Origin of the sequence: Pseudomonas sp. MWU12-2319 (assembly GCF_023242525.1) — a bacterium.
GTDB lineage: Bacteria > Pseudomonadota > Gammaproteobacteria > Pseudomonadales > Pseudomonadaceae > Aquipseudomonas > Aquipseudomonas gingeri_D.
Genome location: NZ_JALJES010000002.1, coordinates 510175 through 564349 on the forward strand (window position 1 = coordinate 510175; position 54175 = coordinate 564349).

A 54175-nucleotide genomic window follows, 5' to 3' on the forward strand; every position below is an offset into this window, starting at 1 on the left:
TGTTGACGAAAAAGTTGCCGCGAAAGCGTCGCATCAGGGCCAGGCCTGGACGGGCGAAAGGTACGTAGAGCTTGACCTTGAAGGCCGGGGAGGCGAGCACCAGGGCGCGGATCTTTGGCGCGTAGTCGTGAACCCAGGTGGCGACGATCACCGCGCCGACGCTCTGGGCGATGACCGCGATATTTTCTTCGGCGATAGCGAAGGTGGCGCCGAGGTGATCGCAGAAGGTCTGCACATCCCGCACGCTGGTGGCGAAGCTCGGGCTGTCACCCCGCGCGCCCGGCGACTGGCCGTGGCCACGGGCGTCCCAGGCGAAGAAGTCGAAGTCCGGCAGGTCGAGTTCATCCACCAGGTGGGCAATGCGCCCGGAATGCTCATGCCCCCGGTGGAACAGCAGGATGGCCTTGCGCGGCTCGCCGGCGGCAGGGGTTGTGGCCGGCCAGTGGCGATAAAACAGTTCGACGCCATCATGGGTGCTGAAGGTCTGGGTTTGTTCGTCGCGCATTGCAATGTCCTTTGGCCGGATCTTGGAGAGGGGGACTTGAGGCAAGGTTTTGAGATAGAAGTTATGCAGTTGGTTGTTCGGCTGTTGTTGCGGCTTCTTTCAAGCCTTGTCGTACCCGATTGACCAGCGTGACCAGCAAGAGTGCGGCCATCAGTACAAACAACCCATTTATCCATTGGGCATTGATCAGGCCGAAGGCCACGCCGGTGGCGATCACGCCGAGGATGAATGCACGATCACTCTTGCCCATGGGGCCGTCGTAGCGTCGTGAGGCACCGATCATCGGCCCCAATACACCGGCGTATTCGCTGAACAGGGCCAGCAGGGTCACCAGCAGCACCGCCAACAGGCTGACTTCGGGCAACAAGGCAAACGGCAGGATCAGTGCGCTGTCGGCGACGATGTCGCAGAGTTCGTTCAAGTAGGCGCCGAGCTTCGATTGCTGGCCGAACTCCCTTGCGAGCATGCCGTCGATGGCGTTCAGGGCCATGCGCAGGATCATCCAAATGGGGATGATCACGAACACCCAGGCGTGCCCGGCGAAGGTGGCGACTACGGCGCCTACCAGCAGGGAAATTACAGCGGCGCTCAAGGTGACTTGGTTGGCGCTGGTGCCATTGTCGAAGAGGCGTTGGACCACTGGACGCAACAGGTTCTGGAAGCGGGGCTTGAGTTGGTAGATCGAAGGCATGGTGGCGACGGTCCTTGTCCGAAGGCAGTGAGCGGGGCTAGGGGAATCCTGGGAGCAGGAGAGACCACTTATTGGCAAAACAGGTGAATTATTGTCAGAAATGATCGGCTCTGACATTAGGCTCCAGATAAAAATGTGCAACCAAGCATTTAAGAAATAGAACGGCTTTTACACAATGCGCTCGCGCAAGCGCTGCCGCTCTTTATTTTGACCGCCTGACGGCCCAGTTACTTTGAGCATCTTTGCAACGTGATACGGTTTTTAGGAACGGTTGGTTCCCACGACCTTCAGCCAAGGCCAGCGAGCCTGATAACTTTTCGCTTTCTGCTCGAACAAATCGGGTTCGGGATGTGCCGGATTGATCCGAAGCAGGCCTTGTTCGATATCGGTCAGGCCGTAGGGTGCATAGACTTCACCCGTGGCAACATCCAGTCCGATGCAGGTGCCGGCAATAAGGTAACGATCAATACCTTCTTTGGCCGACTCCAGCCGAGCATAGGTTCTGCCGAACCGTTGGGCATACCAAAGATGGACGCGTGCCTGGTTCTTGATATCGATGTTGACGCCAAGGTCCTGGAAGAGCTGTTGAGTGGCCTGGATAACCTCGTTTTCGGCTTCCCAGGAGAGGTCATTGTCGACGTAGAAAACGTCGTAATCCTTGACGCCCCATTCGGCGGGCTGGTCCGAACGCTGATTCCAGACGGCCTGGAACAGGCAGCCCGCCGTAAGCATGCATTGACTCAAGCTGAGGGAGGGCAGGCGTGTGGCGATTTCAGCGTTTACCGGGTTGGCCATGGCCAGGCTGAGCAAACGTTCGGCAGTCAATGTCATCTTCATTCCTTTGGCGTAGATCGAGTCCTGGGCGCCGAGGATAGCTCAAAGGTTATGAAATTTTGTGATGGCCATCGACCTTGTCGATGTGCCGCTGGTGGTTCGCAGCCCTTGTTTACAAGCCGTTTTTGGAAAGGCATGCCTCAAGTGCTTCGGTTATCAGGGAAATCAGAATCGGGCCTGAGCTGGACTGCATGTCTTTTCCGATTGCCGATTGTCGCTCTATCACTTTACCGGCGTATTTTGAGTCTCGACCTTTAGACGCCAGCGACGATAGCTCTTCTGAGGAGAAAGACTTCTCATAGGCGGCGGCAAGGTTCTGGTCCCATTTCGGCTGGTACTGCGGGAGTAGCGCAGTGATTTCGCTCGACACGGCTGTGTCTGCCCCGACAGCCCCCAGCTTCGCAACGAGCGTCCCGTAGGTTTGTGTGTGCTTGGCGGCCGATAGTGCGATGGCGGCGAGATCGTCGCCGGCATGGGATTGGGCAACGAAACTGCGTGCTGATTCATGAGCTGTTTCAGCCGCGGCTGTATTCGATAGCGCGAGGAGCAATGTGAAGGCGAGGGTGATGCCAAAGGGTTTCGTCATTGTCGGGCTCCTGAAGGGTTGCGAATAAGCGCTTCGTCTTTTGGACGCTCTCTACAACCAAGCCATCACACCGCCGTGCCGTGAGCAGGTTCCACGCCGATGCTGGCTGAAACTGTAAGTCTTGTCGCGGCACTTGGCCGTGGCGCCCTCGGGGGCTCGGTCTGATTTGGTGTGAGCGGGACTGTGTACGGTGTTTCCGTCTTTATTGATATACGAGCCGTGCTCGAGCAATTGCGACTCGTCTGGGGTGAAGGCTTGACGATCCGTATCGGACCTGGCGAAAGCGGGTTGGAAAATCAAACAGGCGGCAAGCGCCAGGTAGGCGAGTTTCATGGGCTGACCGATCCTTGGTGTGCTGGAGGAGATTCGTACGGTGGCGATTACCGTACATTTCTTTTCATTAGGATGGTAGCGATTTGGAATCGGTCCGGAGGCAATGTTGGGCGCTTGGCGCCGGGGGCTGTGTAAGCGGTGCTCTTCAGGCAGGTTGCAGATAGATCTTCGTGTATGAGGATGGCGGTGAAGGCCGACCTGGTGAAAAAAGGCCTGCCTAACGGCAGGCCATTACCAGCCTGCACACAAAAAATCTGACACTCTCCGGGCTGAGATCTTTTAGGAAACATCTTTCAAATTAAAAAGATCTTTCATCGGTGTGTCTCTGGCAAGTTCATTCACTCAAGTTTTCAGAATGAGCGTGGCAGAAAAAATGGTCAATTTTCCAGAGACCAACAGAAACACTTAAGCGCTCGCGAAAGTTCTTCCCGTGTCTATGATTTCAATCACATCGCAGACCTGCCACCTCGGCTGACGCCGAGCTCCGCGGCAAAGGTCAGTCAGTGTCCTGGCGGTATTTTCACACACACGTTGACAAACAAAGGTTGCACTCTACCATTGCGCAGCCTATAAATATTATAGGTTCGTATGAGCGATAATCTACCGTTGTGGTCACCGAGAGAGCTCGAAAGTCTTGTTCACAGGCTTGCGCAGGACTCTTACCGCGTCATCCTGACTCATCATTTCCTGCAGCGGCTGAAGGAGCGCGGGGTCACGATGGTGGAGGCGCTGAGGTGCTTGCAACGTGGGGTCATCATTAAAGGCCCCACGTACAGTGCTGAACACAAAAGCTTCGAATTCAAGATGTGCGAGCTGCCTCCGCGAGACATCGTGTGTGTGGTCGCAGCGGTGAAGCCGGTTCTTGATCCCGGCGAGATCATCGCCGTCACCGTATGGGAGGTGAGTGATGTTTGAATACACAGGCAGCGGCCTGGAAGGTATCTATCTGAAAAACGGCTACACGATTGTCGAGTCGTCCTATGGCCAAGGTGTGAAAATCGAGGATGTCGAAGGCCTGCATCGTGCAATTGCACTTGATATCCTTCGGCAGAAAAAGCCCATGACAGGGCATCAGTTTCGATTTCTCAGGAAGGAGCAGGATCTGGTCCAGGAGGAAGCCGCGGCGCTTTTTCGTGTCGACGTGCAGACCATCGCCAATTGGGAGAAAAAAGGCAGCGACCCCGTGCCAGGCGCTTCCGATATCGCGATGCGCGCATGGTTTTCGGCATACATACACGTCAATTACGGTCCGGTGAGGGTCGAGCCCGGCACCCCCGCCGATGAGGGGGCCACTTTCCAGCATTGTCAGGATAAGTGGGTTGAGGCTCATGCGGCCTGATCAGCCGGACTCCTGAGCCTGTCGAAGCTCGTCGATCACCCCCATGAACGCCTCGACCAGCAGGCTGCGTCCTTGCGCGCGAGTGAGTACCAGCAGAGGCGCACAGGCGTCGGGATCGGTCAGGGGCCGATAGGTCACGCCTTTTTTCGCCAGGGTTTGGGTGCAGTGGGGCACCAGTGCGACGCCCAGGCCGGCAGCCACCAGGGCGATGATCGAGGTGATCTGCCGCCCGGCCAGCCCGGGCCGCAAGGGCAGGCCATGGCGTCGGTAGAGCTGCTCGATAATTGTGTTGAGCCCCGAGCCGTAATCGGTCGGATAGCGTATCAACGGATGCGCACTGAGTTGCGCCAGGGTCACTTGGGATTGATCGGCCAGCGGGTCGTCACTGGAGAGGGCGGCCACCAGTTGCTCCTCGCCCAGGGACAGTGACTGGACCTCGGTTTGCCCGTCGGACGGTGGCAGACGGCTCATGCCGATATCGATGCGCCCGTCGACGATCTGCGCCACCAGGGCGCCTGAAGCGCTTTCCACCAACGTCAGTTGAACCTCCGGAAAACGCTGGGCGAAGGACCGAATGGCCCGGCTGAAAATATCCGACAGGGCAATCGAGCTGGCATAACCCAGGACAAGCTGACCGGCAGTACCGGCCGCCAATTTGTCGGCGATGACTTTGGCCAGGTCGACTTGCTCCAGCACGGAGCGGGCGTAAGGCAGGAAGGCGCGGCCTTGAGGCGTGAGCGATACGCTGCGGCTGGTGCGGTCGAAAAGGCGAAACCCCAGTTCGACTTCCAGGGCCGAAATCTGCCGGGTCAGGGGCGGTTGGGCAAGGTGCAGGCGCAGTGCTGCGCGGCCAAAATGCAGTTCCTCGGCAACGGTCAAGAAGTAACGCAACCTGCGTAGATCGAGCATCCTGGTCCTTGGGTATTGATCGGTTCGAATTTGGTATTGGTCTTTGCCAGTCTGCGTATTCTATAAAGTCTTTTCGTCATAAAACGAGAGGCTCTGTGAGTTAATACAATGACCGATTTGAAAAGCCCACTCACATTGAGCGAGACGCCACCCGCCGAGAGCTCTTTACGCCGCCGGTCCCTGCTGGCGGCCTGTAGCGCCCATGCCGTGCATGACGGCCTGACCGATGTGATCTATGTGTTGCTGCCAATCTGGCAGGCACAGTTCGGCATGAGTTACGCGCAGGTGGGGCTGCTGCGCGGAGCCTATTCCGGGATGATGGCCGGTTTCCAGTTGTTGGCGAGCCGGGCCGCCAGACGCTGGGGACGAGAGCGTTTGTTGGTGGGCGGCACCGCACTGGCCGGCTTGGCGTACCTGCTCGTCGGCCAGGCCGGCGGGTTGACGGTGCTGCTGTTGGCGCTGCTGCTGGGTGGGTTGGGCGCCAGCACCCAGCACCCGCTGGCGTCCTCGCTGATCACCGATACCCATGAGGCGGGTGGCGGGGTCAAGGAGGCGCTGTCGCAATACAATTTTTCCGGCGATATCGGCAAGACGTTGCTCCCGGGACTGGTAGGCCTGTTGTTGACGGTCGTCAGTTGGCGCGCCAGTGTCACGCTGATGGGCGTACTTGGCCTGGCTGCCGCCGTGCTGCTGTGGTGGCTGGTTCCGACACAGGCGGCAACGTCGCCCGGGCCTCGGAAAGCCTCCGTGACACCGACAGGGAAAGGCTCCGCCAACGGGCTGCGTGCGCTGCTGCTGACGGGCACGCTGGACAGCGCGGTGCGCATGGGCTTTCTCACCTTCCTGCCTTTCCTGTTGAGCCGCAAGGGCGCCGGTACGGCGGGTATCGGCCTGGCGTTGATGCTGTTGTTCGTGGGCGGCGCGTTCGGCAAGTTGTTCTGCGGTTACCTGGGCGCGCGTATCGGCATGATGAAGACCGTGTGGCTCACGGAGTCCGCTACTTCGGTATTGATCGTGCTGGCGGTGTATCTGCCGTTGTCCGGCATGATGGTGATGCTGCCGTTGCTGGGGCTGGTTCTGAACGGGACATCGTCGGTGCTCTATGGTGTAGTGCCGGAGTTGTCGGAGGCGGGCAGGCGCGAGCAGGCGTTTGCGCTGTTCTATACCGGAACCATCGGCGGTGGGGCGCTGGCGCCGGTGTTGTTCGGGGGGCTGGGTGACCTGACCGGAATCCCGATCGCGGTGATGGCCCTGGCGGCAATGGTGCTGCTGACGCTGCCATTGTCCTGGTGTGTACAGAGAGCGCTGGACCGCTGAAACCACGGTATTCCCGCAGGGAATGCGCGCATGAAAATCATGCATTTCATTTATGACGGCCAATCCCGTAGCGTGTCCTCTCCCACCTATGGATATGGAGATGTGTCGTGCGTGATCCCCGCCTGCAACTGTACGTCGATGCTCAATTCACCAGCCCTTATGCCATGTCGGATTTCGTCGTGCTGCGGGAAAAGGGCATCGACTTCGAACTGATCCCCCTGGACCTCGACACCCTGGAAAACCAGGCTGAAGGCTACGCCAGCCTGTCGCTGACCCAGCGGGTGCCGACCCTGGTGCATGGCGACTTTGCCTTGTCCGAGTCGTCGGCGATTGCCGAGTATCTGGAAGAGACATTCCCGCAGGTGCCGGTTTATCCGCAAGACCGTCAACAGCGCGCGCAGGCCCGGCAGGTCCAGGCCTGGCTGCGCAGTGACCTGATACCGATCCGGCAGGAGCGCTCCACCGTGGTGGTGTTTTATGGCATCAAGTCGGGGCCCTTGTCGCCAGCGGCCGAGGCGGCGACGCGCAAGCTGTTCGCGGCCGCCCGGGCACTGCTGGCGGATGGCCGTGAGCACCTGTTCGGTCAATGGTCGATTGCCGATACGGACCTGGCGCTGATGCTCAACCGGCTGGTCCTCAACGGTGACGACGTGCCACCTGTCCTGGTGGAATATGCGCAACGCCAATGGCAGCGGCCTGCCGTGCAGGAGTGGGTCGGGTTCCAGCGTCCTGCGTTGTAGTGCGCAGCGTTATCTTTTCTTGACGACCAGCGCCACGGCCAGTGCGACGACAACCAGCGCCAGTGCCGTGGCAAAGGTCGTTCGCATGCCGCTGGCGACGGCTTCGGGGGACGCGCTGGTGATGTCGGCTGCCTTTGAAGCGAACACAAACACCGCACCCAGTGCCGATGCTCCAGTGATCAGCCCGAGATTACGCGACAGATTGAGCAGGCCGGAAACGACGCCCCGTTGCTGCGTGCCGACCTCGCCCATGACGGCGCTGTTGTTGGACGCCTGGAACAGGGCATAGCCGATAGTGACAACGACCAGCGGGCTGATGTAGCCGCCCAGCCCGAGGGTCTGCGGCACTAGCGACAGCGCAAGGCAGCCGACGGTCATGGCCATCAGACCGACAACCGTTATGCGCTGTGCGCCAAAGCGGTCTGCCAGTCGGCCCGCCGGCACCCCGGTCAGCGCCGAGACACAAGGCCCGGCTGAGAGCGCCAATCCGACCCCAGCCGCGTCCAATCCCAGCCCTCGCGCCAGATAGAACGGACCGACCACCAGCGTCGCCATCATCACCGCCGAGACGAGCCCGCTCATCAGCAGGCTCCCGCTCAGCCTGAGGTCACGGAACATCACCAGGCGAATCAGCGGCGAAGCGACCTTGGCCTCGGTCAACACGAACAGGCCAAGGCCGAGGGCTGCCATCGCTAGCAGGCTGATATTGAGCAGGCCGAAGTGGCCGCGTCCCAGGGTCATGGCCAGCGCATAGGCCGCCAGTGTCAGCGCCAGTAGCAGTGTACCCAGTGGGTCGAAACCGCTTCGCTCGTGCTGAGTCCTTTGACGATCTGCGGGCAGGTGGCGGTGGCTGAGGATAAACGCCAGCACACCCAGCGGCACACTGATGAGGAAGAGCGCGCGCCAGCCCGGCCCGGCGATCAGGAACCCGCCCAGTGAGGGGCCCAGGGCCGTGCCGATGGCGGACATGGTGCCCAGCAAGCCCATGGCACTGCCGGTGCGGGCCTTGATCACCGTTTCGCCGACAAACGCCAGGGTCAGGGCCATCATGATCGCCGCGCCGACGCCTTGTAGCGCCCGCGCGCCGATCAGCAGACCCAGCGTGGGGGCGAAACCACAGAGCGTCGAGGCCAGGGTGAACAGGGCGATGCCGGTCAGGAGCAGGCGCCGCCGACCGGTGAGATCACCCAGCCGGCCTACGCTGACGATCAGGGTGGTGATCGTCAGCAGGTAGGCGAGGACGATCCATTGCACGTTCTGGAAGGACGCGTTGAACGCCTGGGCCAAGGTGGGCAGGCCGACGTTGGCGATGCTGGTGCCAAGGGATGACAGCAGCATCGACAGCGACAAGCCGGCCAGTGCCCAGCGTGCCGACGGTGTGTGTGGCTCGGTGTTCGTCGCGAGCTTTTCGGGTCCTGCAGTGATCGGTTTCATCCGGCTTCTCTTTTCGGCCACTCCCAACGCGGAGCTGTCAGAAATCTACGCCGGCGCCTAACATGGCGGAAGGTGCACCGTTTGCACTGTACTCGTGCGTTTGACGCGCTATCCGAACAGGCCATGCCAAGGGGCGGTCCATGTCCACACCCGATCTCAATCTACTGGTCACCCTGGATGTGCTGCTGGCCGAAGGCAGCGTGGCGCGCGCTGCCCGGCGCCTGCATCTCAGCCCCTCGGCAATGAGCCGGGCACTGGCGCGTTTGCGGGAAACCACCGGTGATCCGTTGTTGGTCAGGGCAGGGCGTGGCCTGGTGCCCACGCCCCGGGCACTGGAGTTGCGCGAGCGGGTCGCGCAGTTGGTGCAGGACGCAGAAGCCGTGCTGCGACCTGTCGGGCAGTTGGACCTCAAGCAACTGGTCCGCACCTTCACACTGCGCACCCGTGACGGTTTTGTGGAGAGTTTCGGTCCTGCGCTGCTGGCCCGGATCGCTGAAGAGGCGCCCGGGGTGCGCCTACGCTTCCTGCAGAAACCGGACAAGGACAGCGCGCCACTGCGCGATGGCAGTGTCGATCTGGAAACCGGTGTGGTGGGTAGCAGCCAAGGTCCGGAGTTGCTGACCCAGGCGCTGTTTCGCGATCGCTTTATTGGCGTGGTGCGCCGGGAGCATCCGCTGGGTCAGGGGGAAATGACTCCTGCACGGTATGCGGCCGGCCAGCATATCGGTGTTGCGCGGCGAGTGCTCGACAAGGGCGCTGTCGATGAGGCGCTGGAGCGGCTTGGGTTTTCACGGGAGGTGGCTACGTTTGTTGCCGGATTTTCGACTGCGCTGTCGCTGGCCCGATCCACCGATTTGATCGCCACCGTGCCCGAGCGCCACACCGGCAACCTGCGTACCCGTATGCACAGCTTTGAACTTCCGTTCTCGCTGCCGACGTTCACGGTTGCCATGCTCTGGCATCCGCGGCTGGATGCCGATCCCGCGCACCGCTGGCTGCGCGGGTGCCTTCGGCAAGTCTGCGCGCAGCTGAAGTGACTCAGTTCAAGGTGAACTTGATCAGCATATCGTAAGCCAGCTTGAGCAGGGGAATGGTGATGCAGACGAGCAGGATGCTGAGCTGCCAGCGCAGGATCTTGTTCTGTGAGTCCATTTCAGCAACGGATACCTGGAATTTTGCACCTTGTTCTGTAATGGCCTCTCGCAGTTCTGCGCCTTGCTTCGTCATGGCTTCTCGCAGCTCCGCGCCCTGCTTTGTCATGGCTTCTCGCAGTTCTGTGCCTTGCTTTGTCATGGACTCTCGCAGTTCCGCGCCTTGCTCCTTGATGGAAGCTCGCAGTTCTGCACCCTGTTCATTGATCAGTGCGCGCAGTTCGGTGCCCAGTGAACGAACTTCTGAGCCCAATTCCGTAATCGACGTTTGCAACTGGGTCTCGGTGCGGAGCAGATCAGACTTTGTCGCGAATTTTTCCATATCCGACTCCCAGGCATTTACAACCGCCTTGGCCTTGTTCGGAGGGACATCGATGCTCGTCAGCGCGTCATATAAGTTCATCGATAGCTTCATCGTATCTCCTGCAAGGGACAAGTGACCAGAAGGCACCGCCTGACGGCAGGCTCCCGTCAAAAGCGAGGGCTGGGCAGGCGCTGTCGGGGGCAGCGGTCCAGATTCAGATAATCGACGTAAAGCTAGGGAGTGGAAAGTCGGACATTTCCTATGAGATAGCAGGACCAGGCCTGGCTTTTTGTGTGCAAATCAACGTGGCTGCCGGGGGATGCAGCCAGCCGTTGATCAGCGATTGAGCTTAGTCGCGCAGCATGCTGGTGCCGTACTCACGGAAGCTGCTGCCCAGGTTCGAGGCGCCAAAACTCTGGGTGACCGGTTTGCTGTCGTAGTGCTGGTTACAGCTTTCGGTATAGCAGGCACTGTTGCTGGTCATCGTGCTCGTGCCGGAGCAGGCGCTCAACAGCAGGGCGCTCATTACCAGCGCGACTTTGACGAGGTTCGGCTTCATGGTTCGGTTTCCCCAGGCTGGATACGATGCACGATTAACACCTTGTTCATCTTACGCCGCTTGAACGCTTTGCTGGATGAAACATTTCGTCTGTGGGGCAAAAGGCTGTACAGGGGAGTTTTCTTCAATACCGCCGCCCGTGCGCATGGGTACCTTCAGCCCCGACATCCACTCATGCAGAAGGTAGACGATGAGCATTCTTGTTTCCATGGCGGCCTTTGCGCTGGCCTCTTCCATCACCCCCGGCCCGGTCAATATCGTGGCCCTGAGCGCCGGTGCACAGTTCGGCTGGCGTGCCAGCTTGCGGCACGTGACGGGCGCGACCCTGGGCTTCACCCTGTTGCTGGTCCTGATCGGCCTCGGGTTGAATGAGCTGCTGTTGTTCGTGCCGAGTTTGACCCGGGTGATCCAGCTGGCCGGTGTGGCGTTCCTGTTGTACATGGCCTTGAAGCTGGCGCTCGACGATGGCGGTCTCAATACCAGTCAGTCCGGCAAACAGCCGACGATGACGGTCGGCGCGGTGATGCAGTGGCTCAATCCCAAGGCCTGGCTGGCCTGCGTGGCGGGGATGGGGGCGTTTGCGGCCAATGGCGAAGCGCGGTTGGTGTGGCAATTCGCGGCGGTGTACTTCGTGATCTGCTACGGCTCGATTGCCTGTTGGGGATTTGCCGGAACCTTTCTGCGGCACTATCTGGACAATCCCAAGGGCATGCGCCTGTTCAATCGGCTGATGGCCTTGTTGCTGGCCCTCAGCGCGATCTACCTGTTGCTGCCTTGAGGCGAATCAACCGCGATACTGCCCCGGTGTCGCGGCCAGGTGTTGTTTGAATGCCCGTTGGAAGTGCGCCTGGTCGGCGAAGCCGGCCTCCAGCGCGACGTCGGCGATCAGGCCGCCACGGCGCAGCCGATTGCGTGCGTACTGGATGCGCCGGTTGACCAGGAAGGCGTGGGGCGTCATGCCGTAATGCTGTTTGAAGGCGCGGGTCAGGTACGACGCCGACAACTGCGCGGCCTGGCAGATGTCTTCCAGCTTCAGGGCTTCAGTGCAGTGTTTATGAATGTAGGCCGCAGCCCGTTCCAGTTTCTGGTTGATCTCCCGAGCCGGCCGTGGCGCCGGGTTCAAACGGTGCTGCAGCAGGGTGAAGAACTCGACCAGGGCGCACTGTTTTTCCAGGAGCGCGAGCTCGTCGTCCACCAGGGTTTCGTACAGGCTGTTCAAGCCTTCATAGAGTGCCGGATCGCGGGTATGGGGCGTGGAAAATGCCCGGAAGTCCAGATCCGGGCTGAACCCCAGTTCATGTTGCAGTGATGTCAGCCAGGCTATTTCGACATAGAACATGCGATAGGCCCAGGGCTGGTCTTCGATGGGGTTGCAGGCATGCACCTCACCCGGATTCATCAGCACCACGGTGCCGGCCGTGACCCGCCATTGGTTCTGCTCGTTGATGTAGGTGCTCTGGCCGTGGGTGATCGCACCGATCGAGAAGTGTTCGTGGGAATGCCGGGAATAGCAGACCTTGCGGCCGTCCTGGATCGAGCGGGCCTCGATGAAGGGCAGGCGTTCGTCCCGCCAGAAGTAGGGGGCCTTGTCATCAGGGACGGTTGAGGACGATTTACTCATGAGCGGGTCCGGTGCGAGATGATTCGGGGCGGCGACTGGTCTGTAGCGTAGCCTGTTCTTGCAGAAGTCGAAGCGGTTCCGGTCTTTCCAGGGTTTGCCAAGCCTGGGCATGAGCCGCCTCGGCGGCTGTCAGCCAGAGGCCTGCTTGCAGTTGCAAGGGTTCGCACGGCCACTCCAGTATCTCTTTCAAGGCGATCTTCACACGAGTACCCGGGTCGGAGCCATCCCGCTGATCCCAGTCCGCTTCGAACTGGCGCAAGTGCAGGGCGTCGGCAGCAAAGTCGATGAGCTGTGGTCGGTTGCCCAGCCAGCCGGGTGCGGTGCGCAAGGTGTGTGCCTCGACATCCAGCAGCAGGAGTTTCCAGGCGCTGCGATTGTAGCTGTCAGCGAAGTCGCGATGGTCGAGATAGAGTCGGGTCAGCGCAAGGTAGCGTCCCTTCGGCGACCAGGCCATGGAGGGGGCCAGGTCCGACAGGGCACAGCCGGAAGCGGTCAGCAGGTGTCCGCCCAGGCGAGCAATATGCCCGCGCCCCAGATCGTCGCCGTATTCGGTACTGGTGCCGAACAGCCAGGCGGCGTCCAGGCCGGTCGGGGAGGGTTGGATAAACTCGCCTTCGGCGCTGGCGATCTGTGGCTGCTTGGCCCAACGCCAGGCGGGCAAATCTTGCAGGTTGTCGCCATTCAATTGCAGTCTGCGCAGCTCGTAGTAGAGGCGCGAGTCTTCGCGGTATCGGCAGAACTCGGCGGCTTGGGACGCATCAGGGACGGCTTCGGTAAAACGTTGCAGCGGCGTACTGGCGACGTCCCGCGGCAGGCGCCCGACAATCACTGCGACGCTCAGCGTCGCCGCCTTGAAATCCACCAGCCCGGCGACCCGCATCGGTGGACTCTCGATCAGCCGATGTTGCCGGGGATCGGCCACCATCACGCGGTCGGGCACCGCCGGATGCAGGGCAAACGGCACCAGCGCCAGATAATGGGAGCAGTCGCTCACTCGATGATCCAGGCGCCAAAGGCCGGGCAGGGTCCAGTCGCCGATCCGGCACTGGTAGCCGGCTGAGTCGTCCTGATCGTCCTGGAGCAAGGTGAAGTGGGCGTGGGTGCCATTCGCCAGCGGCTCTGACTCGATGGTTACGCTGGCCGTGCTCCCGTCGCTGTCCAGTGGCAGGACCAGGCGGATACGGGGCCTGTTCCATTCGGCAGTCTGCTCGCGGCCCAGAGGGTCGTGGCCGACCAGAATCTGCGAGTCACTGTGGATACTGTGCAACTGGTAGCCGTAATGTCCGTTGTCGGGTTGCGACAGCGGCAGCTCGCTCTCCAGCCAGACCTGCTGCTCGTCCAGCGCCACCGGTTGGCTCCAGTATCCGCTAGGGCTGCGGTTGTCGCGGCTCCAGGGGCTGCGCAGGGGGCGCCAGCCCCGATCCTGCTGCCAGAGCCATAGCGCTTGGTGCGGCTCTGACGAGTCCAGTGTGCGGGCCCGACAGATCAGGCTGCGGCTGTCGGCGCTCCAGATAATCGGCGTCTGGGCCGAGATCAACAAGAATGAAGGGGCGTTATCGACGCTGAGCCGGTAATCGGGATGGTTGATCGGGCGGGTCGGTTGGTCCAGTTCCCTCAGGCTATCGGGCAGGGTCAGTTGGCCATTTAGCCGATGCCGACCATCGGGGGAGCGATATTCGATCTGTTGCCGGGCCAGGGCTTGTTGCCAGTTGCCCGGTTCCAGCCAGAGATCGCTGACTGGGAGCAGGTCGATGGCTTGGGCGTCTTGCAATAACTCTTCAAGGGAGTGCTGGTGGGAACCGTTGTCCACCAACGGACTGTAACGCCCACCGAGGCCTTGCTCATTGAAAGTGTCCAGTTCCCAGAACTGATCCGCCTGGCAGCGATAGAGGCGGTGCAAGGTGCGGTCGAGGATTACCAGGCCCCAACTGCTGCGCGACGGAATGGGGGCGGCGAAGTAGCGGGCGTCACTGGAAAAGCGCGCCGAGGCACCCAGTCCTTCGAGCAGGGTGCCGTCGGGAAACAGGTAGTCGCACATCACCGGGCCGCCCATGGCGATTTCGCCGTGGTTGAACACCCGGATCGGCTCGCCTTCGGGCGTCAGTGTTGGCTCCTGGCCACCCCAGGCACTGGCACCGCTGCCAGCGGGTGGGGTCTGCGTGGTGGGCTTTACCAGGCCCAGGTGCTTCTCCCAAATGCTCACGCAAGCCAGCCCGGGGAAAATCGCCAGGCAGGCGGCCGCGATGTCCCAGTAATCGGGCAGTGCTCGGCCGAGGCTGAAGCCCAGGCCAAAGACCGCCGAGATCATCAGCCGGGCAAAGGCTCGTCCGCCTTTGGGCCAACCGACTTTCACACAGACCCACATCGCCCCGGCGCAGACGATGACCACGGCCAGGGCGAGCAAGGGCGGGAGGATCGTGACGAAGAACATCGGCACCAGCAGTACCAGGAGCAGCCACAGCAGTTCGAGCAATAGGCGGCCGATGTTTTTGTTCTCGCGGGTTGGGGGGCGTGCGGCGCTCACGGGTGACGTCCTGTTCGACGGAGGCGGAGCGCGATTATGCCGGTTTGGGTGCGCGGCGGCACCTTTGGGCTTATGGTGACGGATTGGACTCCGCTTGTGGCTGATCGAGCAGGGCCGTCGAAGTCACATCACTGCCGGCGAGGCAGACTGACGGGCCCAGTTCAGCCAGGTGATAGGCGCGCAGGAACAGGCACCCGAGCACGACAGCACGTGGCCCGAAGAATCGGGCCACGGTATCAGGGCTTACTTTGACGCTTGGTCGCGGCTCTTGAGGTTCTTCTCGGACTTGTAGCGCAGGGCCACATCCGGTACGCCACCGCTCTTGCCGGTTTCGATCCAGTTGCGGATCCGGCTGGCATCGGCGAAATGGGTGTACTTGCCGAACGCATCGAGAATCACCAAAGCCACCGGGCGACCGCCCATGTTGGTGACCAGTACCAGGCAGTGACCGGCCTGGTTGGTGAAGCCGGTCTTGGTGATCTTGATGTCCCAGTTGTCTTTATTGACCAGATGGTCGGTGTTGTGAAAGCCCAGGGTGTAGTTGGGCTTGCGGAACGCCACGGTCTTTTCCTTGGTGGTGCTCAGTTCGCTCAACATCGGATAGTGACGTGCGGCCATCAGCAACTTGCTGAGGTCACGGGCGGTGGAGACGTTATGGACCGACAGGCCAGTGGGTTCCACATAGTGGGTATTGATCATGCCCAGGGACCTGGCCTTGGCATTCATCGCCGCGATAAAGGCCGCGTAGCCGCCCGGGTAGTGGTGGGCGAGACTGGCCGCCGCACGGTTTTCCGAAGACATCAGGGCGATCAGCATCATTTCCTTGCGCGGCAGCTCGCTGTTGAGCTTGACCCGGGAGAACACGCCTTTCATTTCCGGGGTATCGGCGATGTTCACCGAGATGTACTGGTCCATCGGCAGCTTGGCGTCCAGCACTACCATGGCGGTCATCAGCTTGGTCACCGAGGCGATCGGCACGATCACGTCCGGGTTGCTGGAGTAAAGGGTCTTGTTGGTTTGCAGATCGACGACCAGGGCGCTGCCGGAAGCGACTTGCAGATGATGGGTATCACGGGGGGCGGAGACGGTCTCGCGGGCTTCTACGTTAGGGGTGATGGCGGCGCCTGCCAGGACAAAAACCAGGCCGAAGATGGAATGACGAATGTTCACGCGGATGGACTCGCAAAAAATAATGGGTAAACCGTAGGTAACGGGTCGTTCTCAAAAAAACGTTACATTTTATGAATATAGTTCAGAAAGTTGCCACACCTCTGTAGATATTGGGCTTAACTGACACAAAATTTACTCTTGTACCAATGTTGTACCCATTCTCTCTTCGAGCTTCCTGATCTCGGTCCAATCCGTGGTGAGCTAAGCCAGCATGCATAGGTCGGCAGGAGGACCTGAACGCTGTGTCCTAACTGGCCGGCGATGAAGGCTGGATGCATGCTGGCCATAAGACACATAGTAGCGTACGTATGGCGGCAGTTGTATGGATTGCGCCCTCTTATTTTCAGGCTTTTCGGTGCCTTTTCGAACGGGCTGGTCGGGGTCGTGACGCGCTGAGTTTCCTGCCGGTTGGAACACGAATGGAAACGACTTGCGGACGCGTCGGCGGTCGTTGTCGCGCTTCTTTGCTATGTTTGCCAGGACGCCGGATAAGTGATGGCTATTTAATTGTGTACCCAGCCTGATACGTGGTGGTACGGGCCTCGCGGACCGATTAGCATCGGCGCTTGCGACGTAATCGACGCGATCCAATGACTCAGGAGTCCGGCAATGCCGAAGGGTTTGATCAGCAGGGATTACCTGCCCATGGTGGTCTGGGCGGGGATGGTGGCGGTACTGTTGCTGGGCTTTGCCTTCTTTCCGAAATCGGCGGATTGGTATGGCTGGATCCAGGCCGTGGGTCTTGTGGTCGGCCTGATGGTGGCTATCAGTGTGCCGGCGATCCAGCGCAAGCAGGAGTTCCAGGAGCAGCGCAAGCAACGCCGTGAGCGCGAGGTGGGTTATGCGCGGCGGTTGCACTATTTCGGCATCGAACTGCTGGACCTGCTGGGGCGTATCAGCGCTAATCTCGCTCACCTGCGGGCGTCGGACCGGCATCGCTGCCAGCGCACTCTCGAGGATTTCCTGCATCGCCTGTTCGAGTCGCACAAGGATGACCTGAACGACGACCGGATCGTCATCAGCCATGAACTGCGCCAGGTGACCCAGGCACTGATCGACGAGTTGGAAAGTGGTCGCAGCGACCGCGTGGTGATGATCGAACTGGAGAAGCGCCTGCAGAAGCTCGCCCATCGGGCCCAGGTCAATGCCGCCCTGGCCGAGCGCGGCTGATCAGCGCGCGCCCATAAAAAAGCCCGCAACGAATGCGGGCAAAGGGGTGTGCGGAGCAACGCACGTTTTCGGGAATCTTGGGCCGATCAGGCGTTCAGTGCAGAGAGGTTCATGCTTTGCGACGAAGTCTTGGCTGCCCGCAGCGAGGTGAACGGTCCGCTGATCGGTACACCGTCTCGAACCAGGTACCAGCAGGCGAGCAGGCCCAGCTCTCTGAGCGAGGCGGGAACGGCACTGCCGATTACGGACATGATTTGTACCTTGGCCATGAGGACCTCCATCAATCTATGGAGCTACCTTAAGGCCCGGCCCGATCGGAGGAAAATCATCGCGCTCGATAGTGGACATCGACGAGATCGACAGGCGGCAATAGAGTGCGTCAGTCGACGACCTGGTCGAGCATCTTCAGCACTTCCTGCTCATTCAGCAGCCCTTTGCGGACCAGATTCTCGGCCAGCAAGGAGAGGAATTTGGCCGTGCGGTGGCCTTCGAGCTGCTTGAGCTCGGTGAGGGCGCTGTAGACCTTGCTGGATGTGCAGAGGCCAGCGGTACGATGTGGGTTCTGCGTAGGCATGGTTCGTCCTTGTTCTTATCATTCAGCCTGATCTTGCTGATCGGGCATGGCATAAATATGACAGTCGTATTAAGGCCCGTCCTGGGCGACGACAGGTCATATCATGCCTTTTATTGCCGCTGGGCGGTTGTCTTGCCTGCGACCTTTGCTGGCGCAATTCAGACATCGACGCTTGGATATCGCAAAAAAAAGCCCCGCTCTTGCGAGCAGGGCCTGGATGTTCTGCCTGTCGATTACCAGCGTGGGCCACCGCCGTAGTAATGCGGATGACCGTAGTACACCGGACGGCCATAGTAGCCACCCTGGACGTAGACCGGGGCCGGCTGGACATAGACCGGTTGCTGGACATAGACCGGAGGCGGCTGTTGTACATAGACCGGGGCCGGTTGCACATACACGGGCTGCTGGACATAAGCCGGGCGGCTCTCTGACATCACCGAACCGACGATGGCTCCGCCGATCACGCCACCCAACAAGGCAGGGCCGACCCAGTTGCCACCATGGGCAGAGGCCTGGCCTGCGACAGCGAGTGCACCAACGAGCAAGGCTATCTTGGGGATTGTACGAATCATGATTATTCCTCGGGTTCCAACCCCAGCGCTTGTTGTCTGCAATAGACTCAAGGACTGTCGTGGGGATACTTCTATGACAACGACTTTCTGAAAAATTGCACAGCCGTTGAGTAAATTTTGTGTAAGGTTCTTGGCGCGGCTTCTTTGACAGCTATCCGAGGCCAGGTGCCAGAGCCTTCAGCTGGTCGCTATGATCGACGAAAGCTGGGTAAATGCCTATCCCATTTATCCGAAAACACCCCTTCAGGAGATGAAACATGCAGATGAACCCCAACAAAGACACCCAGTTGTGCATGTCGTTGTCGGGGCGCCCCGGGAATTTCGGTTTGCGTTTCCACAATCATCTTTATGAGCAACTAGACCTGAACTTCTACTACAAGGCGTTCAGCAGCCAGGACCTGACCGGCGCGGTCGGTGGGATTCGGGCCCTGGGTATTCGGGGCTGTGGGGTGTCGATGCCGTTCAAGGAAGCGTGCATCGCCTTGGTGGATGAACTGGACGCGTCCGCCGCGGCGATTCAGTCCATCAATACCATCGTCAACACTGCTGGCCATCTGAAGGCCTATAACACCGATTACATCGCCATTGCGCAGTTGCTTGAGACCCATGCGGTGCCCAAGGACATCAGCTTCGCGCTACGCGGCAGCGGCGGCATGGCCAAGGCCGTGGCGTCGGCCCTGCGGGATGGCGGTTACCGTAATGGCGTAATTATGGCCCGCAATGAAGCAGCGGGCAGGGCGCTGGCGCAGAGTTGCGGTTATGAATGGCAGGCGGAGTTGGGGGCGTTACGCCCGCAGATGTTGGTCAATGTCACGCCGATTGGCATGAGCGGTGGCCCGGAAGCGGATCAGCTGGCCTTCGAGGCCGCGGCGGTGGAGGCGGCCGACACTCTGTTCGATGTGGTCGCGGTGCCCTCGGAAACCCCGTTGATTCTACGCGGCAGGGCCCTGGGCAAGCGGGTGATCACCGGGCTTGAAGTGATTGCCATCCAGGCGCTGGAACAGTTCGTGCTGTACACCGGTGTGCGGCCCAGCGAAGAGCAGTTCCAGAAGGCGGTGGCCTTTGCGCGCAGTTGAATGAAGCGTCTGGCGGTGGTTATTCCAATCGCGCCAGACGTTCTTCAAGCGCCGCGATCCGGGCTTCCAGCTCTTCGATACGCTCCACGGACACCGCGCCGGCCGCGCTGCGCTCGGGTCCTTGCTGGCGGGCCGCGAGGATGGCTTCGATATCCGCCGGGTCGCCCAGGGCGTGGGTGTAGCGGTCTTCCCGCTGCCCGGCCTGTTTTGGAATCAGCAGGGCCAGGCCACGGGCGATCAGGCGCTCCAATTGATGCACGACCTGCTCGCTGTCTTCGAAATCATGCATCCGGCCGCTGCGGGTCAGGAGTTCGTTGACCGTCTGCGGGCCACGCAGGAACAGCAGGCCGATCAACACCACCTGGGCCGGCACCAGTTCCAGCGCCTTTTCGACCCGATGCTCCCAGCGGTCGGCACGGCTGCCCATCACCAGGCGCGTAAAGCCACGGCCTTCAAGGGCGCGCAGGCTCTGGCCGACCTGGCCCTGGTTGAGGTTCGTCACCGGTTCGCGGCTGGTTTTCTGGTTGCAGGCCAGCACCAGGGCATTGAGGGTCAGGGGGTAGGTTTCCGGGCTGGTGGCCTGTTTTTCAATCAAGGAGCCCAGGATGCGAATTTCCGTGCTGTTCAATTGTGGCTGGTCGACGGAAGTCTCTTGCTCGCTGCCCATAGTGCTTTTCCCTGTGCGTTGAAAGGTCGTAAGCGTAGGGCCTTCAGCCGTAAAAAGACAAGCCGCTATACGCTTCACCCTGGCTATAATCGCCCAGCTTCACTCCTGCCATTTTCACTGCGAGATCCTCATGACCATTTCCCTGTACGCAGCTTCCATTCCGGTCTTCAAGCAAATGCTCAATGCCTTGAGCGACGTTCTGAACAAGGCCGAAGCCCATGCGGTGGCAAAGAACATCGATCCGAGCGTTTTCGTACAAGCCCGTCTGGCCCCTGATATGTTCCCGCTGAACCGTCAGGTGCAGATCGCAGTCGATTTCGCCAAGGGCGTTTCTTCGCGTCTGGCCGAGATCGACGTGCCGTCCTACCCGGACAGCGAAACCACCTTCGCCGAACTGCAGGCATTGATCAGCAAGGTGCTGGCTCACCTGGACACCATCACCCCGGGCAAGATCGACGGTAAGGAAGGCATCGAGATCGTGACCCGCCCGGGCACACCGAAAGAGAAGCGCTTCACTGGCCAGGCCTACCTGTTGACTTACGGCCTGCCACAGTTCTTCTTCCACGTGACCACTGCCTACGCGATCCTGCGCCACAACGGCGTGGAAATCGGCAAACGTGACTACATGGGCGCGTTCTGATTTCGTACGGCTCGATACCGGTTCAAATCTGATTGACCGGTGAGATCTTGTGGTGAGCGGGCTTGCCCGCTTGCCGCAAACCTTCTGTTGAGCGCGAAATCCCGCACGGTCAGCGCTTAGTCTTCCTGCGTGGTAAACAGCTCGCGTCGAGCGCCCTCGGTAATGGCAACAATGCCAGGGTGCTTGACCTTGCGCTCCACCGAGATCGCATAGAACGACTCGCTTACCGCATCGGTCTGGCCGATCAGCTCGACGCCGTACTGCCGGCATACCTCCTCGGCGATCACGCTCGGGGCAATGAAAATCCCGCTGCCGGATTGGCCGAATGCCTGCATCAGCGCACTGTCGTCGAACTCGCCGACGATCCTCGGGTGCAGGTGTTGTTCGGCGAACCAGCGCAAGAGCCGGCTGCGCACCACGCTTTCCTGTCCGGGAATCAGCAGCGGTGCGCCATGCAGGCAACGTGGAAAATCCTCGGCATGGCGCGCTGCCAGTGCCGATGTGGCAAAAAAGCTGATCCCGCATTCCCCCAGCTTCTGGCTATAGCCCTTGATGTCCAGATGACCAGGCATGGGGCTGTCGGAAATCACCAGGTCCAGGCGCTGGATCGCCAGGTCGGCGAGCAGGCGTTCGAGTTTGTCTTCGCGGCAGGTGATACGGATCGGCTCATCCAGCTCCATGGTCGGCGCGATCAGGCGATAGACGATGGATTTGGGCACCACATCCGCGACCCCGACCCGCAGCAGTCGCTGCTGCTCGTTCGGCTGGGTGCGCAACATGGCTTCCAGTTCGTTGCCCAATTGGAACATCTGCTCGGCATAGGGCAGGGTCCGGCGCCCGGCTTCAGTCAGTTCCAACTGTCGTCCGGCCTTGCGGAACAACTCCACGCCAAAGGTCTGTTCCAGCAGGCTGATCTGGCCGCTGATGGTTTGTGGCGTCAGGTTCAGCTGCTCGCAGGCCCTGACGATACTGCCGGTCCTGGCCACGACCCAGAAATAGTGCAACTGGCGATAATTGAGCATCAGGCTCTATTCAGTTCGTTAAAACCGAAGTATAGCGCTTAAAAATACGAATTTTCCTGAAGTGTTCACTTCCTTAGAATGCTGCGCTATTGGTGGGCCAGGACGTGGCCGCCTTACCCCCGAATCAGGACTGAACCATGGAATACCTGTTGCAACTCGCCGTCAGCCCCACCGCCTGGATTGCCCTGGCGACGCTGATCGTCATGGAAATCGTGCTGGGCATCGACAACCTGATCTTCATCTCGATCCTGACCAACAAGCTGCCGGCGCAGTTTCGCACCAAGGCCCGGCGTATCGGTATCGGCATGGCCCTGATCCTGCGCCTGGCCTTGCTGGGCACCATCGCCTACATCGTCAAGCTCACCGCGCCGGTGATCGAGGTGTTCGGCCAGGCGTTCTCCTGGAAGGACATGATCCTGATTGCCGGTGGCCTGTTCCTGGTGTGGAAGGCCACCACCGAGATTCACCACAGCATGGACCCCGAGGCCAAGGAGACCGAAGACAGCAGCGCCGGTATATCCCTGGGTTTCGCGGCGGCGATCGGTCAGATCCTGATGCTCGACATGGTCTTTTCCATCGACAGCATCATCACCGCCGTGGGCATGACCGAGCATCTGCCGATCATGGTGATCGCGGTGGTAGTGGCGGTGCTGGTGATGTTGCTGGCGTCCGAGCCGTTGGCGAAGTTTATCAACGACAACCCGACGGTGGTGATGCTGGCCCTGGGCTTCCTGATCATGATCGGCATGACGCTGATCGCCGAAGGCTTCGGCGCCCATGTGCCCAAGGGCTATGTCTACGCGGCCATGACCTTCTCCGCGGTGATCGAAGGTTTGAACATGCTGGCCCGGCGTGCCCGGCACAAGCGTCAGGTAGCAGAAGGCTGATAGCTGTTGCGTCAATAAAAAGGCCGCCTGGATTCAGGCGGCCTTTTTCGTTAAAAGCCCGTCAGTGCACAGTGACAGTACGGGCCTGGGACTGTTCGGCGGTTTTGGGCTGTGCCGGCAGGGCAGGGTGGTGGTGACGGCGGGAGATTCTCAGGACTCCCCACAACATGGCCGCTGCGACGGTGACCCAGCCGAGCACCAACAGTGCAATTATCGCTACAAGGCTCATCAGTGCCTCCTTCGCCCGTTCGGGCTCACTCACTTCGTCTTTCCAGGATCAGTCTAGACGTTGCTGTGTTTCAGTCCATTGACCAAAGGTCGTGTTGGGTCAGTCATTTCGCTCTATCGCGTCAGGCAAATCGCAACGAAAGGCTATACCCACATCGGCGTGCGACCTATGATCAGGGGGCCTGTCAGGTGTTGAACGGCCTGGCGATTGACCAAGAGAGTGAAGATGTTCAAGGGATCAACAAATTTTCGAACGGTACCGGGGCGGCGCTTGTGGCTGGTGGGGGCATTGTTGCTGGGGTTGGGCGGTTGTGCCGGCGGTGGTGTTTCGCCAGAGGTCCGGAGTCTGCCGGAGCGGGTTGAGCTCAATGCCGTGCCGTTCTTCCGTGGCGAGGCCTATCAAGGCGGCACCATGGCCCTGGCCACCATGCTGTCGCAGCAGAGTGTCAGCGTGACGCCGGGGTTGCTGGAGAAACCGCTGAAATTGCCGGGAGCCGAGGACGGCCTTGAGCGCAACATGCAGGTCCTGGCCCGTGAGTACGGCATGGTGGTCTATCCGCTGGACCCTGAGTTGTCGGCGTTGCTGGCCCAGGTCGCCGCCGGGTATCCGGTGCTGGTCCGGTTCAACGAGGGGCGGGTGTGGTCGACCCCGCGTTATGGGGTGCTGGTCGGTTACAACCGGACCAAACAGACCGTGCTGTTGCGCGCGGGCATGAGCCCCCGGCTGCCGATGAAGTTCAGTGCCTTTGCATCGGCCTGGAAGGGCGCCGGCAGTTGGGCGGTGCTGATCCAGGCGCCGACGCAATTGCCGGCCCAGGTTGATCGGCAGCGCTGGTTGAAAGCCGCCAACGACCTGGCCCAGGCCGGTCAGGAACAGGCGGCGGCCCAGGCCACCAAGGTCTTGGCCGGGCACTGACGACAATATTTGCATCAGGCTGCGGGGGTCAGACCCCCAGCTTGTCCCGCAACGTGTAATACCAGGCTCCCAGGGCGGTAAACGGCGTGCGCAGCAACTGGCCGCCGGGGAAGGGGTAGTGCGGTAGGTCGGCAAAAGCGTCGAAGCGCTCGGCCTGGCCGCGCAGGGCTTCGGCTAGCACCTTGCCCGCCAGGTGGGTGTAGGTCACGCCATGACCGCTGCAGCCCTGGGAGTAATAGATATTGTCCCCCAGGCGACCGACCTGCGGCAGGCGCGACAGCGTCAGCAGGAAGTTGCCGGTCCAGGCGTAGTCGATCTTCACATCCTTGAGTTGCGGGAAGGCCTTGAGCATCTTCGGCCGGATGATCGCCTCGATATTGGCCGGGTCCCGTGCGCCATAGACCACGCCGCCGCCGAAGATCAGGCGCTTGTCACCGGAAAGACGGTAATAGTCCAGCAGGTAGTTGCAGTCCTCGACGCAGTAGTCCTGGGGCAGCAACGACTTTGCCAACGCATCGCTCAGCGGCTCGGTGGTGATCACCTGGGTGCCGCAGGGCATCGATTTGGCGGACAGTTCCGGCACCAGATTGCCCAGGTAGGCGTTGCCGGCGACGATGATGAACTTGGCCCTGACCTTGCCCTGTGGCGTATGCACTACTGGATTGGCACCGCGTTCGATGCGCACTGCCGGCGACTGCTCGTAGAGGGTCCCGCCCAGCGACTCGACCGCTGCCGCTTCGCCCAATGCCAGGTTCAGCGGATGGATATGACCGCCGCTCATGTCGAGCATGCCGCCCAGGTATTGGTCGCAACCGACCACTTCACGAATGCGTCGCTCGTCCAGCAGTTCGAGCTGGGTATGGCCATAGCGTTCCCAGAGCTTCTTCTGGGATTCGAGATGGCCCATCTGCTTTTTGGTAATGGCGGCGAACACACCCCCGTCCTTCAGGTCACACTGGATGTTGTACCTGGCCACCCGCTCGCGAATGATCCGGCCGCCTTCGAAGGCCATCTGCCCGAGCAATTGCGCCTGTTTGGGGCCAACGGTGCGTTCGATGACGTCGATATCGCGGCTGTAGCTGTTGACGATCTGCCCGCCGTTACGGCCCGACGCGCCGAAACCGACTTTGGCGGCCTCCAGCACTGTGACCCGGAAACCGTTCTCCAGCAGAAAGAGTGCGCTGGACAGCCCGGTATAACCGGCGCCGATCACGCACACATCGGTCTCGACGTCATCCTGCAAGGCAGGGCGTTGAGGAACCGGATTCGCCGAAGCGGCGTAATAGGACTGGGGGTAGGGGGTGTTCGCCATCCTGCAACCTCTGTTTTATATTTTTTACGAGTGGCCTGATCCTACCTCAGATGAAATACCCCCGCCAGCCACCCGGGAAAAAAGCCGATTTCGCCGGGAATCAGTAAAAAATACGCGTATTCAAGGGGTTAGCGAAATAAAGGGGTTGACAGCTTTGAGAAAATCCGCAAAATGTCGCCCCACAGCAGGCACGTAGCTCAGTTGGTTAGAGCACCACCTTGACATGGTGGGGGTCGTTGGTTCGAGTCCAATCGCGCCTACCAAACAAAATCCGCTCTGCTGGGCGGTCAGAAAGGGTCAACCGAGAGGTTGGCCCTTTTTTCGTTTTCCGGGTGTTCACTAAAAAATACGCATATTCATAGGCTTAGCGGAAAGAAAAGGGGTTGACAGCCTTTCGGAAATCCGTAGAATGCCGCCTCACAGCAGGCACGTAGCTCAGTTGGTTAGAGCACCACCTTGACATGGTGGGGGTCGTTGGTTCGAGTCCAATCGCGCCTACCAAATAAAATCCGCTCTGCTGGGCGGTCTGAAAGGGTCAATCGAAAGGTTGGCCCTTTTTTGCGTCTTGCGTTTGGCAGTGGTGTTCGACGTATCGAATCCGTTATTGGGTTGACCGTTTTCTGTCTTTCCCTAAACATTGGGCCTTAAACGCTGGTTTTTTGGGGGTGTAGGTGGAGGTATCAAGGGTTCGGCTACTGGCAGTCTCCGGGAGCCTTCGGGCGGCCTCTTCAAACTCCTCGTTACTTCGCGCCGCCGAGAGGCTCAGTCCGCAGGGGGTGTCGATCCAGCATTATCTGGAGGTGGGGCAGTTGCCGCATTTCGACCCGGACCTGGCCGACAATCCTCCGGCAATCGTTTTGGCGCTGCGGGAGCTGGTCGGTCGGGCAGATGGCATTCTGATCTCTTGCCCCGAATATGCGCGTGGCATTCCAGGCTCGTTCAAGAACGCGCTGGATTGGCTCGTCGCCAGCCACGAATTTCCCGGCAAGCCGGTGGCGCTGTTCAATGCATCGCCGCGGGCGAGTCATGCCCAGGCGGCGCTCAGGCTGGTGCTGGAAACGATGTCAGCCAATATCGTCGAACCGGCATCGATCACTGTGAACCTGCTGGCCAAAGAAATGGATGAGGCGAGCATTGCGGCGGATCCGCTGATTGGCCAGCAAATCGTTTCAGCCCTCGATGCATTCAAGGGCTGGATCGATAAGGAAAACCCGATCTCGTAGCCGCCGCTCGACGGGCCCGCAATCAATCGGATTTGCGCTCCTGCCGGACATCGATAAAGGGCAGGGAGCCGCTCGGCAATACCGTTGTCGGCAGTACACCATTCCAGCGCTCCGCCTTGGTCAACTCCACCAGGTTCTGGTTGCTCGCCAATGCCTGGGCGCGGGCCTTGATCGCTTCCGCCTCGGCTCGGCCGCGCAGTTCGGTGGCCTGGGCATCGGCCTTGGCCTGCGCCAGCTGTGCGTCGGCCTCGGCTTGTGCCTGGGTCACGCGGATCTGTGCCTGGACCTGTTCGGTGGCCAGTTGCTGTTCGCGGGTCTTGACCTGCACCTCGGCGGCCATGCGTGCCTCGATGGCTTTCTCATAGGCATCGCTGAAGTCGATGTTCTCGACCTGCACGCTGTCGATCATCACCGGCCCGGTGATCGCCGTCTTGATCGCGGCGGAAATATCATTGACCAGTTGGACACGGTTCTGCACGGCGGCCACGGCGTTGAACTGGCCAAAGACGTTCTCGACCTGGGTCGGTACCTGGCGGCTGATCAGTCGGTCGCGAATGCCCTCGATATCCTTGAACTGGGTGTACACCTTGGCGACATCGGAAGGGGCGACGTGCCACGACACCGAGACCTTGAGTTGCGCCGATTGCTGGTCCTTGCTGTAGGCCTGGAGATTTTCATAGGCCGAGACCTGGCTCTGGGTACTGATCAGCTTGACCGTTTCAATGAAGGGTGTCTTGAACGACAACCCGGGGTCCACCACACCGACGAGCGCGCCGTTTCTCAGAAGCACGCCGCGCTCGGTTTCATCCACGGTGTACCAGCTGCCGAAAAACACAATGAGCAGGATCAATGCAGCCGCACCGCCAACCGCGCTGCCGATCATATTACGGGTCATATTTCGTTCCTTTGATGTGCGGGAAAGCACTCCCTGGATACGCTGCCTGGGTGTTCAGGAAGCGCGCCCCGCCAACGTGGTCAATAGTGTTGAGGTTGCCTTGTCGCCGCAGCGGTTCCGGGCGCCTTTCGAGCCGCCGACACCGGCGACCCGATATGATAGCGACCTGGCCAGTTCCATTCTGAGAAGCGACTCTCAGGCCTGGGCGTCAGAGATCCCTGACGGTTCAGGTCTACTGAATATCGTGCCCTGTCGGTCGTTATCTTTTCAATGATGCTGGAAGGCCATATTGATCTAGTGTCGAATGATCAATCTGGCGTCGGCGTTTCCTGGCCGATTGCCAAACCCATTTGAAGAGCGCGCGCCATATGCCTGTATTGGAAAAGACCACGTTGATCAAAGGGCGCAGTTGCGCCGAAGTGTTCGATTTTTGCCTGGAGGGGGCCAACTTCCCGAAGATTTTTCCGGAGCGTGTCACGCCGCTGGGCAAGGTCGACATCGCCGACCTGCGGATCGAGCAGGGGCGCGAGTTCCGTTTCCGGCACTGGATGTTCGGTTTTATCCCGGCCAACTGGACCGTGCGTATTCGTGAGGTCAAAGACAATCAGCACTTTATCGATGAGATGGTCAGGGGGCCGCTCAGTGCGTTTCGCCATGAGCACCGGGTCGAGGCCGCCGAGGGCGGGACGCTCTATACCGACCGGGTTACCTACCGGGCTATCGGTGGTGCGGCGCTGGAGTGGCTGTTTGTCGATGCGTACATGAATCGCATCTTTGATGCACGCCATCGGAACATGCGGCAGTTGCTGGACATCCCATGATTGCCGTGGTTTTTCGGACAGCCTGAAGCCAGAACATCGGGAGCGGAACCAGTTTTTGAAAAGTGAGTCATAGCTATGTGCCATCTCGGCACTTCACAAGGACGCTCAGTGATGCTCGCTCGTTTCAAACCCTCGTTCACGATTCCCGCCACTGGCTTGCTGGTCCTGCTGCTGGGTGGCTTGGCACTTCCGGCCCAGGCCGCGGTGGAGGTCGATAATCTCAGTGCTTCGGGTTTTGATCATCTCGCCGCGACCCATGGTGGTTCGGGTTCCGGGCACTCGCTGCGCAATACCGATTTCACGGTGGATGATTTGCAGAAGATGGAGAATCTGCAGAAGCGCAATGCCGACGAACTGGAGAGCCTGAAGAAGATCATCAACGATCAGGCACGTGTCATCGAGGAACTCAAACGCAACAGTGGTTCCGGCTCCAATTCCAGTTCGAACAGCAGCGATCTTTCCGGCCTCAAACGCAGTGTCAGCGATCAGGATCGCGCTATCGAAAAGTTGACCAGCCAGGTGGACGATCTCAAGCGCAGTTCAGGCTCAAGCTCCAGTTCGAGTTCCAGTGAGTTGTCCGGCCTCAAGCGCGATATCAGTGATCAGCAGCGTGATCTGGACAGTCTGAAACGCAACGTCGATGACCTGAGCAGAAAGGTGAAGTGACGACAGCAGCCACGGCGCTCGCATAAGCCCTGATGTGATCGTTCCCACGCTCCGGCGTGGGAACGTTCGATCAGTCAGGAGTTGGTCGCCGACTTCGGCGTACGCCGGGTCCTTCCTGTCTTGGCTCCCGCTGCCTTGCGCTTCTTCTTCCAGGGCGCCGCGCCTTGTCCCGCCATCCCGGCCGGCATGGTGATCTGCAGCTTCAACTCGACACAACGCCCTACCTGCTTGCTCATCCAGGCCGCCTGTTTGGCGACAAACTCTTCCAGGCTCATCTCGCCGCTTTGCACCATGTCCAATGCCTGCTCCCAGATCGCCGTGGTGCCCGGGTCGGCAATCGCCCGCGGTACCGCATCGATCAGGCTGAAGGCCGCCGGGGTGGCTGACAGGCTTTTGCCATGCTTGACCAGATAACTTCGATCGAGCAAACCCTGGATGATGCCGGCGCGTGTGGCTTCGGTGCCGATGCCGGTGGTGTCCTTGAGCTTCTGCTTGAGGCGCGGGTCCTCCACATACTTGGCGACGTTTTTCATCGCCTTGATCAGGTCGCCTTCGGTGAAAGGTTTTGGCGGCTGGGTCCAGAGGTCCTTGAGGTCGACCCGGTTCACCGCGCACTCGGTGCCTTCGTGCAACGCCGGCAAGGCCTGCGGCTCGGGGGCTTCGCGGCCCTTGGCCGGCGCCAGCGCTTCAGGCAGGGCACGTTTCCAGCCCGGCTCGACGATCTGTTTGCCTACGGCCCGCAATGCCTGCGCCGCACAATCGAAATCGGCCTGGGTCCGGTCGTACTCGTGATTGGGCAGGAACTGCGCCAGGTAGCGGGCGCGAATCAGGCTGTAGACGGCGCGCGGCTTGCCCTGCAAACGTTCGAGGCTGGCGCCGGTGCCCGTCGGGATAATACCGTGGTGGGCGGTGACCTTGGCGTCGTTCCAGGCTCGCGAACGGCGTGTCGGATCGAGATACGGCGCCAGTTTGTCCAGGCTTGGATCAGCCCGTTCCAGTGCCGCCAATACCCGACCGGCATCGCCGTGCTGGCTCAGGGGCAGAAAGCCGCAATCACTGCGCGGGTAGGTGATGACCTTGTGGGTTTCGTACAGCGACTGGGCAATATCCAGTGTCTCCTGGGCGCCCAGCCCGAGCCTTTTCGAGCAGACTTCCTGCAAGGTGCCCAGATCAAAGGGCAGGGGTGCAGCCTCGCGAATCCGCTCGGTCTTGAGCTTCACCACCCGGGCGCTGGAGGCCGCGCCCATGTCGCTCGCGGCCTGTTGGGCGAGGGCCTGGTTGAGGCAGCGGTCCTGATCGTCACAGGCATCCGACGGCGCGCGCCACTGGGCGATAAAGGGCTGGCCGTCGTGCAGCAGGTGCACGTCGATCGCCCAGTAAGCCACCGGCACGAAGTCGGCGATGCTACGGTCACGGTCCACCACCAGGCGCAGGGTCGGTGTCTGTACTCGTCCGACCGGCAACACGCCCTGATAACCGGACTGGCGGCCGAGCAGGGTGAACAGGCGGCTCATGTTCATGCCGATCAGCCAGTCGGCCCGCGAGCGTCCCAGGGCCGAGTGATAGAGCGAAAAGGTCTCGACGCCGGGCTTGAGCGCCGCCAGCGCCTTGCGGATCGAGGCATCGTCCAGCGCCGACAGCCAGAGCCGCTGGATCGGCCCGCGATAGCGACAATGCTCCACCAGTTCACGGGCGATCATTTCCCCTTCGCGGTCGGCGTCGGTGGCGATCACCAACTCCCCGGCCTCGCCCAGCAGGCGCTTGACCGCCTTGTACTGGCTGGCGGTCTTGGGCTTGACCTGCATCTTCCATTTTTCCGGAACGATCGGCAGGTCGGCCAGCACCCAGCGCTTGTAGCGGGCGTCGTAGGCATCCGGCGGGGCGGTTTCCAGCAGGTGGCCGATGCACCAGGTGACGGTGGCATTCGGCCCCACCCAGCAGCCGTCGCCACGCCGCGTGGCACCGAGCACCGCAGCAATGTCTTTGGCCTGGGAGGGCTTCTCACAGAGGAACAAGCGCATAACCACTCTCATTTCAGCGCGGGGTCTTGAAGTCGGACAGCATGCTCAGTGTCGGGCGATCAGGCAATCATTATCTGTATAAACATACAGCTTAATTTCATCAACTATAGTTCATGCGCGCAGATAGTAGGCAAGACTCAATTGTCCCTTTTATAGAATCAATGATTCCCGGTTTAGGGTAATTGTCTCGATTTGCTCAGGCGCCTAAAGTGACATCCAAGCCAGGCAGCACGGACCTCCCAGCGGAGGGCGCCAGGCCCGCCTGACAAACCGAACGCACCACTACTCGACATCAAAAGGAACGCGCCATGTCTATTCGTGAACTGCTGAACCCAACCAACTCCACCCTGATCCTGATCGACCACCAGCCGCAGATGTCCTTCGGCGTGCAATCGATCGATCGCCAGACCCTGAAGAACAACACCGTGGGCCTGGCCAAGGCGGCGAAGATCTTCAATGTGCCGACGATCTTCACCTCGGTGGAAACCAAGAGCTTCAGCGGCTACATCTGGCCGGAACTGCTGGCGGTGCACCCGGACCAGCAGCCCATCGAGCGCACCTCGATGAACTCCTGGGAAGACAAGAAATTCGTCGAGGCAGTGAAGGCCACCGGTCGCAAGAAGCTGATCATGGCTGCACTGTGGACCGAGGTGTGCCTGAACTTCCCGGCCCTGGAAGCCCTGGCCGAAGGTTACGAGGTGTACATCGTCACCGACGCGTCCGGCGGCACCACCCAGGAAGCCCACGACATGTCCGTGCAGCGGATGATTCAGGCCGGTGCCGTCCCGGTGACCTGGCAGCAGGTACTGCTGGAGTTCCAGCGTGACTGGGCGCACAAGGAAACCTACGACGCGGTGATGGATCTGGTGCGCGAGCACAGCGGCGCCTACGGCATGGGCGTGGACTACGCCTACACCATGGTGCACAACGCGCCGCAACGCCAAGCCAAGTAGTGACGTGAGTCGGGCGCGTGGGTCGCGCCCGACACCTCATCGCCTCAAGCCTTCACAGGGATACCTGACATGGTCACTCGCCCCTTGTTGTCCTCTCGCACTTCGGCTGACTGGGCGCTGCTCTGGTTACGCCTGGCCGGTTCGGCCTTGTTGTTACGGGTCCATGGCTTGCCCAAGCTGCTGGACTTCCAACATCAACTGACATTGATCGAAGACCCTTTCGGCCTGGGGGCGCACCTGACCCTGAGCCTGGCGATTTTCGCCGAAGTGCTGTGCCCGTTGCTGATTATCCTTGGCCTGTTGACCCGCCTGGCTACGCTGCCGGTGCTGTTCCTGCTGCTGGTTTCACTGGTGTGGGTACACCCGGAGTGGAGCCTGGCCGAAGGGCAATTCGCCTGGTTGCTGCTGATCGTCTTCGTCGCCTTGCTGATCGGTGGTTCCGGGAGCATCGCTCTGGAGCGGCGTTTCAGCGCGTTCACCCGCCCGGGGAGTCTTCATCCATGAATATCGAATTGCTGGATGGCGTGGTGACCCTGCTGGTCCGTCATCGGATCAAGAAAGGCCAGGACCAGGCCTATGAAACCTGGCTGCGGCGCATCGTCACCATGGCGCGCAGTTATCCGGGGCACCTCGGTGTCGATGTGGTGCGTGGGCATAGCCACGGGCAAACGTTGTTTACCAGCGTGCTGCGTTTTGCCTCTACCGAACAACTGCAACACTGGTTGGACTCCAATGACCGTCGTGAGTTGGTAGAAGAGGCCCAGCCCATGCTGGCCGACGGCGACCAGACCGAAATCAACGCCGACCGCGAATTCTGGTTCACCCCGGCCGAAGTCGGTTCGCCCAGTCCGGTGCCGCGTTGGAAGCAGGCCTGCGTGACCTTCCTGGTGATCCTGCCGCTGAGTTTTGTCGTACCGATGTTGTGGCGCCCGCTGTTCACGCTGCTGCCCTGGTTGGGCGGCTATGTGCAAGCCAATGTGCTGATCACCTTGAGCATCGTGTTGCTGGTGGTCTATGTGTTCATGCCCCGTGTGACCCGCCTGTTCAGCCGCTGGCTGCAACCGGCCAACCACTGATTTCGCTGACCGTTACATTCCGTCAAGCAAGGAGAACTGATATGAGCAATGTGATCGCTGACCTGATTCTGCACAACGGCCGCTTGCACACCGTCGACCGCGCCCAACCCAAGGCCACGGCGGTAGCCATCAAGGACGGTCGCTTTATCGCCGTGGGCAACGACGGCGAGGCCATGGCCTTGCGCGGTAGCACCACCCAGGTAATCGACCTCAAGGGCCGCACCGTCATCCCCGGCCTCAATGACTCGCATCTGCACCTGATCCGTGGCGGCCTGAACTACAACCTGGAACTGCGCTGGGAAGGCGTGCCCTCGTTGGTGGATGCTTTGCGCCTGCTCAAGGAACAGGCCGAGCGTACCCCCGCGCCGCAATGGGTGCGGGTGGTAGGCGGCTGGAACGAATTCCAGTTCGCCGAAAAGCGCATGCCGACCCTGGAAGAACTGAACAAGGCGGCGCCGGACACCCCGGTGTTTGTCCTGCACCTGTATGACCGCGCCTTGCTCAACCGGGCGGCACTGCGGGTGGTCGGCTACAACCGCGACACGCCGAACCCGCCGGGTGGCGAGATTGTCCGCGATGCCAAGGGCGAGCCGACCGGCATGCTGATTGCCCGGCCCAACGCGATGATTCTCTACTCGACCCTGGCCAAGGGGCCGAAACTGCCGCTGGAGTATCAGGTCAACTCGACCCGCCAGTTCATGCGTGAACTCAACCGCCTGGGTGTCACCAGCGCCATCGATGCCGGCGGCGGTTTCCAGAACTATCCGGACGACTATGAAGTCATCAACGAACTGGCGGCCAAACAACAACTGACCGTACGGATTGCCTACAACCTGTTTACCCAGAAGCCCAAGGAAGAGCTGGCGGATTTCAAGAACTGGACCAGCAAGGTGACCTACGGCCAGGGCGACGACTTCCTTCGGCACAACGGCGCAGGGGAGATGCTGGTGTTCTCGGCGGCGGATTTCGAAGACTTCCTCGAGCCGCGCCCGGACTTGCCGCAGACCATGGAACAGGAGCTGGAGCCGGTGGTTCGCCATCTGGTGGAACAGCGCTGGCCGTTCCGCCTGCACGCCACCTATGACGAATCCATTTCGCGGATGCTGGATGTCTTCGAGAAGGTCAATCGGGATATTCCGTTCAATGGTCTGCCGTGGTTTTTCGATCACTGCGAAACCATCACGCCAAAAAACATCGAACGGGTACGGGCGTTGGGCGGCGGCATCGCGATTCAGGACCGCATGGCCTTCCAGGGTGAATACTTCGTCGAGCGTTACGGCGCCAAGGCCGCCGAGGCCACGCCGCCGATCAAGCGCATGTTGGCCGAAGGCGTGCCGGTAGGCGCGGGCACCGATGCCACGCGGGTGTCGAGCTACAACCCCTGGACTTCGCTGTACTGGATGGTCAGTGGACGTACCGTCGGCGGGCTCGAGCTCTATCCCGAGGGGCTGCCACGGGAAACCGCGCTGGAGCTGTACACCCATGGCAGTGCCTGGTTTTCCTCGGAGCAGGGCAAGAAAGGCCAGATCAAGGTCGGGCAACTGGCGGACCTGGTGGCCTTGTCGGCGGACTATTTCAGCGTCGACGCCGAAGCCATCAAGTGGATCGAATCGGTGTTGACGGTGGTCGACGGCAAGGTGGTGCACGCGGCGGGTGATTTCGACAAACTCGCGCCGCCGACGCTGCCGGTGACCCCCGACTGGTCGCCGGTGGTCAAGGTGCCGGGACACTGGCGGCCGAACTCGCCCTTGCAGGCCCAGGTGCACCAGTGCAGCGGTCCTTGCGGGGTGCATGCCCACGGTCATGAGCGGGCGCGGATGTCGAGTGTGCCGGTCAGTGACTTCCAGGGGTTCTGGGGGGCCTTCGGTTGTTCGTGTTTTGCTTTCTGAGTCACGAGTATCAATGTGCGCACGCTTCTGCGGGAGTTGGCTTGGCGGCTCCCGCAGAAGTGTGTCGTGCCCTTAATGTGCGTCCGGTGAGGCTGCCGCAGCAGGCGGTGGTTTCACTTTATGCATCAGTGGAACCAGGGCCGTGGCGATGATGAAACAGACCATGATCACCAGGAAGGTATCGGCATAACTCTGGGTCTGCGCCTCACGATAGGCCAGTTGCCAGAGTTGCTGCAGGCTGGCGGTGGTGCCTTCGCTGCCGCTCTGGCCGAGGGCCGCGAAGTTGCTGCCGACCGTGGCCATCCACTGGTTCAACGCTTCGTTGGTGCTGTTCAGGTGCTCGGCCAACCGGTTGAAATGCAGGTTGGTCCGATCATTGAGAATCGTCGCGCAAGCCGCGATACCAATGGCTCCGCCGAGGTTGCGCATCAGGTTGAACAGGCCTGAAGCCTGTTTCAGACGTGCCGGTGCCAGGGCGCCGAGGGTCAGGGTCACGGTGGGCGGCACGGCGAATTGCTGGGCCATGCCCCGCAGTGCCTGGGGCAACATCAGCTCCTTGCCGCCCCAGTCATGGGTCAGCGGCGAGAAGTCCCACATCGACACGGCAAACAGCCCCAACCCCAGCATCATCAGCCAGCGCAGGTCGACCCGGTTGGCAAAAAACGCGTACAGCGGAATTGCCGCCAGTTGGAACAGACCGGTGGAGAACACCGCCAGGCCGATGTCCAGGGCGCTATAGCCACGCACTCGGCCGAGAAACAGTGGCGTCAGGTAAATGGTCGCGAACAGCCCGATACCGGTGACGAAGGAAAAGAAGCAACCCAGGGCGAAATTGCGCTCCTTGAGCGCGCGCAGGTCGACCACCGGATTGGCCACCATCAGGCTGCGGCTGACAAAGGCCAGCCCGGCGAGGCCGGAAATCCATGCGGTGGCCAGGATAGTGCTGTCGCTGAACCAGTTCCAGCGCGGGCCTTCCTCCAGGGTGTATTCCAGGCAGCCGAGAAACACCGCCATCAGCAGCATGCTCAGGTAGTCGGCACCCTTGATCAGGCGCAGGTCCGGCTCGTCGATCCGCACCAGCATCGGCACCACCACGGCGACGAACACACCGGGCACCAGGTTGATGTAGAACAGCCAGTGCCAGGAGGAAATATCGGTGATCCAGCCGCCGATCACCGGGCCGAGGGTCGGCGCCAGGGAGGCGATGGCACCGATGGTCGAGGCGGCGATAACGCGCTGCTTGCCGCTGAAGAACATGAACGCCGAGGTAAACACCAGGGGGATCATCGAGCCGCCCAGGAACCCTTGCAAGGCGCGAAACACGATCATGCTCTGGATGTTCCAGGCCGCGCCGCAAAGCAGGCTGGCCAGGGTGAACCCCACCGCCGAGGCACAGAACAGCCAGCGCGTGGAAAACACCCGCGACAGCCAGCCCGACAGCGGGATCACGATGATTTCGGCGATCAGGTAGCTGGTCTGCACCCAGGCGGTTTCATCGGTACCGGCCGACAGTCCACCGCCGATATCGCGCAACGAGGCGGAGACGATCTGGATGTCCAGCAGGGCGATAAACATGCCCACGCACAGGGTGGCAAAGGCGAACACCTTGACCGAGGTGCTCATCGACGCCGCGTCGAAAGGCTTGGCCGGGGCGCGGGTGCTCATGGCGTGCTGACCAGTTGGCTGGTGGCACGTTGGTCAGCCGGGCGGCTGGCGACGCCATTGGCGTTGTGCAGGGTATCGACTTCGGCGGTGACCGAGAGGCCCGGGCGCAGCTGCCCGAGCACGCCATCGGTCTGGTCAAGCATGACCCGGACCGGCACCCGCTGGACGATCTTGGTGAAGTTGCCGGTGGCGTTTTCCGGTGGCAGCACGCTGAACTGGGCGCCGGTGGCCGGGGCCAGGCTGTCCAGGTGGCCGTGAAAGACCTTGCCGGGCAGCACGTCGGCGCGGATGGTCACGGCCTGGCCGGGAAGCATATGGGTCAACTGGTCTTCCTTGAAGTTGGCATCGACCCAGAGGCCCTGCTGTGGGACCACGGAAAGTAACTGCGAACCGGCCGCGGCAAAGGCGCCGACCCGGGCCCGACGGTTGCCGATCACGCCGTCCACCGGCGCTCGCAATTCGGTGTAGGAGAGGTTCAGGCGGGCCATGTCGCGTTCGGCGACCGCTTGCATCAACGCGGCCTTGGCCTGCAATTTCTGGGTCTCGATCACGTCCACCTGGCGTTGATTGGCCAGCAGCGTGGCTTGCGCCTTGGCGCCATTGGCCTGGGCGGTCTTGAAGGTGGCATCGACCCGTTGGGCACTTTCCACCGACACCGCCGAGCGGCCCACCAGACTTTCGTAGCGGGCGTGGTCGTTGCGCGAACGCACGGTTTCCGCATTGGCCGCATCGATGCCGGCCCGGGCCTGGCTGATCACCGCGTGCTGCAACTGCTCGGTGGCGTCGAGATTGGCCAGCAGCGCCTGTTGGGCGGCGACCGCGCCTTCGGCCTTTTGCAGGGCGGCGACGTAATCGCGATCATCGATCTTCACCAGCAGGTCACCGGCGTGGACGAACTGGTTGTCGGTGACTTTGAGCTCGGCGATATAACCCGGCACCTTGGGCCCGATCACTGTCACGTCGGCGCCGATATAGGCGTCGTCGGTGCTTTCGATAAAGCGTCCGGCCGTCCACCAGTGCAGGCCGTAGAAAGCGGCGAAGACCACTGCGCCAGTGACCACCGTCAGCAGCAGGAGGCGCTTGAACAGCACCGGTTTTTTCTGAACGGCCAGTTCAGGGGCAGAGGCCGAGGACAGGTTGGTCATGACGGAGTTACCGGTTGGCAGAGAGGGGGGGAGCGATATCAGGGTTTTGCAGCGCCGCCAGTTGGCGGCGTTTTTCAAAGCGTCGACGCATGGGCTCGTCGGCAGCCGGGCCGGCGACGACCTTGTGGCGCCGACTGATGGTCTGCCCGGAGCGACGGTCGATCAGGGCCAGTTCGACGAGTTCGCCGCTGGCACTGTCGACGAGTTGAGTGGTCGGGCCTTCGGGTGAGAGGTGCTGGTTGCCCCAATCCATCAAGGTCAGCAGCACCGGTCTGAAATCCCGACCGCGAGCGGTCAGCAGGTAGTCGAAGCGCGGTGGGGCATCGTTGTAGGCCCGGCGTTCGAGCAAGCCGTTTTCGACCAGGTCATTGAGACGGCGGGTCAGGATACTGGGGGCAATCCCGAGGCTTTCCTGGAACTGATCGAAACGGCTGAGACCGTAGAAGGCGTCCCGCAGGATCAGGATATTCCACCACTGGCCGACCAGCTCAAGGCTGCGGGCCACGGGGCAGTGCAGGTGGGCCAGGCTTGTCCTTTTCATGGTTGGGGCCTCGGAGTGCGGTAATGATTATGTGTGTCATATTATGATCATAATATATGCTGGCGACTTTCAATTTGCAAGTCACTGCTTGCAAGTATTTTCAGGCGAGGGGGGGAGGTGGGCAGAGGGAAGGTTCGGGCTGGATGGGGGCACACGGGGCATGGGATCTTGAGAGCAGTACCGAACCGTGTGGGAGCCGGCTTGCCGGCGATGAGCCCGCAAGCCCTGTGTCGACTATCCGGCCGTCATCGCCAGCAAGCCGGTTCCCAAAAGGGGATGGTGATCACCCGTGCTGGCAGGCGTTGCCCAGGCGGATAAAATTCATTTCGTGGCGCACGCCCTGGCCGTCGACGTAGATCACGTGCCCCTGTACCGGACCACAATCGGAGGCGGCGGCACTGTCGGCGCGCACGGCCTTGGCCATGTCGAGGTCTTCGGAATAGTCATAGGGCTCGGCGTTGGTGCTGGCGGTTGCACCCTGGCCTTGGGGAGCGGCGGTCACATCACCTTGGGCGGTGGCAACCAGGCTGAACAGCGAGAGCAGGACAAACAGAAGGTATTTCATGGCGGTCTCCGGAAAGACATCCCCCTCACCTGACGGTAGTGAGGCAGTGGCGCCATTTTACGAACGGCATCGCCTGCAATAGAACGGATCCTTGCCAATAGCGGATATCAGCGTGATCGATACTGGGCAGGCGCCGGAAACTACGGGCGTTGTTCGGGAAACAGATGAGTCTTCAGGAAGTCGATGAACACCCGCAACTTCAGCGACGGGTATTTGCCGGAAGGCCACATCAGCCGGTAGACGCCGGATTCGCAACAGTCCTCAAGGACCTTGACCAGCTTCCCGCGCTCCAGCCATTCGCGGATGGCGAAGTCCGGCAGGTAGGCGATACCTATCCCCTGTACGGCGAACACGATGCGCGCCTCCAGATTGTTGCAGACCATTGAGGTCGGCAGTTGCAGGTCGATGTCCTGGGTTTCGCGGTTCAATGGCCAGACCTGCAGTTTACCGGTGTTGGGGAAACGAAACTGAATGCAGCTGTGCCGCATCAGGTCGATGGGCGACTGCGGCACACCGTGTTTTTCGAAATAGTCCGGCGAGCCCACCAGGATCATTTGATACGTGCCGATATGGCGGGAGGTCAGGCTGGAGTCGGGGACTTCGCCACTGCGAATCACCGCGTCGTAGCCTTCTTCAATGACATCGACCCGGCGATCGTCGAAGGTCAGGTCCAGGTCGATGGCCGGATAGGCTTTCTTGAACTGGGCCAGCACCGGTAGAAAGGGTTCGTCGACCAGCGGCATGCTGATCTTCAGGCGCCCACTGGGAGCCGTTGTGGTCTGCGAGAACTCGGCCTCGGCGGCTTCGATTTCGGCCAGGATGCGCAGGCTGCGTTCGAGAAAACGCGAGCCTTCTTCGGTCAAGGTGACGCTGCGCGTGCTGCGGTTGAACAGGCGTACGCCGAAACGTTCCTCCAGGCGCACGATGCTTTTGCCGATGGCCGAAGCGGACACCCCCAGCAAGCGGCCGGCGGCGACAAAGCTGCGGGTCTGCGCCACGGATACGAAGACATTCAAGCTGCTCAAGCTATCCATTTTTCATTCTCGACCATGAACCTTAAATCCTGCTTTTTTGCTGCGCCGAACCGATCGGGTGACGGGTTATCCTAACTCGATTGCGGAATAAAACATCCGTAGATAGCGGATATGGCACCTACTTAATCGGGAGCTGGAGGCCCTCTATGATCGCCACATCGCTCATCAACCGAGATCACCGTCATGTCCGAAATCATGAACCGCTGGGAAATTTCCTCGTTCGGTCTGGATAATCTGAATCTGGCCAACACACCGCGTCCGCTGCCGAAAGCCGGGGAAGTTCTGGTCAAAATCGAAGCCGTGTCGCTCAACTACCGTGATACCCAAGTGGTCGAGAATGGCATGACGGCGGCCCTGGCCTTTCCGTTCACCCCGGCCTCCGATATGGCCGGGACCGTTGTCGCGGTGGGAGAGGGCGTCACTCGTTTCAGTGTAGGCGAGCGCGTCATCTCCACCTACATTACCAACTGGATCGATGGTAATCCCAAGACCTGGGCCGAAATGCCGACCCAGGGCGGGCCGATTCAAGGGATGCTCGCGCAGTACGTCACGACGCCGGCCGAGTGGTGTGTCCGCGCGCCGAAAAACCTGACCCCGGTGGAGGCCAGTACGCTGCCCATCGCCGCCTTGACCGCCTGGATGGCGCTGATCGAATTGGGGCACTTGCATGCCGGGCAGACCGTGGTGGTCCAGGGCACCGGCGGCGTTTCATTGTTCGCCGTACAGTTGGCGGCCGCCAGCGGCGCCAAAGTGATTGTCACCAGCAGCAGTGACGCGAAGATCGCCGAGGCGATCAAGCTCGGTGCCAGCCATGGCATCAATCGCACCACCACACCTGAATGGCAAACGGCGGTGCTGGAGCTGACCGAGGGTCGCGGCGCCGACCATGTGCTGGAAATGGCTGGTGGCGATAACTTGGGACGCTCCCTGCAAGCGGTAGTGCCTGGTGGCCGGGTTTCCATTATCGGTTTGCTGGAGTCCGAAGAGTTGCGTACTCCGATCATGCCGTTGCTGGGCAGCCGTGCGTCGATTGTCGCTGTGGCGGTAGGGCCGCGCCGCGCACTGGAAGATCTGGTGCGGATGATCGATCACCACGGGATCAAGCCGGTGATCGATGCCACCTACGCCTTCGCGCAAGTCCCCGAGGCGTTCGCGCACCTGAGCCGTGGCGCGTTCGGCAAGGTTGTTATCGACTTCGCGCTGGCATCGAAATGACTGGTTCGATCAAACCCATGAGCGTCATGCCCTTTATCATGCTCGGGCTGTTCGGCCTCTATACCCTGGAACTGGGCGTGGTCGGGATCCTGCCGCTGATCGTCGAACGCTTCGGCGTGACGGTGGCCCAGGCCGGCCTGCTGATGAGCTTGTTCGCCTTTATCGTGGCGGCTTGCGGCCCGTTCCTGGTGCTGGTGTTTTCCCGCTTCGAGCGCAAGAAAGTGCTGGTGGGGGCCCTGTTGTGCTTTTCCCTGTGCAGCGTTTTGTCAGCCTATGCGCCGAACTACTCGACGCTGATGGCCCTGCGCATCGTGCCGGCGATGCTGCATCCGGTGTTCTTTTCGGCGGCGTTCGCGGCGGCTATTTCGCTCTATCCCAGGGAGCGCGCCGCCCATGCGACCACAGTGGCCTTTATCGGCACGACCCTCGGCCTGGTGTTCGGCATCCCGATTACCGCCTGGGTGGCCGGACGCTTTTCCTATGAGACTTCGATCCTGTTCTGCGCCGTGGCCACCTTTCTGGCGGGACTGGGCTTGTGGCTGCGGTTGCCGCGCCAGGTCGCCGCGCCGGAAAGTTTCGCCAGTCAGCTGTCGATCCTGCGCAAACCGTCAGTGTGGTTGGCGATCATCGGTACGCTGCTGGTGTTCACCACCAAGTTCGCGGTCTACAGCTATGCCGCCGAGTACCTGAAAAGCCAGACCGGCCTTGGGGGAGAGACCATCAGCCTGCTGCTGGTGGTCTTCGGGGTCGGCGGGGTGCTGGGGAATATGCTGGCGGGCAGGGCGCTGGCCCGTCATCTGGTCAGGACTGTGCTGCTGTTTCCGATTCTGCTGAGCCTGGCCTACGGGATGCTCTACTGCTTCGGCAGCGCTTCGCTTTGGTCGATGCTGCCGATCGTGTTCGTCTGGGGTGCGATTCATACCAGTGGCATGGTCATCACCCAGATGTGGTTGACCAGTGCCGCCCCTGAAGCCCATTCGTTCGCCACCAGTCTGTATGTGTCGGCGGCCAACGCGGGGATTGCCATCGGCGCCTGGGTCGGAGGTCTGTTCATCAATGCCTATGGCCTGCCGGGGACGATCGCCTGCGGTTTGTTGTTCGCGGCGTTGTCGTTGCTGGTGATCGTGGTGAAATCGCTGCTCTATCGGACGCGTGCCGAGGCGCTGGTTCCGCAAACCGCCTGATCCGTTCCGCTCGGGTTCAGTGCTGCTGGCGCAACGCAGCGATAAACACTTGCAACGCCGAAGACATCTGCCGGTTGCTCGGGTAGTAGAGGTAGAAGCTGGGGAAGGGCGTCGACCATTCCTCCAGCAGCGGCACCAGCGCGCCGCTGTCCAGTTCGGCCTTGAGCCACTCGCGAATCCACACGGTGATGCCCAGGCCATCGACCGCCGATTGCAGCGCGACGGCACAATCGCTCACCACCAGGGAGCCCTTGACGCTGAGCTCGAACGGCGTGCCGTCGTTGAAAAAGCGCCACTTGTACAGCCCGGACTCACCGGCGCGGCGCCAGTTCACACAACTGTGTTGCAGCAGTTCCACTGGTGTCTGCGGGCGGCCGCGCTGCTGCAAGTATTTGGGCGAGGCCACGGCAATCTGGGTCAGCGGCTCGCTGAGCCTGAGGGCGACCATGTCCTGCTCGATGAATTCCCCCAGGCGGATGGCCGCATCATGGCCTTGGGCGACGATGTCGGTGGTGCTGTCGTCGGTGGTCAGTTCGAGCAGGATGTCCGGGTAGGCGGCCTGGAAGGACGGCAGGATCGGCTGGATAAAGTGCAGCATCGCCACCTGCGGAGCACTGATGCGCAGTGTGCCGATGGGGGTGTCGCGGTATTCGTTGAGTGCCTCCAGCGCCGACTCCAGGTCGGCGAAAACGCTGCGCAGCCGTTCGAACAGGCGGGCACCGGCTTCCGTGGTCGACACGCTGCGGGTTGTCCGGTTCAGCAAACGCACCCCCAGGCGTTCTTCCAGGCCCTTGATGGTCTGGCTCAGGGCGGATGCCGAGACGCCGAGCGACTGGGCCGCCCGGGAAAAATTGCGCGCCTGGGCCACCGCGAAAAAAGCCTTGAGGTTGGCGAATTCCTGATCACGCATTATGTATTTGCTCCTTCATAATGTTTGAAGATTGTTCCGTATTCTAAATAAAAGGTGCGGGTCGGACAATGCGCTCAATCGGCGATCCCGCCCGTGCCACCGAAGGAACTGTCATGTCATTCCCTGCTCATTTCGACCTGCTGAACTCAGCCCTCGCGCCTTTGCCCGATCAACATCGCCTGCTGCTACTCAAGGGCGGAATGGTCGTCACCCTGGATGATCAACTGGGTAACTTCGTCGAGGCTGACGTTTTGATCCGTGGCACCGAGATCGTCGAAGTCGGTGTCAGCCTCGGCGCCGAGGGGGCCGAGATCATTGACGCCAAGGGCATGATCGTCATCCCCGGGATGGTCGATACCCATCGCCATGCCTGGGAAGGTCAATTGCGGCGCATCAACCCGGACTCTCCGTCCCTGGAAGACTATTGCAACGCCACGCACTTTTCCTTCGCCAAGTACTACCGACCCCAGGACATGTACGTGGGCAACATGCTGACTGCCCTGGGCTGCATCAATGCCGGCATCACCACCATCATCGACAACTCTCACAATGCCCGTAGTGGCGCGCATTCCGATGCGGCCATCGAGGCCCTGCAGGACGCCGGCATCCGTGCAGTGCACGCGCCGGGTGCGCCGTTGTCCGGTGAATGGGACTCGGCCCAATGGCCCGGTGACCTGCGTCGCTTGAAGGGCAAGTATGCAAACGGTGACGACTCGCTGGTGACCCTGGCAATGATGTCGCAGATCGACCGCGAGCAATGGGCGGTGGCCCGCGAGCTGGGCCTGAATATCGTTACCGAGTTCTTCGGTGCCGGTATGGCCAGTGAACTTGAAACGCTGCACGAAGAGGGGCTGCTGGGTCCGGACAATATCTTCAACCACTGCACCTGCCTGCCGGACCACGGCTGGTCGATCCTGCGCAAGGCCGGAGTGAAGGTCAACGTCTGCCCGCGTTCCGACGCCCACTATGGGCTCGAAGACGGTGTGTTTGCCTGGCAAAAGGCCGTCGACCACGGGATGAACCCGGGTTTGAGCGTCGATAACGAAAGCTCCTATGGCGGCGACATGTTCGGTGAAATGCGGGTGGCTTTCTATCTGCAGCGCGCGGCGGCTCACAGTGCACGTTTTCACGGTAAACCCGCCACGCCGGACCTGGTCAGCACCCGACAACTGCTCAAGGCCGCGACCCTCGATGGTGCGGCGTGCGCGGGGCTCGACTCGCGCATCGGCAGCCTTACGCCGGGCAAGCAGGCGGACATCGTGATGATTCGCACCGACAACCTCAGCCTCTATCCGTCCAACAACGCGCTGGGCACGGTGGTTCACGCGGCGGAGCGGGGCGATATCGACACCGTGATCATCGCCGGGCGGATTCGCAAGCAGGGTGGCGTGGTGCTGGGGGTGGATCGCCCGCAACTGGAACTGGCGACCGAAGAGTCCCGTGAGTACCTGTTCGCGGCCGCCGGTTACACCCCGGACCCTTTTGCGGAAGATTTTTCTCCCCTGCATTCCCACTGATAGAGGTGGCCGTCATGTTCCTGATTTCCTTTGCGCTGGCCTTTCTGGCGGGCATCGCGATAGCGCTGCAAGCGGCGGTCAACAGCCAACTGGCTGGGGCCATGACAGGCAATACCCTGGCGGCCGCGTTCTATTCCTTCTTCACCGGCATGTTGGTGCTGGGTGTCCTTGCCTTCTTTCGCGGTGGCCTGGGCGATTCCCTCAATGTGATTCCGAGCCAGCCGGGCTGGCGATTGGTGGGCGGGGTGCTCGGTGCCGGGGCGATTTTCTGCACGGTCTGGCTGGCGCCGCGCATCGGTTTGGCGAACCTGCTGGTCCTGGTGATTGCCGGCCAGTTGCTGTCCTCGGTGGCGATTGACCATTTCGGCTGGCTCGGCAGTGTGGTGCGGCCCGCCGCGACCTTGAAAATCGTCGGTGCCAGCGTGGTTTTGCTTGGGGTTGCCCTGACGCTCTTCGGCGACCGTTTGAAGGAACTGTTGTCGTGAGCGTCTTCATCCATGTCGCAAGCGCCAAGGGCCTGCCGGTCCTGGCTGGAGCTGTGGCCCTGACGGGGTTCAGTGCCTGGGCCCGAGCGGATTTCTTCGGCGACTCCCATGCCTTTTTCGAAACGCGCAATGTGTATTTCAATCGCGACTTCCGTGATGGACCCTCCAGCCTGCAATCCAGGCGGGATGAATGGGCGCAAGGCCTGATGCTGAAACTGGAGTCGGGCTACACCCCGGGAGTGGTGGGTTTCGGTGTGGACGCGCTGGGTATGCTGGGCATCCGCCTGGACTCCAGTCCCGAGCGGGCGGGGAGTGGCCTGCTGCCGGTCCGCTCTGATGGACGTGCTGCGGCGCAGTACGGCAAGCTGGGGCTGACGGCCAAGCTGAAAATTTCCGCGACCGAGTTGAAGGCCGGGGCGCTGATCCCTTCGTTGCCTACGCTACGACCTAACGATGGCATGATTCTGCCGCAGTCGTTCGAGGGCTTGATGCTGACTTCCCGGGAGTTTCCTGATCTGGTGATGACCGCGGGCCAGTTGGACAAAGTGAAGGCGCGCAATGATACGAGTTATGAAGACATTACCCTGAACAACAAGAACAACCGATTTACTCGTAACGCCCCGGGCGGCCAGTTGGACCTTGCAGGCTTTGATCGCAAGCTGGGTGATGATCTCAAGTTCAGCTATCACTACGCCGGGTTGAGCGATGTCTACCGGCAGCATTTTCTCGGGTTGATTGCCAGCCGCCCCCTGGCGTCCGGTACGTTGAACGCCGATCTGCGGTTTTTTGCGAGTGAGGACCAAGGCGCTGCCCGGGGAGGAAAAATCGACAACCAGGCGCTCAATGGTCTGTTCGGCTACGGACAGGGTGGGCACAAGGTCAGCCTGGGTTACCAGCGCATGTCAGGGGCCAGCGCCTTTCCTTATATAGAGGGCAGTGACGCGTATCTGGTGAACTTTGCCCAGATCGGCGATTTTGCCGAGGCGAAGGAGCGATCCTGGCAAGCGCGTTACGATTACGACTTCGAGTCGATGGGCATTCCCGGGTTGACCTTCATGAGCCGCTATATTTCTGGCGACCATGCACAAGTGCCGGGTGTTTCAGGCAGGGGGCAGGAGTGGGAGCGTAACACGGAGGTGCGTTACATGATCCAGAGTGGGGCGTTCAAGAACCTGGCGTTGCGTTTGCGCAATGCGACGTACCGCTCGTCGTTCAGCCGGGACGCGGACGAGACCCGGATATTGCTCACTTATACCAAGGCCTTGTGGTAGGCGGCGCTCCTGAAAACGCCGCGAACCTTGTAGGAGCAGCTTGCTGGCGATGCGATCTGGCAGCCGACATTTTTGTCGTTTGGTAAACCGCTATCGCCGGCAAGCCGGCTCCTACAATGACCGTGTGTTACTTGCCGCCCAGGGCGCCACCGGCCGCGCCGCCGAGGCCGGCACCGATGGCCGCTCCGGTCTTGCCGCCCAACTGGTTGCCCAGCAGCGAACCACCGGCTGCACCGAGGCCGCCGCCAATGGCTGCCTTGGTTTTCTTGCCTTTCTTGGCTGCTACGGCACCACCGGCCGCGCCGCCCAGGCCCGCGCCGACTGCTGCGCCGGTGCTGCCGCCCATCTTCTGGCCCAATACGTTGCCCAGGGCGCCGCCCAGACCACCGCCGACCGCGGCCTGTGTGCCGCCCGCCGCCATGGCGCCTTGGGCAAACAGGGCGCTGAGGGCCAGGACGGTAAGTGCTTTACGCATGTTGCAAACCTCGAAAGAAAATGGAACGGCAATTGTCACCGCCTCCGGTTGGCGAAGCAAATACTGTTGTTGGTGATATCAAAGCATCCAACCGCTTCTTTCAGGAATAAAAAACCACTGTTTGTGCTCCATTATGGTTCATCTCAAACCATTAAAAACATGTGGTTATTGAAGGGGTTATGTCAATAGGAAGCTGAAAAACATCTTGTTACAGATTGTCGCAGTGGGTTAATATTGCCCTGCGTTCACCTACCACGGTTTATGCATTTTTAAGCCCCAAGCGTCCATCAGCCGCTTGGGCTTTTTTTTGCCTGGAGTTTGTCTGTCGGTGTCGGCGGATATCAGTGAATTGTGGGGGCGTGAGTGCTCAGGGAGGGGTTGGCCCGAATGGGCGCAGCTTGGTCGCGGCATGACCAAACCCGGCAGAATTTGATTTATCCATGACAAGGAGAGCAGGGTGCGGGTTATTGGCTGGTTGAAATTCATATTGATGGCTATCGGATTCATTGCGGTCTTGAAGTACGGTTTCATGGCCTTGATACCCTTTGGCGGCGACTCTGGCGATGATACGTCCATCCAGATTTATCCTTCTCCTAACGGGCGGTACAGCGTTGCCCATGTCTGGCATACGGGAGGGGGGGCTCTGGCGCCATTTTGTTGGGACAGTCTCTTTGTTTTCGATAATTTGCTGGATGTTGCCGAGGTTGTTAAAAAACCTGACTACGAAGTTTACTCCTCCGAATGCGATACGTTTTCTGATCATGAGATATCGCCCAAAGTGCAATGGGCGTCCAATCATGATCTTCAGATCGATTTCGCGATTGTTACGACGCGCATGTACAGCCGCCAGGTGAGCCTGCGAGGCCTTGACGCGTCGGGAGCCATACAGATCAAGTTTTCTGCTTATCGCTGACAGTGGATCTGGCAGTGCCTTCTTGTCGGCCTGTGCCCGTGGCTGGGGATGACCCCGGCCATGGCGTGTGTTCGTCCATGATCGGGGCCATGACTAAACCTCATGCCCCCATGACTTTTAATGGTTACAGCCCCCTCCAGCCCCAGTGATAAAAAAGCGCAAACACCAGCTCACTCATAAAAACAAAGAGCGTTTGCACCATGACCCAGCCCCACTGCCGCGTCCTCGCCAGCTTTCTGCTGCGCTCTGCGTTTCCCGACTTTGACCGTTCGTGCCCCAGGGTGCGTGCGCGTTTCTGATCACCCTCAATTCCCTGCGTCCGCGAGATAAAAACCCATGAAAGAACAAGACCTGTACATCGGCGAAGGTTTCGAAGGCCCCGGCGTGAACGCCGCCCATATCAATATCCTCATCGGCCCGCGCAACGGTCCGGCCGGCCAGGCCTTTGCCAACAGCCTGGCGTCGCCGAGCCAGGGCCATTGCCCATTTATGGTGATCGCCCAGCCGAATATCCCGGTCAAGCCGATGACCCTCTATGTCAACAAGGCCGCCATCGGCAGCGACTTCCACGGCAATGCCACCTGGGGCGCGTCCCAGGCCGGGATCGCCAAGGCCGTGCTCGAAGCCTTGCTCGACGGCACCCTGCCGGCCGAAGCCGAGGACGAGTGGGCCATCGTCACCGCCAACTGGGTCAACCCTTCCTGCGATGACCTCGATGCGGTCTACCTGAACAACTACAACGCCTGCCGCACCGCAATCCGCGCCGCCCTGACCGGCCTGCCGGTACGTGCCCAGCTCGCCGATGTGGTCAACCACATCGCCAACCCTTTCTACACCCCGAAAGCCTGAGGTCCGCGCCATGCAATACATTCGTCTGGGCAATTCCGGCCTGCAGGTTTCCAAGCTGTGCCTCGGTACCATGAACATGGGTACGCCGGATTGGAAGCCGTGGATCTTCGATGAGAAGAAAAGCGAACCGATCGTCAAGCACGCGCTGGACAACGGGGTGAACTTCATCGACCTGGCGGACTTCTATTCCGCCGGCGTCGGCGAGGAAGTGGTGGGGCGCATTCTCAAGCGCCTGACCCGTCGCGAAGACATTGTGGTGACCACCAAGGTCGGCTACGGCACCCGCAGCGGGATCAACGCCAGCGGCCATTCGCGCAAGCACATCATGGACAGCATCGACGCGTCCCTGAAACGCCTGGATATGGACTACGTCGATGTCTTCATGCTGCATTACTTCGACATCAACACTCCGGTCGAGGAAACCATGAGCGCCATGAACGACATCGTGCGTTCCGGCAAGGCTCGTTATATCGGCGTCTCGACCATGCTCACCGGGCAGTTGGCGAAGATCCTCATGGCTTGTGAGCGTAATGGCTGGGTCAAGCCGATCAATATGCAGCTGCAACTGAACTGCGCCTACCGCGAAGAAGAGCGCGAGATGCTGCCGTTCTGCCGTGACCAGGGCCTCGGGGTCTCGGTGTTCAGCCCGCTGGCCCGTGGCCTGTTGACCGGCGACGTGCAGTCGACCCGCAACCAGACCGACTTCTTCACCCAGCAGATGTACAGCGACGAAGCGTCTTTCGAAATCGCCCATTCGGTGCAGCGTGTCGCCCGCCGTCGCGGTGTCTCCAATGCGCAGATCGCCCAGGCCTGGGTGGTCAATCACCCGGGCGTGGATTGCATGCTGGTGGGCGCCGACACCACCGAACAGTTCGACAGTGCCCTGGCGGCCCTGGAGACCCGCCTCGACGCCGACGAGCTGTACGAGCTGGAACGCAACTACACCCCGTGTGATGTGATCAACGATTACACCGCCGGCAAACGTATCCTGCGCTCGGCCCGTCCGGCCGAGGCAGCTTTCACCTTGACCGAGGCCGTGGCATGAGCGAGTTGATCCGTACCGGTAACTACATCGATGGCCAATGGTCCAGTGGCGGTCCGACCTACCCGGTGCTGAACCCGGCCAATGGCGAGTTGATCGTTGATGTCCAACGCGCCGGCGCTGAAGAAACCGTCCTGGCCATTGCCGCCGCCGAGCGCGCCTTGCCGGCCTGGCGCAAGCTGAACGCCAAGGATCGCAGCGTGCGCCTCAAACGTTGGAGCGAACTGATGCTGAGCAACCAGCGTGAGCTCGCCACCTTGCTCAGCCGCGAGCAGGGCAAACCGTTGGCCGAAGCCATGGGCGAGGTGGTCTATGCCGCCAGTTTCCTCGAGTGGTTCGGTGAAGAGGCCAAGCGTGCCTATGGCGATGTAATCCCGAGCCACAAGGCCGATGCGCGGATCATCGTCACCAAGGAAGCCATCGGTGTGGTCGCGGCGATCACTCCGTGGAACTTCCCGCTGGCGATGGTCACCCGCAAGGTCGGCCCGGCCCTGGCCGCCGGTTGCACGATGATCCTCAAGCCTTCGGAAGAAACACCATTGTCGGCTTTTGCCCTGGCGGTACTGGCGGAGCAGGCGGGGATTCCGGCCGGTGTGTTCAATATTGTGTCCGGCGATGCGGTGGCCATCGGCGGCGCGCTGCAAGCCTCATCGGTGGTGCGCAAGCTGTCCTTCACCGGTTCGACCCGCACCGGCAAGCTGCTGATGCGCCAGGCTGCCGACACCTTGAAAAAGGTCTCGCTGGAGCTGGGTGGTAACGCTCCGTTTATCGTGTTCGATGACGCCGACCTGGACGCGGCGGTGAAGGGCGCGATGGCTTCGAAGTTCCGCAACACCGGGCAGACCTGTGTCTGTGTGAATCGCTTCTTCATCCAGGATGGCGTGTACGAGGCCTTTACCACCAAGCTGGCGGAGGCGGTCAAGGCGCTGCGGGTCGGCAATGCGCTGGACGGCGAAACCGAGCAGGGGCCGTTGATCAACAGCGCGGCTTTGAGCAAGGTCGAGCAACATGTCGGCGATGCACTGGAGAAGGGCGCCAAGCTGTTGTGCGGCGGTCGTCGTCATGCCCTCGGTGGGACCTTTTTCGAACCGACCATCCTCACCGATGTGGGCGATGGCATGCTGATCGCCCAGGAAGAGACCTTCGGCCCGGTGGCGGCGTGCTTCCGCTTCAAGGAAGAGGCCGAGGTGTTGCGTCGGGCCAATGACACGCCATTCGGTCTCTCGGCGTATTTCTACAGCCGCGATATCGGCCGCGTCTGGCGCATGGCCGAAGGCCTGGAAGCCGGGATGGTGGGGATCAACGAAGGGATCATCTCCACCGAAGTGGCGCCCTTTGGCGGCATCAAGGAATCGGGCCTGGGACGTGAAGGTTCGCATTACGGTCTGGACGACTACCTGGAAATCAAATACCTGTTGATGGGCGGCCTCTAAGGCACCGTCGCCCCCTCACACCCTGTAGGAGCGAGCTTGCTCGCGATGGACGCAAGGGCGCCGCTGGGTATCAGGCGCCCCGAGTTATCGTTCACGACCATCGCGAGCAAGCTCGCTCCTACAGGGGGGGGGGTGTGGGAAGGGCGCGGTAGCGGGTTTCAGTTCTCCTTTTTTTGTGTTGCCTCGGAAAACGGCCGGGGATTGCATCGGGCCTTGAGTCAGGGATTGCTCACCAGGCTCAACCACTCGGTAAACAGCCGCACTTTCGACAACCCCTGCTTGTCGTTCGCCACATCCAGCCAATAGCCATACGGCCCGACCACCTCCACCGGGGTGATGGGCAGCAGGCTGCCATTGGCCAGCTCCTTGACGATCATCTGCCGATCGATCACCGCCAGCCCGCCACCGGCCAGCGCGGTGTTGATCACCTGGTCCAGTGTGCTGAATTCCAGCCCTTGCCGGGCATCGATGTCTTCACGGCCCATCGCCGCCAGCCAGTTCTCCCAGACCTTGAGGCGCTTGCCGTCGTGCAGGATATGCAGCAGGGGAGAGTGGCGCAGGTCCGGCGCCTCGCCCTGTTCGAACAGCTCCGGGCTCGCCACGGCAATATGCCGCTCCATCACCAGCAATTGGCTGCTGCAATGTGTATCCGCCTCGAGGCCGAAACGGATCTGGCAGTCGACCTCGGCCAGGCTGTCATGACTGGCCTGGTTGGTCACGCTGAGGCTGATATCCGGGTAGCGCTGGCAGAACGCTCGCAGATGCGCCGACAACCAGCGGGTGGCCCAGGTCGGTGGCGCGAGGATACGCAGGCGCTGGCGCAGGTTGGGTACCCGCACGGCTTGCAGGGCCCGTTCGATATGGTCGAAGGCATCGCCCAGTTGCGGTGACAATGCCGTTCCTGATTCGGTCAGTGACAAGCCCCGCGGCGTGCGCACGAACAGCGCGACGCCAAGGTAATCTTCAAGCTGCTTGATCTGTCGGCTGACCGCACCTTGGGTGACGTTCAGGGACGCGGCGGCCTGGCTGAAGCTGCGATGCCGGGCGACTTCCTCGAACACGCGGAGCATGTTCAGCGAGGGCAGTTGACGCATGAAATGGATACTCCGGACCGGCTGGCGCACACCTGCGAAACACCGTGTTGAAGCACGGGATCGGCCAGCGTGGAGTCGGTTTTTTGTTGTTCTTTGAAGTGTTTTCTATGTAGGACGTATCTGACTATCAGCGGCGGGCCGATGCAAGCGTTGCTTGGCGGGAGTGAGTTAAAAAAACGACGGGGATGGAAAAAGGTGGGAGAGCCCAGGTGCTCCCCCACAAAGATGCGCAACGAAATGAGGAGGTAAAAGGTGGGTGCTCGAACACGATGCAATCTCGTGGACGAGCACCCACCTGTAGGAGCCGGCTTGCCGGCGATAACGCCCGTGAGTGCGCTGCAAGACTCACGTTCTTGTCACCCGCAAGCTGCATCCTCAGAAGTAATAACCAATGTTCACATACAGCTGGTTTTTCCACAGATCGGTACCACCGGCCGCGAGACTCTGGGTATAGCTGCTGCCGCCGATGTAAGGATCGTTCTTGCCGATCAGCCATTCGGTGGCGACCCAGAATTTGCTCACCGAGAACGAGGTGCCGAGGATCAGGCGCTGGGAGGTCTTGAAGTCATCCGCCGATTTGTCGAAAGCACTGTAGTTGGCGTACAGCTTGATCCCGCTGATCTGGTCAAGCAGGTACTTGCCGTCGACGTCGTAGCTCAGGTCGGCGACATAGAGGTTGCCGCGGCTGGCGACGTTGAAGGTGCCGTCATAGCCGCCGAAGGTCACCACCTCGTTGCTGCCGGGATTGCGTGGCGACATCTGCTGGCGCGCCGCCTGCAATTGCAGGCCCCACGGACCGTCCTTGCCCAGGTAATGGATGGCCACGGCATTGCGTCGACCGTCTTCGCGGGTGTCGCGGTTTTCCAGGGTCGAGGTCAGGCCCGAGATCCCCACCTCGGATTTCCAGTTACCCAGTTGCATGGCCTTGGCCAGGCGCACCACGGCGGTGTTGTGTTCCTGGTTGTTGCTGCCGTCGGTCACATAGCTGTCGGCCCGGGAGACCACGGTGGAGTAGGTGTCGCCGTTGCTGGTGCCACGCCCTTGCAGGGCCGGGCGCAGGTAGAAACCGGCTTGCAGGTTCCAGTCGCCGCTCTGCTGGATGTATTTGGCGCCGACTTCTTCCACGTCTTCCAGGCCGACCACGTTGCCCAGGGTTTCATAGAAGGTACTGCCGAAGTAGGGTTGCAGGCCGAACGGAATCTGGTTCAGGCCGACCTGCACCTGCTGGTCCGGGTTGAATTTGTAGCCGACCCAGGCGGTCTCGGCGAACTGCACCGCGCCGATACGATCGGTGTACTGGTACGGATAGGAGCGCCCGTAGAAGCGGTACTTGGCGGCGGCGATCCAGGTGTCGGAGTTGTACTTGGCGGTAAGGAACGCGGTGTCGAAGTCGAACTTCTGGATATCGCGATCCGGGGCGTAGTCCCAGCGATAGCGGACAGCGCCGCCGATATCCAGGTTGTCGGTGACCTGGATCGCCATTGCGGGCGTGGAAAGGGCGCCCAACAGCGCCAGCGGGGTTAATGAGCGCAAGGCCCGGGTGGTGTTCAAGTTCATGGTCGCTCCGTCTCTTCTCTAGGTTTATTGTTGGCAACAGCCATCCCGGCCACGGCAAAAGCGTGGTCTGGATGAAAGGGGTAGGGCCCGCTACGACGGAGGCTGCGAACAACGTCCAGGTGGTAGCGGGCCGGGAGGATCAGCCGCCGGCGGCACTCAGGCCCGGTGCCGGTCCCGCCTGGGTTGGCGGTCGCACCGAAGCTCCGGGCGCGGCGGCCAGCAGGGTCTGGGTATAGCCATGTCGAGGGTGCAGCAGTACCTGCTCGGCGGTGCCGTACTCGACCACTTCGCCTTGGCGCATCACCGCGATGTGATCGCTGATCTGCGCCGCTACGCGCAGGTCGTGGGTGATGAACAGGATGCTCAGGTTCAGCCGTTGCTGGAGCTCGGCCAGCAATTCCAGCACCTGTTTCTGCACCGAGACATCCAGGGCCGAGACGCTTTCATCGGCAATCAGGACCTGCGGGCGCATGGCCAGGGCGCGGGCAATGCCGATGCGCTGGCGCTGGCCGCCGGAGAACTGCCGGGGCTTGCGTTTCAGGGCGTCGCGCTTGAGGCCGACCTGTTCCAGCAGGTCGCCGGCTTCGATCCAGGCATCCTTGGCCGACAGGCCCCGCAGTTGCGCGGCGCGGGCGATAATGTCGCCGACCCGATG

Annotated in this window: 59 protein-coding genes, 2 tRNA genes and 1 pseudogene (2 of these 62 running past the window's edge); 29 read left to right on the forward strand and 33 right to left on the reverse strand. The window is 61.0% G+C overall.

What is annotated here, in order from left to right; translation table 11 throughout:
• The 5 genes from M5C01_RS05050 to M5C01_RS05070 all read right to left on the reverse strand — a co-directional run.
• A protein-coding gene (locus tag M5C01_RS05050; protein WP_152737504.1) for a bifunctional alpha/beta hydrolase/class I SAM-dependent methyltransferase crosses the window boundary here: on the reverse strand, window positions 1-505 show its beginning. 1256 nt of this gene lie to the left of the window's left edge; 505 of the gene's 1761 nt are visible here — the first part of the coding sequence; it begins with the start codon at window positions 503-505; its stop codon lies off the left edge, out of view.
• Window positions 506-566: 61 nt separating this feature from the next.
• Window positions 567-1196, reverse strand: a complete 630-nt coding sequence (locus M5C01_RS05055) for a CDP-alcohol phosphatidyltransferase family protein (protein ID WP_152737505.1) — start codon at window positions 1194-1196, stop codon at window positions 567-569.
• 261 nt (window positions 1197-1457) lie between these two features.
• Window positions 1458-2027 (reverse strand): nucleotidyltransferase family protein, encoded by a 570-nt coding sequence (locus tag M5C01_RS05060; RefSeq protein ID WP_152737591.1) that lies wholly within the window; start codon window positions 2025-2027, stop codon window positions 1458-1460.
• 115 nt (window positions 2028-2142) lie between these two features.
• A complete protein-coding gene (locus M5C01_RS05065; protein ID WP_103498339.1) occupies window positions 2143-2616 on the reverse strand; it encodes a hypothetical protein in 474 nt (157 codons plus the stop codon).
• 51 nt (window positions 2617-2667) lie between these two features.
• Complete coding sequence (locus M5C01_RS05070) at window positions 2668-2949, reverse strand: DUF3761 domain-containing protein (RefSeq protein WP_152737506.1); 282 nt, start codon at window positions 2947-2949, stop codon at window positions 2668-2670.
• A 588-nt stretch (window positions 2950-3537) separates the two neighbouring features.
• Between M5C01_RS05070 and M5C01_RS05075 the strand changes: the two genes are divergently transcribed.
• Together M5C01_RS05075 and M5C01_RS05080 are read left to right on the forward strand one after the other, a co-directional pair.
• A complete protein-coding gene (locus M5C01_RS05075) occupies window positions 3538-3864 on the forward strand; it encodes a DUF4258 domain-containing protein (protein WP_152737507.1) in 327 nt (108 codons plus the stop codon).
• Window positions 3857-4288: a transcriptional regulator gene (locus M5C01_RS05080; RefSeq protein WP_152737508.1), complete on the forward strand. Its 432-nt coding sequence runs from the start codon at window positions 3857-3859 to the stop codon at window positions 4286-4288. The genes M5C01_RS05075 and M5C01_RS05080 overlap by 8 nt, the downstream gene beginning before the upstream one ends.
• On the opposite strand, the gene M5C01_RS05085 is transcribed toward M5C01_RS05080, so the two are convergent.
• Complete coding sequence (locus M5C01_RS05085; RefSeq protein ID WP_152737509.1) at window positions 4289-5197, reverse strand: LysR family transcriptional regulator; 909 nt, start codon at window positions 5195-5197, stop codon at window positions 4289-4291.
• A 108-nt stretch (window positions 5198-5305) separates the two neighbouring features.
• Between M5C01_RS05085 and M5C01_RS05090 the strand changes: the two genes are divergently transcribed.
• Entirely contained in the window at window positions 5306-6514 is a 1209-nt protein-coding gene (locus tag M5C01_RS05090) for an MFS transporter (RefSeq protein WP_152737510.1), read from the forward strand.
• Between the two features lie 107 nt (window positions 6515-6621).
• Complete coding sequence (gene yfcF, locus M5C01_RS05095; RefSeq protein ID WP_178129761.1) at window positions 6622-7254, forward strand: glutathione transferase; 633 nt, start codon at window positions 6622-6624, stop codon at window positions 7252-7254.
• A 9-nt stretch (window positions 7255-7263) separates the two neighbouring features.
• Here yfcF and M5C01_RS05100 read toward each other — a convergent pair whose 3' ends face one another.
• On the reverse strand, window positions 7264-8688 hold the full coding sequence (locus tag M5C01_RS05100; RefSeq protein WP_152737511.1) for an MFS transporter: 1425 nt from the start codon (window positions 8686-8688) through the stop codon (window positions 7264-7266).
• 140 nt (window positions 8689-8828) lie between these two features.
• On the opposite strand from M5C01_RS05100, the gene M5C01_RS05105 reads away from it, so the two are divergent.
• On the forward strand, window positions 8829-9725 hold the full coding sequence (locus M5C01_RS05105) for a LysR family transcriptional regulator (protein WP_103498345.1): 897 nt from the start codon (window positions 8829-8831) through the stop codon (window positions 9723-9725).
• A 1-nt stretch (window position 9726) separates the two neighbouring features.
• Here the strand turns inward: M5C01_RS05105 and M5C01_RS05110 are convergent, their stop codons facing one another.
• The 3 genes from M5C01_RS05110 to M5C01_RS05120 form a co-directional block, all read right to left on the reverse strand.
• Window positions 9727-10254, reverse strand: coding sequence for a DUF1640 domain-containing protein (locus M5C01_RS05110; RefSeq protein ID WP_152737512.1), 528 nt, complete (start codon window positions 10252-10254; stop codon window positions 9727-9729).
• A gap of 238 nt (window positions 10255-10492) precedes the next feature.
• Window positions 10493-10702 carry a hypothetical protein gene (locus M5C01_RS05115; RefSeq protein WP_103498347.1) on the reverse strand — a complete coding sequence of 70 codons (210 nt, stop codon included), beginning with the start codon at window positions 10700-10702 and terminating at the stop codon, window positions 10493-10495.
• 51 nt (window positions 10703-10753) lie between these two features.
• Complete coding sequence (locus tag M5C01_RS05120; RefSeq protein ID WP_177103420.1) at window positions 10754-10900, reverse strand: hypothetical protein; 147 nt, start codon at window positions 10898-10900, stop codon at window positions 10754-10756.
• Here M5C01_RS05120 and M5C01_RS05125 point away from each other — a divergent pair.
• Window positions 10893-11480: a LysE family translocator gene (locus M5C01_RS05125; RefSeq protein WP_103498348.1), complete on the forward strand. Its 588-nt coding sequence runs from the start codon at window positions 10893-10895 to the stop codon at window positions 11478-11480. The two genes, M5C01_RS05120 and M5C01_RS05125, sit on opposite strands and share 8 nt — an antisense overlap.
• Before the next feature lie 6 nt (window positions 11481-11486).
• Here the strand turns inward: M5C01_RS05125 and M5C01_RS05130 are convergent, their stop codons facing one another.
• The 4 genes and pseudogenes from M5C01_RS05130 to M5C01_RS05145 all read right to left on the reverse strand — a co-directional run.
• On the reverse strand, window positions 11487-12323 hold the full coding sequence (locus tag M5C01_RS05130; RefSeq protein ID WP_152737513.1) for an AraC family transcriptional regulator: 837 nt from the start codon (window positions 12321-12323) through the stop codon (window positions 11487-11489).
• On the reverse strand, window positions 12316-14847 hold the full coding sequence (locus M5C01_RS05135) for a hypothetical protein (protein ID WP_248764283.1): 2532 nt from the start codon (window positions 14845-14847) through the stop codon (window positions 12316-12318). Before M5C01_RS05135 ends, M5C01_RS05130 begins: the two co-directional genes overlap by 8 nt.
• Window positions 14848-15090: 243 nt before the next feature.
• Window positions 15091-16017: a D-alanyl-D-alanine endopeptidase gene (gene pbpG / locus M5C01_RS05140; RefSeq protein WP_178129762.1), complete on the reverse strand. Its 927-nt coding sequence runs from the start codon at window positions 16015-16017 to the stop codon at window positions 15091-15093.
• Window positions 16018-16149: 132 nt separating this feature from the next.
• Window positions 16150-16370 (reverse strand): annotated as a pseudogene (locus tag M5C01_RS05145) (site-specific integrase); the annotation flags it as partial.
• 256 nt (window positions 16371-16626) lie between these two features.
• Here M5C01_RS05145 and M5C01_RS05150 point away from each other — a divergent pair.
• The gene (locus M5C01_RS05150; protein ID WP_152737514.1) at window positions 16627-17187 is read left to right on the forward strand and encodes a hypothetical protein; all 561 of its coding nucleotides are present in this window, start codon (window positions 16627-16629) and stop codon (window positions 17185-17187) included.
• A gap of 86 nt (window positions 17188-17273) precedes the next feature.
• Here M5C01_RS05150 and M5C01_RS05155 read toward each other — a convergent pair whose 3' ends face one another.
• The 3 genes from M5C01_RS05155 to M5C01_RS05165 all read right to left on the reverse strand — a co-directional run bounded on the left by M5C01_RS05155 (window position 17274) and on the right by M5C01_RS05165 (window position 18333).
• Window positions 17274-17456: a hypothetical protein gene (locus tag M5C01_RS05155; RefSeq protein WP_152737515.1), complete on the reverse strand. Its 183-nt coding sequence runs from the start codon at window positions 17454-17456 to the stop codon at window positions 17274-17276.
• 110 nt (window positions 17457-17566) lie between these two features.
• Window positions 17567-17761 carry a hypothetical protein gene (locus M5C01_RS05160; RefSeq protein ID WP_100942792.1) on the reverse strand — a complete coding sequence of 65 codons (195 nt, stop codon included), beginning with the start codon at window positions 17759-17761 and terminating at the stop codon, window positions 17567-17569.
• A 233-nt stretch (window positions 17762-17994) separates the two neighbouring features.
• Window positions 17995-18333: a hypothetical protein gene (locus tag M5C01_RS05165; protein WP_103498353.1), complete on the reverse strand. Its 339-nt coding sequence runs from the start codon at window positions 18331-18333 to the stop codon at window positions 17995-17997.
• A 257-nt stretch (window positions 18334-18590) separates the two neighbouring features.
• Here M5C01_RS05165 and M5C01_RS05170 point away from each other — a divergent pair, with 257 nt between their 5' ends.
• Window positions 18591-19409, forward strand: a complete 819-nt coding sequence (locus M5C01_RS05170; RefSeq protein ID WP_103498354.1) for a shikimate 5-dehydrogenase — start codon at window positions 18591-18593, stop codon at window positions 19407-19409.
• Window positions 19410-19428: 19 nt separating this feature from the next.
• On the opposite strand, the gene M5C01_RS05175 is transcribed toward M5C01_RS05170, so the two are convergent.
• Entirely contained in the window at window positions 19429-20076 is a 648-nt protein-coding gene (locus M5C01_RS05175) for a DUF480 domain-containing protein (protein WP_152737516.1), read from the reverse strand.
• A gap of 130 nt (window positions 20077-20206) precedes the next feature.
• Between M5C01_RS05175 and M5C01_RS05180 the strand changes: the two genes are divergently transcribed.
• A complete protein-coding gene (locus M5C01_RS05180) occupies window positions 20207-20716 on the forward strand; it encodes a DUF1993 domain-containing protein (RefSeq protein WP_103498356.1) in 510 nt (169 codons plus the stop codon).
• Window positions 20717-20832: 116 nt separating this feature from the next.
• Here M5C01_RS05180 and nhaR read toward each other — a convergent pair whose 3' ends face one another.
• Entirely contained in the window at window positions 20833-21738 is a 906-nt protein-coding gene (nhaR, locus tag M5C01_RS05185) for a transcriptional activator NhaR (RefSeq protein ID WP_152737517.1), read from the reverse strand.
• Window positions 21739-21875: 137 nt separating this feature from the next.
• On the opposite strand from nhaR, the gene M5C01_RS05190 reads away from it, so the two are divergent.
• Entirely contained in the window at window positions 21876-22625 is a 750-nt protein-coding gene (locus tag M5C01_RS05190) for a TerC family protein (protein WP_103498358.1), read from the forward strand.
• Between the two features lie 61 nt (window positions 22626-22686).
• Here M5C01_RS05190 and M5C01_RS05195 read toward each other — a convergent pair whose 3' ends face one another.
• Complete coding sequence (locus tag M5C01_RS05195; protein ID WP_178129763.1) at window positions 22687-22854, reverse strand: hypothetical protein; 168 nt, start codon at window positions 22852-22854, stop codon at window positions 22687-22689.
• A gap of 225 nt (window positions 22855-23079) precedes the next feature.
• Between M5C01_RS05195 and M5C01_RS05200 the strand changes: the two genes are divergently transcribed.
• Entirely contained in the window at window positions 23080-23769 is a 690-nt protein-coding gene (locus M5C01_RS05200) for a peptidase C39 family protein (RefSeq protein WP_152737518.1), read from the forward strand.
• Window positions 23770-23797: 28 nt separating this feature from the next.
• Here M5C01_RS05200 and M5C01_RS05205 read toward each other — a convergent pair whose 3' ends face one another.
• The gene (locus tag M5C01_RS05205) at window positions 23798-25081 is read right to left on the reverse strand and encodes an FAD-binding oxidoreductase (RefSeq protein ID WP_152737519.1); all 1284 of its coding nucleotides are present in this window, start codon (window positions 25079-25081) and stop codon (window positions 23798-23800) included.
• Window positions 25082-25267: 186 nt separating this feature from the next.
• Here M5C01_RS05205 and M5C01_RS05210 point away from each other — a divergent pair.
• From M5C01_RS05210 to M5C01_RS05220, 3 genes are all read left to right on the forward strand, one after another.
• Window positions 25268-25344: transfer RNA gene (locus M5C01_RS05210), tRNA-Val, on the forward strand.
• Window positions 25345-25505: 161 nt separating this feature from the next.
• Window positions 25506-25582, forward strand: a tRNA-Val gene (locus tag M5C01_RS05215).
• A 170-nt stretch (window positions 25583-25752) separates the two neighbouring features.
• Window positions 25753-26304: an NADPH-dependent FMN reductase gene (locus M5C01_RS05220; protein ID WP_178129764.1), complete on the forward strand. Its 552-nt coding sequence runs from the start codon at window positions 25753-25755 to the stop codon at window positions 26302-26304.
• Window positions 26305-26326: 22 nt separating this feature from the next.
• Here M5C01_RS05220 and M5C01_RS05225 read toward each other — a convergent pair whose 3' ends face one another.
• Window positions 26327-27199, reverse strand: a complete 873-nt coding sequence (locus M5C01_RS05225) for an SPFH domain-containing protein (RefSeq protein WP_103498299.1) — start codon at window positions 27197-27199, stop codon at window positions 26327-26329.
• Window positions 27200-27567: 368 nt separating this feature from the next.
• Here M5C01_RS05225 and M5C01_RS05230 point away from each other — a divergent pair, with 368 nt between their 5' ends.
• Both M5C01_RS05230 and M5C01_RS05235 read left to right on the forward strand, forming a co-directional pair.
• On the forward strand, window positions 27568-28020 hold the full coding sequence (locus M5C01_RS05230) for an SRPBCC family protein (RefSeq protein WP_152737520.1): 453 nt from the start codon (window positions 27568-27570) through the stop codon (window positions 28018-28020).
• Between the two features lie 111 nt (window positions 28021-28131).
• Window positions 28132-28686 (forward strand): hypothetical protein, encoded by a 555-nt coding sequence (locus tag M5C01_RS05235; protein ID WP_152737521.1) that lies wholly within the window; start codon window positions 28132-28134, stop codon window positions 28684-28686.
• Between the two features lie 74 nt (window positions 28687-28760).
• On the opposite strand, the gene M5C01_RS05240 is transcribed toward M5C01_RS05235, so the two are convergent.
• Entirely contained in the window at window positions 28761-30707 is a 1947-nt protein-coding gene (locus M5C01_RS05240; RefSeq protein WP_152737522.1) for a DNA topoisomerase III, read from the reverse strand.
• Between the two features lie 308 nt (window positions 30708-31015).
• Here M5C01_RS05240 and M5C01_RS05245 point away from each other — a divergent pair, with 308 nt between their 5' ends.
• The 4 genes from M5C01_RS05245 to M5C01_RS05260 all read left to right on the forward strand — a co-directional run bounded on the left by M5C01_RS05245 (window position 31016) and on the right by M5C01_RS05260 (window position 34625).
• Window positions 31016-31660, forward strand: coding sequence for a hydrolase (locus M5C01_RS05245; RefSeq protein ID WP_152737523.1), 645 nt, complete (start codon window positions 31016-31018; stop codon window positions 31658-31660).
• A gap of 69 nt (window positions 31661-31729) precedes the next feature.
• A complete protein-coding gene (locus M5C01_RS05250) occupies window positions 31730-32164 on the forward strand; it encodes a DoxX family protein (protein WP_103498326.1) in 435 nt (144 codons plus the stop codon).
• Entirely contained in the window at window positions 32161-32736 is a 576-nt protein-coding gene (locus M5C01_RS05255) for an antibiotic biosynthesis monooxygenase (RefSeq protein ID WP_103498327.1), read from the forward strand. Before M5C01_RS05250 ends, M5C01_RS05255 begins: the two co-directional genes overlap by 4 nt.
• Window positions 32737-32786: 50 nt before the next feature.
• Window positions 32787-34625, forward strand: coding sequence for an amidohydrolase (locus M5C01_RS05260; protein WP_178129774.1), 1839 nt, complete (start codon window positions 32787-32789; stop codon window positions 34623-34625).
• Between the two features lie 72 nt (window positions 34626-34697).
• On the opposite strand, the gene M5C01_RS05265 is transcribed toward M5C01_RS05260, so the two are convergent.
• The 5 genes from M5C01_RS05265 to M5C01_RS05285 form a co-directional block, all read right to left on the reverse strand.
• The gene (locus M5C01_RS05265; RefSeq protein ID WP_152737525.1) at window positions 34698-36290 is read right to left on the reverse strand and encodes a DHA2 family efflux MFS transporter permease subunit; all 1593 of its coding nucleotides are present in this window, start codon (window positions 36288-36290) and stop codon (window positions 34698-34700) included.
• Window positions 36287-37435: an HlyD family secretion protein gene (locus M5C01_RS05270; RefSeq protein ID WP_152737526.1), complete on the reverse strand. Its 1149-nt coding sequence runs from the start codon at window positions 37433-37435 to the stop codon at window positions 36287-36289. The genes M5C01_RS05265 and M5C01_RS05270 overlap by 4 nt, the downstream gene beginning before the upstream one ends.
• Before the next feature lie 7 nt (window positions 37436-37442).
• Window positions 37443-37976, reverse strand: coding sequence for a helix-turn-helix domain-containing protein (locus tag M5C01_RS05275; RefSeq protein WP_152737527.1), 534 nt, complete (start codon window positions 37974-37976; stop codon window positions 37443-37445).
• Window positions 37977-38259: 283 nt separating this feature from the next.
• Complete coding sequence (locus M5C01_RS05280; RefSeq protein ID WP_103499373.1) at window positions 38260-38541, reverse strand: DUF2790 domain-containing protein; 282 nt, start codon at window positions 38539-38541, stop codon at window positions 38260-38262.
• A gap of 140 nt (window positions 38542-38681) precedes the next feature.
• Complete coding sequence (locus tag M5C01_RS05285; protein WP_152737528.1) at window positions 38682-39575, reverse strand: LysR family transcriptional regulator; 894 nt, start codon at window positions 39573-39575, stop codon at window positions 38682-38684.
• A 183-nt stretch (window positions 39576-39758) separates the two neighbouring features.
• Between M5C01_RS05285 and M5C01_RS05290 the strand changes: the two genes are divergently transcribed.
• On the forward strand, window positions 39759-40790 hold the full coding sequence (locus M5C01_RS05290; protein WP_152737529.1) for an NAD(P)-dependent alcohol dehydrogenase: 1032 nt from the start codon (window positions 39759-39761) through the stop codon (window positions 40788-40790).
• Complete coding sequence (locus tag M5C01_RS05295; RefSeq protein WP_248764284.1) at window positions 40787-41974, forward strand: MFS transporter; 1188 nt, start codon at window positions 40787-40789, stop codon at window positions 41972-41974. Before M5C01_RS05290 ends, M5C01_RS05295 begins: the two co-directional genes overlap by 4 nt.
• Before the next feature lie 16 nt (window positions 41975-41990).
• Here the strand turns inward: M5C01_RS05295 and M5C01_RS05300 are convergent, their stop codons facing one another.
• On the reverse strand, window positions 41991-42884 hold the full coding sequence (locus M5C01_RS05300; RefSeq protein WP_152737530.1) for a LysR family transcriptional regulator: 894 nt from the start codon (window positions 42882-42884) through the stop codon (window positions 41991-41993).
• A 113-nt stretch (window positions 42885-42997) separates the two neighbouring features.
• Here M5C01_RS05300 and M5C01_RS05305 point away from each other — a divergent pair, with 113 nt between their 5' ends.
• The 3 genes from M5C01_RS05305 to M5C01_RS05315 are packed head-to-tail and all read left to right on the forward strand — an operon-like array spanning window position 42998 to window position 46157.
• Complete coding sequence (locus M5C01_RS05305; protein WP_152737531.1) at window positions 42998-44401, forward strand: amidohydrolase family protein; 1404 nt, start codon at window positions 42998-43000, stop codon at window positions 44399-44401.
• Between the two features lie 14 nt (window positions 44402-44415).
• A complete protein-coding gene (locus M5C01_RS05310) occupies window positions 44416-44886 on the forward strand; it encodes a DMT family transporter (RefSeq protein ID WP_152737532.1) in 471 nt (156 codons plus the stop codon).
• Window positions 44883-46157, forward strand: a complete 1275-nt coding sequence (locus M5C01_RS05315; RefSeq protein WP_178129765.1) for an OprD family porin — start codon at window positions 44883-44885, stop codon at window positions 46155-46157. Before M5C01_RS05310 ends, M5C01_RS05315 begins: the two co-directional genes overlap by 4 nt.
• 127 nt (window positions 46158-46284) lie before the next feature.
• Here M5C01_RS05315 and M5C01_RS05320 read toward each other — a convergent pair whose 3' ends face one another.
• Window positions 46285-46632 (reverse strand): hypothetical protein, encoded by a 348-nt coding sequence (locus M5C01_RS05320; RefSeq protein ID WP_040069550.1) that lies wholly within the window; start codon window positions 46630-46632, stop codon window positions 46285-46287.
• 457 nt (window positions 46633-47089) lie between these two features.
• On the opposite strand from M5C01_RS05320, the gene M5C01_RS05325 reads away from it, so the two are divergent.
• The 4 genes from M5C01_RS05325 (at window position 47090) to M5C01_RS05340 (ending at window position 50869) form a co-directional block, all read left to right on the forward strand.
• Window positions 47090-47545 (forward strand): hypothetical protein, encoded by a 456-nt coding sequence (locus M5C01_RS05325; protein WP_152737533.1) that lies wholly within the window; start codon window positions 47090-47092, stop codon window positions 47543-47545.
• Between the two features lie 336 nt (window positions 47546-47881).
• Window positions 47882-48394, forward strand: a complete 513-nt coding sequence (gene fae, locus M5C01_RS05330; protein ID WP_100943543.1) for a formaldehyde-activating enzyme — start codon at window positions 47882-47884, stop codon at window positions 48392-48394.
• A 10-nt stretch (window positions 48395-48404) separates the two neighbouring features.
• The gene (locus tag M5C01_RS05335; protein ID WP_152737534.1) at window positions 48405-49439 is read left to right on the forward strand and encodes an aldo/keto reductase; all 1035 of its coding nucleotides are present in this window, start codon (window positions 48405-48407) and stop codon (window positions 49437-49439) included.
• On the forward strand, window positions 49436-50869 hold the full coding sequence (locus M5C01_RS05340; protein ID WP_152737535.1) for an NAD-dependent succinate-semialdehyde dehydrogenase: 1434 nt from the start codon (window positions 49436-49438) through the stop codon (window positions 50867-50869). Before M5C01_RS05335 ends, M5C01_RS05340 begins: the two co-directional genes overlap by 4 nt.
• Before the next feature lie 218 nt (window positions 50870-51087).
• Here the strand turns inward: M5C01_RS05340 and M5C01_RS05345 are convergent, their stop codons facing one another.
• The 3 genes from M5C01_RS05345 to M5C01_RS05355 form a co-directional block, all read right to left on the reverse strand.
• Complete coding sequence (locus tag M5C01_RS05345; RefSeq protein ID WP_103499369.1) at window positions 51088-51963, reverse strand: LysR substrate-binding domain-containing protein; 876 nt, start codon at window positions 51961-51963, stop codon at window positions 51088-51090.
• Window positions 51964-52338: 375 nt separating this feature from the next.
• A complete protein-coding gene (locus M5C01_RS05350) occupies window positions 52339-53520 on the reverse strand; it encodes a hypothetical protein (RefSeq protein ID WP_152737536.1) in 1182 nt (393 codons plus the stop codon).
• 139 nt (window positions 53521-53659) lie between these two features.
• Window positions 53660-54175, reverse strand: partial view of an ABC transporter ATP-binding protein gene (locus tag M5C01_RS05355; RefSeq protein ID WP_152737537.1) — the 3' portion only. It continues 1125 nt past the right edge of the window; only the last 516 of its 1641 coding nucleotides appear in the window; its start codon lies off the right edge, out of view; the stop codon is at window positions 53660-53662.

Excerpts from the sequence above, each read along its gene's own strand:
- M5C01_RS05055 (WP_152737505.1), bottom strand. The coding sequence starts at position 1,196 with ATGCCTTCGATCTACCAACTCAAGCCCCGCTTCCAGAACCTGTTGCGT.
- M5C01_RS05060 (WP_152737591.1), bottom strand. The coding sequence starts at position 2,027 with ATGACATTGACTGCCGAACGTTTGCTCAGCCTGGCCATGGCCAACCCG.
- M5C01_RS05065 (WP_103498339.1), bottom strand. The coding sequence starts at position 2,616 with ATGACGAAACCCTTTGGCATCACCCTCGCCTTCACATTGCTCCTCGCG.
- M5C01_RS05070 (WP_152737506.1), bottom strand. The coding sequence starts at position 2,949 with ATGAAACTCGCCTACCTGGCGCTTGCCGCCTGTTTGATTTTCCAACCC.
- M5C01_RS05075 (WP_152737507.1), top strand. The coding sequence starts at position 3,538 with ATGAGCGATAATCTACCGTTGTGGTCACCGAGAGAGCTCGAAAGTCTT.
- M5C01_RS05080 (WP_152737508.1), top strand. The coding sequence starts at position 3,857 with ATGTTTGAATACACAGGCAGCGGCCTGGAAGGTATCTATCTGAAAAAC.
- M5C01_RS05085 (WP_152737509.1), bottom strand. The coding sequence starts at position 5,197 with ATGCTCGATCTACGCAGGTTGCGTTACTTCTTGACCGTTGCCGAGGAA.
- M5C01_RS05090 (WP_152737510.1), top strand. The coding sequence starts at position 5,306 with ATGACCGATTTGAAAAGCCCACTCACATTGAGCGAGACGCCACCCGCC.
- M5C01_RS05100 (WP_152737511.1), bottom strand. The coding sequence starts at position 8,688 with ATGAAACCGATCACTGCAGGACCCGAAAAGCTCGCGACGAACACCGAG.
- M5C01_RS05105 (WP_103498345.1), top strand. The coding sequence starts at position 8,829 with ATGTCCACACCCGATCTCAATCTACTGGTCACCCTGGATGTGCTGCTG.
- M5C01_RS05110 (WP_152737512.1), bottom strand. The coding sequence starts at position 10,254 with ATGAAGCTATCGATGAACTTATATGACGCGCTGACGAGCATCGATGTC.
- M5C01_RS05115 (WP_103498347.1), bottom strand. The coding sequence starts at position 10,702 with ATGAAGCCGAACCTCGTCAAAGTCGCGCTGGTAATGAGCGCCCTGCTG.
- M5C01_RS05125 (WP_103498348.1), top strand. The coding sequence starts at position 10,893 with ATGAGCATTCTTGTTTCCATGGCGGCCTTTGCGCTGGCCTCTTCCATC.
- M5C01_RS05120 (WP_177103420.1), bottom strand. The coding sequence starts at position 10,900 with ATGCTCATCGTCTACCTTCTGCATGAGTGGATGTCGGGGCTGAAGGTA.
- M5C01_RS05130 (WP_152737513.1), bottom strand. The coding sequence starts at position 12,323 with ATGAGTAAATCGTCCTCAACCGTCCCTGATGACAAGGCCCCCTACTTC.
- M5C01_RS05150 (WP_152737514.1), top strand. The coding sequence starts at position 16,627 with ATGCCGAAGGGTTTGATCAGCAGGGATTACCTGCCCATGGTGGTCTGG.
- M5C01_RS05155 (WP_152737515.1), bottom strand. The coding sequence starts at position 17,456 with ATGGCCAAGGTACAAATCATGTCCGTAATCGGCAGTGCCGTTCCCGCC.
- M5C01_RS05160 (WP_100942792.1), bottom strand. The coding sequence starts at position 17,761 with ATGCCTACGCAGAACCCACATCGTACCGCTGGCCTCTGCACATCCAGC.
- M5C01_RS05165 (WP_103498353.1), bottom strand. The coding sequence starts at position 18,333 with ATGATTCGTACAATCCCCAAGATAGCCTTGCTCGTTGGTGCACTCGCT.
- M5C01_RS05170 (WP_103498354.1), top strand. The coding sequence starts at position 18,591 with ATGCAGATGAACCCCAACAAAGACACCCAGTTGTGCATGTCGTTGTCG.
- M5C01_RS05175 (WP_152737516.1), bottom strand. The coding sequence starts at position 20,076 with ATGGGCAGCGAGCAAGAGACTTCCGTCGACCAGCCACAATTGAACAGC.
- M5C01_RS05180 (WP_103498356.1), top strand. The coding sequence starts at position 20,207 with ATGACCATTTCCCTGTACGCAGCTTCCATTCCGGTCTTCAAGCAAATG.
- nhaR (WP_152737517.1), bottom strand. The coding sequence starts at position 21,738 with ATGCTCAATTATCGCCAGTTGCACTATTTCTGGGTCGTGGCCAGGACC.
- M5C01_RS05190 (WP_103498358.1), top strand. The coding sequence starts at position 21,876 with ATGGAATACCTGTTGCAACTCGCCGTCAGCCCCACCGCCTGGATTGCC.
- M5C01_RS05195 (WP_178129763.1), bottom strand. The coding sequence starts at position 22,854 with ATGAGCCTTGTAGCGATAATTGCACTGTTGGTGCTCGGCTGGGTCACC.
- M5C01_RS05200 (WP_152737518.1), top strand. The coding sequence starts at position 23,080 with ATGTTCAAGGGATCAACAAATTTTCGAACGGTACCGGGGCGGCGCTTG.
- M5C01_RS05205 (WP_152737519.1), bottom strand. The coding sequence starts at position 25,081 with ATGGCGAACACCCCCTACCCCCAGTCCTATTACGCCGCTTCGGCGAAT.
- M5C01_RS05225 (WP_103498299.1), bottom strand. The coding sequence starts at position 27,199 with ATGACCCGTAATATGATCGGCAGCGCGGTTGGCGGTGCGGCTGCATTG.
- M5C01_RS05230 (WP_152737520.1), top strand. The coding sequence starts at position 27,568 with ATGCCTGTATTGGAAAAGACCACGTTGATCAAAGGGCGCAGTTGCGCC.
- M5C01_RS05235 (WP_152737521.1), top strand. The coding sequence starts at position 28,132 with ATGCTCGCTCGTTTCAAACCCTCGTTCACGATTCCCGCCACTGGCTTG.
- M5C01_RS05240 (WP_152737522.1), bottom strand. The coding sequence starts at position 30,707 with ATGCGCTTGTTCCTCTGTGAGAAGCCCTCCCAGGCCAAAGACATTGCT.
- M5C01_RS05245 (WP_152737523.1), top strand. The coding sequence starts at position 31,016 with ATGTCTATTCGTGAACTGCTGAACCCAACCAACTCCACCCTGATCCTG.
- M5C01_RS05250 (WP_103498326.1), top strand. The coding sequence starts at position 31,730 with ATGGTCACTCGCCCCTTGTTGTCCTCTCGCACTTCGGCTGACTGGGCG.
- M5C01_RS05255 (WP_103498327.1), top strand. The coding sequence starts at position 32,161 with ATGAATATCGAATTGCTGGATGGCGTGGTGACCCTGCTGGTCCGTCAT.
- M5C01_RS05265 (WP_152737525.1), bottom strand. The coding sequence starts at position 36,290 with ATGAGCACCCGCGCCCCGGCCAAGCCTTTCGACGCGGCGTCGATGAGC.
- M5C01_RS05270 (WP_152737526.1), bottom strand. The coding sequence starts at position 37,435 with ATGACCAACCTGTCCTCGGCCTCTGCCCCTGAACTGGCCGTTCAGAAA.
- M5C01_RS05275 (WP_152737527.1), bottom strand. The coding sequence starts at position 37,976 with ATGAAAAGGACAAGCCTGGCCCACCTGCACTGCCCCGTGGCCCGCAGC.
- M5C01_RS05280 (WP_103499373.1), bottom strand. The coding sequence starts at position 38,541 with ATGAAATACCTTCTGTTTGTCCTGCTCTCGCTGTTCAGCCTGGTTGCC.
- M5C01_RS05285 (WP_152737528.1), bottom strand. The coding sequence starts at position 39,575 with ATGGATAGCTTGAGCAGCTTGAATGTCTTCGTATCCGTGGCGCAGACC.
- M5C01_RS05290 (WP_152737529.1), top strand. The coding sequence starts at position 39,759 with ATGTCCGAAATCATGAACCGCTGGGAAATTTCCTCGTTCGGTCTGGAT.
- M5C01_RS05295 (WP_248764284.1), top strand. The coding sequence starts at position 40,787 with ATGACTGGTTCGATCAAACCCATGAGCGTCATGCCCTTTATCATGCTC.
- M5C01_RS05300 (WP_152737530.1), bottom strand. The coding sequence starts at position 42,884 with ATGCGTGATCAGGAATTCGCCAACCTCAAGGCTTTTTTCGCGGTGGCC.
- M5C01_RS05305 (WP_152737531.1), top strand. The coding sequence starts at position 42,998 with ATGTCATTCCCTGCTCATTTCGACCTGCTGAACTCAGCCCTCGCGCCT.
- M5C01_RS05310 (WP_152737532.1), top strand. The coding sequence starts at position 44,416 with ATGTTCCTGATTTCCTTTGCGCTGGCCTTTCTGGCGGGCATCGCGATA.
- M5C01_RS05320 (WP_040069550.1), bottom strand. The coding sequence starts at position 46,632 with ATGCGTAAAGCACTTACCGTCCTGGCCCTCAGCGCCCTGTTTGCCCAA.
- fae (WP_100943543.1), top strand. The coding sequence starts at position 47,882 with ATGAAAGAACAAGACCTGTACATCGGCGAAGGTTTCGAAGGCCCCGGC.
- M5C01_RS05335 (WP_152737534.1), top strand. The coding sequence starts at position 48,405 with ATGCAATACATTCGTCTGGGCAATTCCGGCCTGCAGGTTTCCAAGCTG.
- M5C01_RS05340 (WP_152737535.1), top strand. The coding sequence starts at position 49,436 with ATGAGCGAGTTGATCCGTACCGGTAACTACATCGATGGCCAATGGTCC.
- M5C01_RS05345 (WP_103499369.1), bottom strand. The coding sequence starts at position 51,963 with ATGCGTCAACTGCCCTCGCTGAACATGCTCCGCGTGTTCGAGGAAGTC.
- M5C01_RS05350 (WP_152737536.1), bottom strand. The coding sequence starts at position 53,520 with ATGAACTTGAACACCACCCGGGCCTTGCGCTCATTAACCCCGCTGGCG.